46 protein-coding genes (2 of these 46 cut by a window edge) are annotated in these 57,671 nt (G+C 57.0%); 24 read left to right on the top strand and 22 right to left on the bottom strand.

The genetic code is table 11. From position 1 onward, the window contains the following. Positions 1-1,113: the 3' portion of a S9 family peptidase gene (locus tag AC6RUA_RS19110; RefSeq protein WP_499816100.1), read on the top strand. It extends 1,020 nt beyond the left edge of the window; the window shows 1,113 of its 2,133 coding nt (coding positions 1,021-2,133); its start codon lies beyond the left edge, outside the window; the stop codon is at positions 1,111-1,113. Between the two features lie 147 nt (positions 1,114-1,260). Here the strand turns inward: AC6RUA_RS19110 and AC6RUA_RS19105 are convergent, their stop codons facing one another. Further along, positions 1,261-2,046, bottom strand: coding sequence for an IclR family transcriptional regulator (locus AC6RUA_RS19105; RefSeq protein ID WP_499816099.1), 786 nt, complete (start codon positions 2,044-2,046; stop codon positions 1,261-1,263). 152 nt (positions 2,047-2,198) lie between these two features. Here AC6RUA_RS19105 and AC6RUA_RS19100 point away from each other — a divergent pair, with 152 nt between their 5' ends. Together AC6RUA_RS19100 and AC6RUA_RS19095 are read left to right on the top strand one after the other, a co-directional pair. After that, positions 2,199-3,353, top strand: coding sequence for an NAD(P)/FAD-dependent oxidoreductase (locus tag AC6RUA_RS19100; protein ID WP_499816098.1), 1,155 nt, complete (start codon positions 2,199-2,201; stop codon positions 3,351-3,353). Positions 3,354-4,016: 663 nt separating this feature from the next. Beyond that, complete coding sequence (locus tag AC6RUA_RS19095; RefSeq protein WP_499816097.1) at positions 4,017-5,204, top strand: M24 family metallopeptidase; 1,188 nt, start codon at positions 4,017-4,019, stop codon at positions 5,202-5,204. Positions 5,205-5,218: 14 nt separating this feature from the next. On the opposite strand, the gene AC6RUA_RS19090 is transcribed toward AC6RUA_RS19095, so the two are convergent. After that, positions 5,219-6,007, bottom strand: a complete 789-nt coding sequence (locus AC6RUA_RS19090) for a 2-amino-3,7-dideoxy-D-threo-hept-6-ulosonate synthase (RefSeq protein WP_499816096.1) — start codon at positions 6,005-6,007, stop codon at positions 5,219-5,221. 208 nt (positions 6,008-6,215) lie between these two features. Beyond that, complete coding sequence (locus AC6RUA_RS19085) at positions 6,216-6,380, bottom strand: hypothetical protein (protein WP_499816161.1); 165 nt, start codon at positions 6,378-6,380, stop codon at positions 6,216-6,218. A gap of 154 nt (positions 6,381-6,534) precedes the next feature. Between AC6RUA_RS19085 and AC6RUA_RS19080 the strand changes: the two genes are divergently transcribed. The 3 genes from AC6RUA_RS19080 to AC6RUA_RS19070 all read left to right on the top strand — a co-directional run bounded on the left by AC6RUA_RS19080 (position 6,535) and on the right by AC6RUA_RS19070 (position 9,373). Beyond that, positions 6,535-6,882: a cupin domain-containing protein gene (locus tag AC6RUA_RS19080; RefSeq protein WP_499816095.1), complete on the top strand. Its 348-nt coding sequence runs from the start codon at positions 6,535-6,537 to the stop codon at positions 6,880-6,882. 90 nt (positions 6,883-6,972) lie between these two features. Next, the gene (locus AC6RUA_RS19075; protein WP_499816094.1) at positions 6,973-8,196 is read left to right on the top strand and encodes a M24 family metallopeptidase; all 1,224 of its coding nucleotides are present in this window, start codon (positions 6,973-6,975) and stop codon (positions 8,194-8,196) included. Between the two features lie 763 nt (positions 8,197-8,959). Continuing rightward, the gene (locus tag AC6RUA_RS19070; RefSeq protein ID WP_499816093.1) at positions 8,960-9,373 is read left to right on the top strand and encodes a DUF6884 domain-containing protein; all 414 of its coding nucleotides are present in this window, start codon (positions 8,960-8,962) and stop codon (positions 9,371-9,373) included. Between the two features lie 122 nt (positions 9,374-9,495). Here the strand turns inward: AC6RUA_RS19070 and AC6RUA_RS19065 are convergent, their stop codons facing one another. Together AC6RUA_RS19065 and AC6RUA_RS19060 are read right to left on the bottom strand one after the other, a co-directional pair. Further along, positions 9,496-10,749, bottom strand: a complete 1,254-nt coding sequence (locus tag AC6RUA_RS19065) for a hypothetical protein (RefSeq protein ID WP_499816092.1) — start codon at positions 10,747-10,749, stop codon at positions 9,496-9,498. 284 nt (positions 10,750-11,033) lie between these two features. Then, positions 11,034-15,452 carry a S8 family serine peptidase gene (locus AC6RUA_RS19060; RefSeq protein WP_499816091.1) on the bottom strand — a complete coding sequence of 1,473 codons (4,419 nt, stop codon included), beginning with the start codon at positions 15,450-15,452 and terminating at the stop codon, positions 11,034-11,036. A gap of 787 nt (positions 15,453-16,239) precedes the next feature. On the opposite strand from AC6RUA_RS19060, the gene AC6RUA_RS19055 reads away from it, so the two are divergent. Then, a complete protein-coding gene (locus AC6RUA_RS19055) occupies positions 16,240-17,016 on the top strand; it encodes an aldo/keto reductase (protein ID WP_499816090.1) in 777 nt (258 codons plus the stop codon). A 241-nt stretch (positions 17,017-17,257) separates the two neighbouring features. On the opposite strand, the gene AC6RUA_RS19050 is transcribed toward AC6RUA_RS19055, so the two are convergent. Continuing rightward, entirely contained in the window at positions 17,258-17,974 is a 717-nt protein-coding gene (locus tag AC6RUA_RS19050; RefSeq protein WP_499816089.1) for a CAP domain-containing protein, read from the bottom strand. 403 nt (positions 17,975-18,377) lie between these two features. On the opposite strand from AC6RUA_RS19050, the gene AC6RUA_RS19045 reads away from it, so the two are divergent. Further along, positions 18,378-19,544 carry a hypothetical protein gene (locus AC6RUA_RS19045; RefSeq protein WP_499816088.1) on the top strand — a complete coding sequence of 389 codons (1,167 nt, stop codon included), beginning with the start codon at positions 18,378-18,380 and terminating at the stop codon, positions 19,542-19,544. Between the two features lie 356 nt (positions 19,545-19,900). Here the strand turns inward: AC6RUA_RS19045 and AC6RUA_RS19040 are convergent, their stop codons facing one another. Further along, a complete protein-coding gene (locus AC6RUA_RS19040) occupies positions 19,901-20,476 on the bottom strand; it encodes a DUF8170 family protein (protein WP_499816087.1) in 576 nt (191 codons plus the stop codon). Positions 20,477-20,608: 132 nt separating this feature from the next. On the opposite strand from AC6RUA_RS19040, the gene AC6RUA_RS19035 reads away from it, so the two are divergent. Beyond that, on the top strand, positions 20,609-21,034 hold the full coding sequence (locus tag AC6RUA_RS19035; protein ID WP_499816086.1) for an ArsR family transcriptional regulator: 426 nt from the start codon (positions 20,609-20,611) through the stop codon (positions 21,032-21,034). Positions 21,035-21,158: 124 nt separating this feature from the next. On the opposite strand, the gene prf1 is transcribed toward AC6RUA_RS19035, so the two are convergent. Then, positions 21,159-22,235 (bottom strand): peptide chain release factor aRF-1, encoded by a 1,077-nt coding sequence (gene prf1 / locus AC6RUA_RS19030; protein WP_499816085.1) that lies wholly within the window; start codon positions 22,233-22,235, stop codon positions 21,159-21,161. Positions 22,236-22,788: 553 nt separating this feature from the next. On the opposite strand from prf1, the gene AC6RUA_RS19025 reads away from it, so the two are divergent. Both AC6RUA_RS19025 and AC6RUA_RS19020 read left to right on the top strand, forming a co-directional pair. After that, entirely contained in the window at positions 22,789-23,199 is a 411-nt protein-coding gene (locus tag AC6RUA_RS19025) for a hypothetical protein (protein WP_499816084.1), read from the top strand. A 68-nt stretch (positions 23,200-23,267) separates the two neighbouring features. Further along, entirely contained in the window at positions 23,268-23,813 is a 546-nt protein-coding gene (locus AC6RUA_RS19020) for a hypothetical protein (RefSeq protein ID WP_499816083.1), read from the top strand. 56 nt (positions 23,814-23,869) lie between these two features. Here the strand turns inward: AC6RUA_RS19020 and AC6RUA_RS19015 are convergent, their stop codons facing one another. Next, on the bottom strand, positions 23,870-24,829 hold the full coding sequence (locus AC6RUA_RS19015) for a tyrosine-type recombinase/integrase (protein ID WP_499816082.1): 960 nt from the start codon (positions 24,827-24,829) through the stop codon (positions 23,870-23,872). 347 nt (positions 24,830-25,176) lie between these two features. On the opposite strand from AC6RUA_RS19015, the gene AC6RUA_RS19010 reads away from it, so the two are divergent. Further along, entirely contained in the window at positions 25,177-25,818 is a 642-nt protein-coding gene (locus tag AC6RUA_RS19010) for a transcription initiation factor IIB family protein (protein WP_499816081.1), read from the top strand. Here the strand turns inward: AC6RUA_RS19010 and AC6RUA_RS19005 are convergent. After that, the gene (locus AC6RUA_RS19005) at positions 25,769-27,913 is read right to left on the bottom strand and encodes an Aq_aa27 family P-loop NTPase (protein ID WP_499816080.1); all 2,145 of its coding nucleotides are present in this window, start codon (positions 27,911-27,913) and stop codon (positions 25,769-25,771) included. The genes AC6RUA_RS19010 and AC6RUA_RS19005 overlap by 50 nt on opposite strands. A gap of 287 nt (positions 27,914-28,200) precedes the next feature. Between AC6RUA_RS19005 and AC6RUA_RS19000 the strand changes: the two genes are divergently transcribed. Beyond that, positions 28,201-29,601, top strand: a complete 1,401-nt coding sequence (locus AC6RUA_RS19000) for a hypothetical protein (RefSeq protein ID WP_499816079.1) — start codon at positions 28,201-28,203, stop codon at positions 29,599-29,601. A gap of 471 nt (positions 29,602-30,072) precedes the next feature. On the opposite strand, the gene AC6RUA_RS18995 is transcribed toward AC6RUA_RS19000, so the two are convergent. Continuing rightward, on the bottom strand, positions 30,073-30,453 hold the full coding sequence (locus AC6RUA_RS18995) for a hypothetical protein (protein ID WP_499816078.1): 381 nt from the start codon (positions 30,451-30,453) through the stop codon (positions 30,073-30,075). A gap of 17 nt (positions 30,454-30,470) precedes the next feature. Further along, a complete protein-coding gene (locus tag AC6RUA_RS18990) occupies positions 30,471-31,433 on the bottom strand; it encodes a hypothetical protein (protein WP_499816077.1) in 963 nt (320 codons plus the stop codon). 546 nt (positions 31,434-31,979) lie between these two features. On the opposite strand from AC6RUA_RS18990, the gene AC6RUA_RS18985 reads away from it, so the two are divergent. Further along, positions 31,980-32,693, top strand: coding sequence for a hypothetical protein (locus tag AC6RUA_RS18985; RefSeq protein WP_499816076.1), 714 nt, complete (start codon positions 31,980-31,982; stop codon positions 32,691-32,693). 446 nt (positions 32,694-33,139) lie between these two features. On the opposite strand, the gene AC6RUA_RS18980 is transcribed toward AC6RUA_RS18985, so the two are convergent. Beyond that, positions 33,140-33,919, bottom strand: a complete 780-nt coding sequence (locus AC6RUA_RS18980) for a hypothetical protein (RefSeq protein ID WP_499816075.1) — start codon at positions 33,917-33,919, stop codon at positions 33,140-33,142. 113 nt (positions 33,920-34,032) lie between these two features. Continuing rightward, the gene (locus AC6RUA_RS18975) at positions 34,033-34,959 is read right to left on the bottom strand and encodes a hypothetical protein (RefSeq protein WP_499816074.1); all 927 of its coding nucleotides are present in this window, start codon (positions 34,957-34,959) and stop codon (positions 34,033-34,035) included. Between the two features lie 1,292 nt (positions 34,960-36,251). On the opposite strand from AC6RUA_RS18975, the gene AC6RUA_RS18970 reads away from it, so the two are divergent. Next, entirely contained in the window at positions 36,252-36,572 is a 321-nt protein-coding gene (locus AC6RUA_RS18970; protein ID WP_499816073.1) for a hypothetical protein, read from the top strand. Between the two features lie 1,559 nt (positions 36,573-38,131). On the opposite strand, the gene AC6RUA_RS18965 is transcribed toward AC6RUA_RS18970, so the two are convergent. Then, positions 38,132-39,907: a DEAD/DEAH box helicase gene (locus tag AC6RUA_RS18965; protein ID WP_499816072.1), complete on the bottom strand. Its 1,776-nt coding sequence runs from the start codon at positions 39,905-39,907 to the stop codon at positions 38,132-38,134. Between the two features lie 117 nt (positions 39,908-40,024). On the opposite strand from AC6RUA_RS18965, the gene AC6RUA_RS18960 reads away from it, so the two are divergent. Both AC6RUA_RS18960 and AC6RUA_RS18955 read left to right on the top strand, forming a co-directional pair. Continuing rightward, positions 40,025-40,873 carry a hypothetical protein gene (locus AC6RUA_RS18960; protein ID WP_499816071.1) on the top strand — a complete coding sequence of 283 codons (849 nt, stop codon included), beginning with the start codon at positions 40,025-40,027 and terminating at the stop codon, positions 40,871-40,873. A 6-nt stretch (positions 40,874-40,879) separates the two neighbouring features. After that, the gene (locus tag AC6RUA_RS18955; protein ID WP_499816070.1) at positions 40,880-43,822 is read left to right on the top strand and encodes a DEAD/DEAH box helicase; all 2,943 of its coding nucleotides are present in this window, start codon (positions 40,880-40,882) and stop codon (positions 43,820-43,822) included. Between the two features lie 203 nt (positions 43,823-44,025). Here the strand turns inward: AC6RUA_RS18955 and AC6RUA_RS18950 are convergent, their stop codons facing one another. Further along, the gene (locus tag AC6RUA_RS18950) at positions 44,026-45,399 is read right to left on the bottom strand and encodes a GIY-YIG nuclease family protein (protein WP_499816069.1); all 1,374 of its coding nucleotides are present in this window, start codon (positions 45,397-45,399) and stop codon (positions 44,026-44,028) included. A 209-nt stretch (positions 45,400-45,608) separates the two neighbouring features. Between AC6RUA_RS18950 and AC6RUA_RS18945 the strand changes: the two genes are divergently transcribed. Beyond that, entirely contained in the window at positions 45,609-46,034 is a 426-nt protein-coding gene (locus tag AC6RUA_RS18945; RefSeq protein WP_499816068.1) for a DUF6884 domain-containing protein, read from the top strand. A gap of 227 nt (positions 46,035-46,261) precedes the next feature. Here AC6RUA_RS18945 and AC6RUA_RS18940 read toward each other — a convergent pair whose 3' ends face one another. Continuing rightward, the gene (locus AC6RUA_RS18940; protein WP_499816067.1) at positions 46,262-46,672 is read right to left on the bottom strand and encodes a hypothetical protein; all 411 of its coding nucleotides are present in this window, start codon (positions 46,670-46,672) and stop codon (positions 46,262-46,264) included. A gap of 143 nt (positions 46,673-46,815) precedes the next feature. Between AC6RUA_RS18940 and uvsE the strand changes: the two genes are divergently transcribed. Further along, positions 46,816-47,739, top strand: a complete 924-nt coding sequence (uvsE, locus tag AC6RUA_RS18935; protein WP_499816066.1) for a UV DNA damage repair endonuclease UvsE — start codon at positions 46,816-46,818, stop codon at positions 47,737-47,739. 790 nt (positions 47,740-48,529) lie between these two features. After that, entirely contained in the window at positions 48,530-49,900 is a 1,371-nt protein-coding gene (locus tag AC6RUA_RS18930) for a Cdc6/Cdc18 family protein (RefSeq protein ID WP_499816065.1), read from the top strand. Positions 49,901-49,957: 57 nt separating this feature from the next. Here AC6RUA_RS18930 and AC6RUA_RS18925 read toward each other — a convergent pair whose 3' ends face one another. Then, positions 49,958-50,269, bottom strand: a complete 312-nt coding sequence (locus tag AC6RUA_RS18925) for a hypothetical protein (RefSeq protein WP_499816064.1) — start codon at positions 50,267-50,269, stop codon at positions 49,958-49,960. 285 nt (positions 50,270-50,554) lie between these two features. Here AC6RUA_RS18925 and AC6RUA_RS18920 point away from each other — a divergent pair, with 285 nt between their 5' ends. Further along, positions 50,555-51,223: a ribonuclease H-like domain-containing protein gene (locus AC6RUA_RS18920; RefSeq protein WP_499816158.1), complete on the top strand. Its 669-nt coding sequence runs from the start codon at positions 50,555-50,557 to the stop codon at positions 51,221-51,223. 160 nt (positions 51,224-51,383) lie between these two features. Here AC6RUA_RS18920 and AC6RUA_RS18915 read toward each other — a convergent pair whose 3' ends face one another. The 3 genes from AC6RUA_RS18915 to AC6RUA_RS18905 form a co-directional block, all read right to left on the bottom strand. After that, complete coding sequence (locus tag AC6RUA_RS18915; RefSeq protein ID WP_499816157.1) at positions 51,384-51,893, bottom strand: DUF8154 family protein; 510 nt, start codon at positions 51,891-51,893, stop codon at positions 51,384-51,386. Further along, positions 51,883-52,575, bottom strand: coding sequence for a nucleotidyltransferase domain-containing protein (locus AC6RUA_RS18910; protein ID WP_499816156.1), 693 nt, complete (start codon positions 52,573-52,575; stop codon positions 51,883-51,885). Before AC6RUA_RS18910 ends, AC6RUA_RS18915 begins: the two co-directional genes overlap by 11 nt. A gap of 336 nt (positions 52,576-52,911) precedes the next feature. Then, positions 52,912-53,073, bottom strand: a complete 162-nt coding sequence (locus AC6RUA_RS18905) for a hypothetical protein (RefSeq protein ID WP_499816162.1) — start codon at positions 53,071-53,073, stop codon at positions 52,912-52,914. 264 nt (positions 53,074-53,337) lie between these two features. On the opposite strand from AC6RUA_RS18905, the gene AC6RUA_RS18900 reads away from it, so the two are divergent. The 3 genes from AC6RUA_RS18900 to AC6RUA_RS18890 all read left to right on the top strand — a co-directional run bounded on the left by AC6RUA_RS18900 (position 53,338) and on the right by AC6RUA_RS18890 (position 55,358). Next, positions 53,338-54,003 carry a tyrosine-type recombinase/integrase gene (locus AC6RUA_RS18900; protein ID WP_499816160.1) on the top strand — a complete coding sequence of 222 codons (666 nt, stop codon included), beginning with the start codon at positions 53,338-53,340 and terminating at the stop codon, positions 54,001-54,003. 105 nt (positions 54,004-54,108) lie between these two features. Continuing rightward, positions 54,109-54,945, top strand: a complete 837-nt coding sequence (locus AC6RUA_RS18895) for a ParA family protein (RefSeq protein ID WP_499816155.1) — start codon at positions 54,109-54,111, stop codon at positions 54,943-54,945. Continuing rightward, complete coding sequence (locus tag AC6RUA_RS18890; protein ID WP_499816154.1) at positions 54,942-55,358, top strand: DUF8115 family protein; 417 nt, start codon at positions 54,942-54,944, stop codon at positions 55,356-55,358. Before AC6RUA_RS18895 ends, AC6RUA_RS18890 begins: the two co-directional genes overlap by 4 nt. 88 nt (positions 55,359-55,446) lie before the next feature. On the opposite strand, the gene AC6RUA_RS18885 is transcribed toward AC6RUA_RS18890, so the two are convergent. Then, positions 55,447-57,671: the 3' portion of a UvrD-helicase domain-containing protein gene (locus AC6RUA_RS18885; protein WP_499816153.1), read on the bottom strand. The gene runs 1,510 nt beyond the window's last position; only the last 2,225 of its 3,735 coding nucleotides appear in the window; its start codon lies off the right edge, out of view; it ends in the stop codon at positions 55,447-55,449.

Genomic DNA, 57,671 nt, shown 5'->3' with positions numbered 1-57,671 from the left:
TGGGTGGTCAGGGAGGTCGTTCGAATCGACGAGGACGACCGACAGATCCTCTTCACCGCGAGCGGCCGAGAACCAGATCGGGATCCGTACCTCCGGCACCTCTATCGGGTCGGGTTCGACGGCTCCGACCTCACGCTGCTTACACCCGAACCGCTCGACCACGCTGTCGACATCTCCCCGTCCGGGGAGTACTTCGTCGATACCCGTTCGTCCGTCGACACGCCGCCGACCACGGCTGTCCGGGAAACGACTAACGGGGGTGAACTGCATACCGTCGTCGACGCCGACACGGAACGGTTACGCGATACCGGCTGGGAATCTCCCACGGTCTTCGAGGCGATCGCGGCCGACGGAGAGACGCCGATTCACGGCGTCTTCTGGCGCCCGAGTGACTTCGACTCCTCGGAGGAGTATCCCGTGGTCGAACAGGTGTACACCGGTCCGCACGACTTTCACGTCCCGAAGACGTTCGACGCCTACCTCTCGCCTGCTCAGTCGATCGCCGAGCTCGGCTTCATCGTCGTGATGGTCGACGGTCGGGGAACCGGCAGGCGGTCGAAGTCGTTCCGGGACGCGTCGTACAAGAACCTCGGTCGGACCGGTGTCGAGGACCACAAGGCTGCGATTCAACAGCTGGATGACCGCTACTCATACGTGGACGCATCGACTGTCGGAATCTACGGTCACTCGGCCGGTGGATACGATGCAGCCCACGCTCTCCTCCGGCATCCCGATTTTTACGACGTCGCCGTCGCATCCGGTGGTAATCACGATCACAGGCTTGACAAGGCGTCATGGAACGAGCTCTGGATGGGGCACCGCATCGACAGTCATTACCTCGAACAATCGAACGTTGCGAACGCCGACAAGCTGGAGGGCGAGCTGTTGTTGATGCACGGTGAGTTAGATCAAAACGTCCCTCCGTCCGCTACGTTGCAGTTCGCGAACGCACTCATGAAAGACAACAAGGATTTCAATATGTACCTCATCCCGAACGCACACCACAACCTCAGTGAACGTCCCTTCTTTCACCGGGCTCGCTGGGACTACTTCGTGACGCACCTCCGCGACGTCTCACCACCGACAGAATACGATATCGGTTCGTATCGATAGCGTCCCACCCAACGCGAAACGCACCGGTGCCCGAACCGAGACGATGCTCCTCGCGACGATGCTACCGTATGCTGGCGTCGGTACCTCCCCGTCAACCTAGCTCGCCTGGGTGAGAGTAGCTCCCGTTCCACTGCTCGCTGGGTACCCCTACTGCGATTCAGACAGTTCCGCCGCTATCGTCTTGCGCCGCGATTCGATCGTTTCCTCAATCTCGTTGATCGTCCGGTGGAGATTATCGACGTGTTCGTTCTCTAGCGTCTCTTTTGACAACCGGTACGCTGGCCCCCCCACGGTCAACGCTCCCAGGATGTCGTCGTTAAGATCCCTGACCACCGCGCCGATTCCGTGGTATCCCTTAAAGCATTCCCCGTTGTTGTACGCGTACCCCTCCTCACGGATGTGTTTCAACTCCTCAAATAGTTCCTCCCGACTGGTGATCGTATTCTCCGTCTTCCGAGGGAGGCCCCATCGGTCAAGTATCTCCGTCACTCGCTGACGTGGGAGTTCAGCTAATATTGCCTTTCCGGCGGCGGTGTTGTGCAGATAGAGGTAGACGGGGCCATCGGTGAGGTGTTCTGAGTGGTGTACCAGGTTCGCTCGGCCGTTCTCTTCGACGAGGAATTCCACCTCCCTATCCGTCTCCTCCGCGAGCGCTCTAACGTGCTTCTCCACTATCTGGTAGCTCGGGTTCCGGGTTCTGGCACTCATGCTGTACTGTCGGAGGCGGAGGCCGATCCAGTATCTCCCCCCCTCTCGAACGACGAACCCCTGCCGACGGAGCGTATTGAGGTGGGTGTACACCGTACTCTTCGGCAGATCCAGGTGAGTTCGTATCTCTGAGAAGGTGATTCCGTTCGACTCCGTAATCAGATCGAGGATTCGTATCGCCATTTCGGTCGTCTTGTGAACTGAATTCTTGGCTTGCCCTGTCATGGGTCGAACTAACAAATACCACGGTATAAATGTTCGTGTTTTCTGAACTCCACAGATCATCCGCACCCCGTGAATCCGGGAATCACCGGAGTTAACGGCTGCTGAGGGAGATGAATCCCAACGTATATGCGTTTCAGAACTAACAGAATCGTATGCAGGCGATAGTGGTCGGTGGAGGAATCATTGGGCTCTCGAGCGCATATTATCTCCAACAACGGGGAGTCGACGTGACAGTACTCGAGAAATCCAGTATCGGGTCCGGGAGTACTGATCGAGCGAACGGTGGAATCAGGGCGCAGTTCTCCTCCCCTATCAGTGCGGCTCTCTCGCAAGAGAGCATCGCCGTCTGGAAGCGATTCCAGGACGAGTTCGGCACTGAAATCGACTATCGCCGTCCTGGGTACCTATTCCTCGCACGGAAAGAGATGACCGCCGAACAGTTCCGAGAGAATGTTCGGAAGCAGAACGAGGTAGGGGTCGACAGCGAGTTCCTGACCGCCGAGGAGGCCGAGAAGAAGTGCCCTGGGATACGGAGCGATGAGTTCGTCGGTGCGACGTACTGCTCGACCGACGGCTTCGCGGACCCTCATCTCGGCTTGCAAGGATTTTCCCAAGGTGCACACAAAGCCGGTGCAGTCATCCGAACGAACGTTGAGGTGACGGACCTACTACGGAATCAGCGGGGCCACGTACTGGGAGTCGAAACGTCCGACAGGACGCTTCGTGCGGACTTCGTCGTTAACACCGCTGGCCCATGGGCGGGCCAGATCGCGGAGATGGGAGGAATCAACCTCCCCATCACTCCGAAACGACGACAATTGATGATTGTCAAGCCGGAGTGCCCCGTCGATGGTTCAGTCCCGTTCACGATTGACACGGACCGGGGTGTCCACTTCCGACCGGAGCGCGATGGAAACGCGGTCGTCGGTGGTCATTTCGACCAGAACGACCCGCCTGTGGACCCCGACCGGGTCAAGGAAAAGATGGATCTCGATTGGGCTATGCGCACGCTCAACGAGGCATCGACCTCCGCCGACTACTTCGGGCCAGATTCGGAGATCGTACGGGGGTGGGCGGGACTGTACGCCGTCACTCCCGACCATCACCCCATTATCGAGGAATCGAAACCCGGGTTCATCAACGCCGTGGGATTCTCGGGTCACGGATTCATGCAAGCTCCGGCGACCGGACAGCTCGTCGCGGAACTCGTAACCGAGGGACAGGCATCCCTCGTCGACATCTCAAAACTCACCGCCGACCGATTCAATCGGGATGTTCAGCTAGAGGAAGGTACGGTAATCAACTAGTGATCCCTTGTTCCCGCCGATGCCTTCCTTCTCTGATCACGGCTGGCCGGAGAGTCGTTGAGCACATACCATCCCGACAGGAGTCGTCGTGACCCATCTCTCCACGTGTCCCGACTACGCCACTTCTCGACACTGCCGCGACCTCCCGCCTCCTCGCTCCGTCCAGGGGTAAGTAAGGTCTCCCCTCTTCCCGCTATTGTTCGCGAGGGTCTCTGCGCCTCATCGTCATCCCTTTTGAGACGACGGTTTTTATTCTCGATTCGCTCATAAACGTCCCGAATCGCCGAACGGTGTTGTATTCCCTGAGAGTTCCGTCCGCCGGTCGAGAAGCGCACCTGAATGAGCTGGGCGGCCAGGAGATGCGCCGAACGTGTGGGAATCAACCCTCTCAGCTCACATGGAGTCACTCGGCTGCTCACCCAGGCAGTTGGATTACGATGGTACCGATGTAATGAGTATACCCTGCTCACTTCTGAAGCATCTCGTCGGAACGCTACTACCGAGTGACGAGGATCGGGCCAGCCCGGAATGGTGTCCTCAGATCACCTGGTGGGACTTCAAGATCCATATATTAGAACCCCATCCTCGCGAGTGTTCGCTTGCAGGTGGCGGATGCCCGTCGATCACCTTGTACATTAAGTCACGGCCCCCCCACTACCATCCATGGAGTTGTACGACGCTCCCAATTCGAACTACGAGGCGCTAGCTGCCGCAGTAGACCTCGGTGAGGTCGACGCTTACGTCCACGTCGGGCAGGGGACAGACGATCTCCTCCGGTATCTTACCCGGGTAGACGGAGAGGACAAATCCTACGTCTTCGTTCAGACTGACGAGGAGACGGTTCTCGGTGTCTCTGCTCGGTACCTCCGCGAGGCGGAGAACCGGTTTCCGGGCGACCGAATCGTCGAGATACCGTCCGATAAGTCCGTCACCGACCTCGTAGCAACCGTTCTCGACGAATCGCCAGATATCATAATTCCGAACACAACCCCGGTCGGAACCGCATCCGATTTAGAGTCGTTCGCCTCGGTGAAGGTGGTGGCGGAACCCGATACAATCTGGTGCGAAAAGACGAGTGACGAGCAGCGTCTCTTAGTGTATCTCGCCGACGGTGTCCAGTTCGGGATGGCCCGCGCGGAGTGGGTTCTGTCCGAGGCGGTCGTTGAGGGTGACGAACTAGTTTGGGAGAGTGAACCCCTTACAACGGAACGGCTTCGCCGCGAAATCCAGAAAGCGTTGGCCACGTGTGGACTTTCCGACTACGGGAACATCGTCATCGGAGCGGGCCCCTCTTGTGCAGACCTGCACTTCACAGGCCAAGACACCATCCGCCCCCACGAGACGGTCCTCATTGACCTCGGACCGCGTGGTCCGTTCGGCTACTACGGTGACATCTCTAGGACGTTCGTCCCGGGTTCTCCTTCCAAGTGGGCGCGTGAAACTTACAGCATCGTCGAAGAGACAATCGGAACTGCGTTCGACACTATCTCTGAGGGGGCGGGAGTCACGACCGGCGAACTGTACGGAGCAATGGCGGACGTTATCGAGTCACACGGATACGCGGTCGGGATACCTGAGAGAGGTGACGACCGGATTGGGCTGACGCACGGAACCGGTCACGGACTTGGCGTTCGGATTCACGAGAAGCCGTTCCAGACTCGTGACGGGGAGACGAGACTCGCGGTAGGCAACGTAATCACTATTGAACCAGGGATATATGATGCTGACCGTGGCGGCGTCAGATTGGAGGACGTAGTCGTCATTGAGGAGGACGGCTTCCGGAACCTAATGGACTACCCGACGGATATCTCTCCGATCGCTCGGAAGCGAGAGCCACCGTCACTAGATTGAGTGCCCGCGCTCCGCTACTCGGCGAGTAGCGTCGTCTCTAGGGCTCGGTCGACAGATTGGTCGTCGTGAACCACAACCGAGACCGCCTCAGTCATCGCTCCTGGCTGGTCGTGCTGAAAGATTGAACGACCCATAGAAACACCGACTGCCCCGGCGTCCATTGCGTCACGGACCTGCTTTAGCATCTCTCGGTCTGTGCCCGGACTTCCACCCGCTACGACTACGGGACACTGCGTTGCAGTGACGACGCGTCTGAAGCTCTCGGCACTACCGGAGTACGCTGTTTTCACCACGTCTGCGTTCAGTTCCTCCCCAATACGCGCTGCGTGAGCGAGATTCTCGGCGTCGTGTTCGTCAGTATCTGGACCTCGAGCATACGTCATCGCAACTACCGGAATGCCGAATCGATGAGCCTCTTCGGTGATTCCGGCGAGGTCCTCGATCTGCTCCGGTTCGTGGGTACTCCCGACGTTCATGTGGAACGACACCGCATCGGCTCCCAGTCGAATCGCCTCTTCGACCGTCCCAGTTAGTCGCTTGTCGTTTGCGTCAGGCCCGAGCGTCGTAGACGCGTTCAGGTGCATTACGTATCCAGCTGTGTTCTTGTGCGGATGGACGCGGTCGGCCAGCCCTTTTTGCGTTAGAACCGAGTCAGCGCCGGCGCTCGTTACTGCTTCAACTGTCGCCTCGATGTCCTTGAGTCCGGCTGTGGCTCCAATCGTTATCCCATGATCCATCGGAACGTTGAGAATTTTCCCATCCGTTCCGATGTTGTTCAAACGTGCTCTGATTCCGGTTTGCACGGCCTCAGTTTCCCGTCACACTCCAATGAACATTGTGTTATGCGCAATCAGAATACTCATCGACCTCGTCGCTTTCCTCCGGGAATTTTGTCATCTTTCGAATCAGTGGTTCTCCAGTGGAACTAGTCGCTGACGTTGATGTCGGCCGACAGCCCCTGCTCCATCTCGATGTCGTAGCTGTTGTTGAGCGTCCACGCCGTCCGCTCGGTCACCGCCTCGATGACCTCCCGCGCGCTCGGGTAGCCGTTCCCCGACGGAACGTGCCGAGCGACTCGCCGGTGGCGGGGTTCTGGCTCTCGAAGGTGTCGTCGCTCTCGCCGTCGGTCCACTCGCCGCCGATGTAGTGTTGGTACGCGTCGGTGTCAGCAGTCACATTTCGTTCTTCTTGATTACGCATGACGTCATGCGATTTCTCGTGGCAAGTCTGAGAATCTTCGGAATACGATTTAGGCGTCGACGATTGAGTCATAACGAGGGGCGAGTTACCCGAAGAGATAAGTCCTTATGCTAATATACAAGAGCTAACTATGGAGCGTGTCTTGTTCAGCGAGGCTGAGCGATACGAGCCCGACCAAGGCTGGCAGCGAGTCTCGCTCGCTGGCAGCGACCGATTCACCTTCGAGTGGTTCGAGAAACCACCCGGTCACTCCTCACCGATGCACAGTCACGAAAATGAGCAGGTCTGTATCGCCCTGAAGGGAGAATTAACGGTGTACACACCTGACGACGAGGCAACAATTCAACGGTTCGACTCGGTCAAAATTGACACAAACGAGGAACATCGCGTCGAGAATACGGGCTCGGAGCGAGCCGTCGCAATCGATGTTTTCGCGCCGGGACGGGGATTCGACTTCTGGACGGACCGAGACGAGTGACCTCACCAAGAACGACCACCGACACAAAGAGAGCGCGTCGATTCGCTCGCTACCAAACACTTATTACGCTTCCGAGTCGCGGGTCGGTCTATGGGTCTTACTAGCGTGCCACAAGCAGAGTTCGAGAACCGAATCGGGACGGTACGTGACCGAATCGCAGAACGAGGCGTCGACGTGCTGTGTCTCTTTTCCCCGACGGACATTGAGTGGGTGAGCGGCTTTCACCACCTCCAGACCGAGCGACCAGTATGTCTAGCCGTAACCGATGATACGGTCGCTATCACCGTCCCCCGTCTCGAACTTGACCGGGCTACGACCGACGAATTCCCTGCGCTAGACTCCGTCTCCTATTACTACGACTACCCGGGTGGGACGCGCGAGGGGTCCACATACCACCAACACACGTCGGCAACGCCTGAAGAGACGATACGAGAGATGCTTGACGAGCTCGGGGTTGACGACGTGGCCGCCGACATGAACGGCGCGCCTGGCTACTGGGGGTACAGCGGTCCTGCACTCGACGAGTTCGCGGACGTGTCTGTTAGAGAAATAGTCGATTGGATTCCCGATCTCCGAAAGGAGAAGTCGAACGTCGAAATCGAACTAATGGAGGAATCGGCAAAGTGGGGCAACCTCGCACACCGGAACCTAGCGGAGTACGCCGAACCGGGGAAACATGAACTCTGGGTCGCAAAACGAGCGAGTCTTGACGCCTCAATGGCGATGCTCGACGCACTGGGCGACCGGTACGACTCGCACCTTCGGGGGGGATTTCCCGCTTCGTGTGGTTTCCTTTCCGGCCCGAACACGGCTCTTCCGCACGGTCTGACCGAGAATCGTCGACTCGAACAAGGGGACGTACTTATCACGGGAGCGTCCGCGAATGTCGGAGGATATCGCACCGAACTTGAGCGGACGATGTTTGTTGGGGAGGTCCCCGACCACCACCGCGAGTACTTCGACCACATGGTCGAACTGCAGCGATTGGCGATCGAGACGATGGAATCTGGTATCGAGGCGTCGACCGTAGACCAGCAGGTCCATGACTACTGCAAGGAACAGGGACTACTGGAGTATACGCAACACCACACCGGTCATAATATCGGACTGGGCGTTCACGAGCGCGAGTTTCTTGACCGGGGTAGCGACGAGATCCTACGACCGGGCCAGTTCTATACGGTCGAACCCGCGCTGTTCGTGCCGGGCGTCGCCGGGTATAGGCACTCGGATACCATCCTCGTAACCGAGAACGGAACGAGGTCGCTGACCTACTATCCAAAGGACATCGAGAGCAACACCATCCCGACAGACTGACCGACGGAGTAGCTCGTCCCGCGAACCACCTCCCTGCGGGGTCCCGGACGATCGATCTACCAAGTTTCTCCTTAGGCAGTCGAAGAGCACCTCAACGATGGGGGCGCACTTACTGATGAGATGGAACTGTGAGCATAGGTTACTTCAAGAACTGACTTCCGCTCGTCGAATAGAAAGCCGATACTATTCAGGTCTCGACAGCGGGGCTAGCTATCGATGGAACGTTTTTGCGGTACCACGTCCACCCAGGTCGGTCGTTGTAGATGGCGGTAGTAGGGGAAGGTATCGGGCCAAATTGAGTTATGAATATAGTATACGGATTCCAGATACAGACTCAGTATACAGAAACACCTCACGCTAAGAGTGCTAATCAGAACAGCGGATGGGTTCATCATTACTTATCCGCTCCACTCCAATCGTCTCAGCGATTCTCTCTGCTGAAGAAGCAGACTGGAATTGGACAGAACACCCTTTTAGAGGCCGATGATCTCCTTCGATCAGCGGCGGCGCTGTCGTGACGAGTGACGAGAAGCGAGTCTGAACCAGGAGGTCGGCATGATTGCCGTTCAAAGTTGAGATCGGATCCCAGTCTGATCTTCAATTCGGTCGAAATCACGCATCACGCCCGCTCTATACGGACCGTAGTCTCATCTTGCACGGCTGGAAATTCGGTATCGCCATATAGAGTTTATATTATCGGATTTAGGCGATACACGTCTCGAAATACCTGCTATCGGCGGTTTCGGCGTTTTTACTATCCACTGTGGATTATCGTTGTACAAATTCGAAGCGTGACGAGCCAGCGCTCCCTCGCGATCTCTACGAGCCATCAGCGCTCTTTCGGAAGGCGAGAGCGTACTGCAATCGGCACCACGACACCTGGTATATCCTCTCTGCGAAGCACGGTCTTTTAGAACCTGATGCCCACGAGATCGCCCCTTACGATGAAACACTTACTACCGCAACGGTCGATGAACGACGAACATGGGCCGCACAGGTCGAAGAACAACTTGACGAAGCCGATCTGCTCACTGACGAAGCGGAACTTGTGATTCACACCGGCAAGGCCTACTACGAGTATCTGCTCCCGCTCGTCGAATCGCAAGTCGACAACGTTCAGATTCCGACAGCTGGCTTGGCTATCGGTGAAACACTCGCATGGTACAACGAAAGATAGAGCGTGAGAGTGACGATGATCGCCGTCTCGAACGGACATCCGCGAGACCGGAGCATACGACGCAGATAGCCGAGTGGTTTGGACGATAGAAGTTCACATTAGACCCTTTCCAGGGTCTGGGTTCACCGAGTGGCGTCCAAGGGTTCGCGGAGTTTCCAAGTATCGCTCTCTGGATCAAGTCGGGTCGGCTCTGCGCCGCGTTCGGTGAGAACCCCGGCATGGAATAATATCGCCTTCAGTTGAAAGACCGTCGGCGAATGGAAGACGTTCCCGTCGCTCAGTTCCTCGGTTCGGAGCTCTCCGTCTTCATCAAGCACCCGTGACCGAGCGTCGTCAGTTCCTCGGATAAACAACTCGACGGTGAACGTAGAGTGGTGGACATGGAGCCACGTGACGAGATCGACCAGTGACGGTGCGGTGAATCCGTCGTCGTGCATCGTCTGCAGTTCCTCGACGAGCAACTGTGTCGCTGGGTACGCCCAGACGACGCGCCTTGTCATGAATCCCCATGCAGGTGCCACCTCGCAGAACCGTCTTTGTGAACCCTTCCAGTCGTCGAACGCCGCCAGTGCACTATCAACCGTCTCGTAGCGAGCGAGTGCGAATCGGACGACTTCCTCGCCGAGTGGGGTGAGTGTAGCCCCGGCCGGACCTTCGTCAATTAAGTCAAGGAAGGCGGCCCCTTGTCGGGCACCCTTCACGGCGCCGACGACGTTGTCGGCAAGTAGTTCGTCGGTATCGGCAGCATGATACAGTGCGAGCGGGACGCCGAGGTAGTTCTTCGGATGGTTGAGTCCAAACGACTTGTCGGCAACGCCTTGTGCTGTCGCCTGAAAGCGGATAGCGGTCGCATCGTCGGATGTCCGGTTCCCGACGACGCGGGGGACTTCAAGTGGTTCGACAGTTCCCTCCATGTCGACCCCAAGGACGCCAACATTGAGTTCACGTGCGAGTGTACGGTCTGATGCCGAGATCGACGTCATCGGTGCGGCGAGATAGGCGGCGTTGGCCTCACTGAGCCGGTCGTACGCTTGGACGACACCACGCTGGACATCGACCGCCCCAGTCTCGGTGTAGCCCTTTGCTTCTACAGCGATCAGCGGCGGCTGGTCACCAAATCGTTCGACCGCGAGTAGCTCTGGGTCGAGTAGTCGGACACCGACGAGGTCCGGATACCCAGATCCCAGTCGAACATGGTTGAAGGGGGCGAGTCGTTCGCGTACGTCGGTCGTGATAGACTGGCCGGGGAGCCACTCCTCCATTGCGAACTGAGTATCACAGACAGCGTAGGTGTTCTCCTCATTCGAGTTCGGAAAGAGCCGACGCTTGGTGTGTACGAGGACCTGCGGTTCCGAAAGCGATGCCGCGCTGGCCATGGCTCGTCATCTGGAGCGATGGATATCAACCTTCGCTGAGACATGCCCTGTATCGGTGTACCCGTCAGGTTCGACTACCATTCTTAGTTCCCTACCGAGAGGCTGAACGACCACGAGACGGTCGAGATGGTCGCCGAGGTAGTTGACTTCCTATTCGGCCCACAATGCACTATTCGGGCCCACAGCGCCTCCACGGCGATACTAACGAATCAGTATACTTCAGCGTGGAGCGATCTGGAGGAAATGAGAATCGGATATTGCAGTCGGGAAGGGTGCTGAGAAGTCTATTTGTGGCTCGTTCGGCGCCGAACAGCCAGCACAACGGCGAGGAAGGCGAGAATGGCACTAAGCTCACCGAATCCAGGGCCGGTAGTCGATGTCGTCGTCGATTCATCGACTTGAGGTGGTGAGGAGGTTGTATCTCTCGTCACTGTCGGCGTAGCTGTAACGCCGCCTGAGTCCGTCTCGTTCTGTTCATCAACACGCTGGGTGTCACTACCATCGGCCTCGTCACCGGCAGTAGCAAGTGAATCTTGCCCTGCGATAGCGAACGTCGAGAGACCAGGTGAAACGGCCTCGAATCGGGCCGTCGTGCTGCTGGTGACGACGAGCCGAGTTTCGAGCGCTGTCCACTCACCATCGTGGTAGCGGTAGAGGACAACATCGTCGAGCGCGATCTCCTGTTCACGCAGTCGGTCGGTGCTGACAGCGAACTCGAACCGGACTTCAGAGACGTCCGCCTCCTCGAAATCGTCGGCAGTATCGACGGTCAGATAACCGACTGCGTGGTCGACAGCGGGCGTCCCATCAGTCGGAGCAGTCGACGAACTCGACACATCCGCGCTGAATCCGGTATCGCGCGCGAACGTCGTCGACATCGATTCGAGGGAGACTCCGTCGGCCGCCAGACGTGCTGTGACGTCTTCGCTCGGGAGCGCAACTCGCACCCTGTCCATCGACGTCGCGTCAGTGATCTCGATGCTGACGCCCGTGTCGGTGCGTTCGACGGTCGCACCCGCGTTGCCAGACACAGTCACCTCGGGCTTCGGTTCGACTGGCTCTGGAGTGGGCTCGGGCGTCGACGGTGGTGAGGACACGGCACTACCGCCAGTACTCGCACCACCGCTTCCGCCACTGCTGCCGCCTCCACCCACTCCAGCGGCCGGCGAGGAAGCAGCGGCTTTGACGGTCACATTGAGCGAGTCAGTTGCGGTGTTCCCCGCTATGTCGGTCACGGTCACCGTTGCGGTGTAGTCACCAGCCTCAGAGTAGGTGTGGGCCGGGGCAGTGCCAGACCCGGACGAGGAATCACCGAAGGTCCACACATACTCGCCGATCCCGGTCGCGTCGTGTGACCCCGACCCATCGAACGAGATAGACTCGTCGGCGGTGGCTGTCAGATCCGCTCCGGCGTCGGCCGTCGGTGCGGTCGTATCGAGCGTCACCGCCTCAGTCGTGCTCGTGTTCGTGTTGCCAAGGACGTCGAGTGCGGTGACGGTCACTCCGTGATCGCCATCCGCGCCCACACGCACGCCGTCGACGGTGAAGGTACTGCTGTAGGTGCCGTCGCCGTCGGCGTCGGTGAGCCTCACCGTCCCGGCCCCGAAGGCACTTGCCTCAACCGTCACCGTGTCGAGGTCGTTATCGACCACGTCCGCGGTTACGGTGAGCGTGTCGCCATCAGCGACCACTCCGTTCCCGTCCGTCTCATCAACGAGAGACGCGTTCGAGAGGAGCGGCGGCGTGTCCGGGCTCCGACTGGACGTGTTGATGGTGAAATCCGTCGTCGTCGTGTTCTCATTGCGCGTCGCGTCCAACGCGGTGAATTCGATTGCGTGCGATCCGTTCGGTGCGAGCGTCCCCTCGCTGCCGACGATGAACGTTCCGTCGTAGACGTCATCCCCATTTTCGTCAGTAAGGGAAACTGTCCCACTACCGAACGCTGAGACGTTCGCTTCGACGGCACCGACGAGCATGTCGTCGGTCACCGTGACCGCGAGTCGGACCTGGTTGTTCTCGCCCACTTCGCCGTCACCGTCGGTCAAGTCCGTCGCTTCTGGACTCAGGAGCACTGGCGCGACCGTATCGTCGGCTGCTCCAACCAAGAGTTCACTCGATTGCTCGGGGGCCTCGTTACCTGCGGTGTCGACGGCCGTAACGTCGACCCGAGCGCTCCCATTGAACGACGTAATCGTCGACGTAGTTTCGTAGACACCGTTTCCATCTTCGTCCGAAAGCAAGACCGATGAATGGCCACCGAACTTCGAGAGGTCCACCTTCACTGCGTCAAGGTGAGTATCGGCGGCCGTCGCACGTACCTTGGCGTCGTCGCCCTCAGTAAGGAGTGCAGTCCCGTCGGTCGCGTTGACGAAAGCGACGTCCGAGATCGTCGGGTCGGTGTGATCGATCGTAATCTGACCCGTGGTCGCGCTGTTCTGGTTGCCGGCCGCGTCGGTGACGGTCACGGAGAACGACATCGTCCCTTCAATGGTCGAGTGGTCGATCACTCTCGTAGCCGTGAACTCCTCATTCCCATCAGTATCGACGAGGGATTCGTTCGGCTCATCGCCAAGCGGAGTGAGGTCGACAGTCCCGGAGATGGCAGTCACATCGCTCACATTCGCACTGACAATGAGTGTTCGGTCAGTACCGACGAACGCCGGATCGATCGGATTGTCGCTCACAGCAGTCACGTCGGTCAGTGTCGGAGCTACCGTATCAAGTGTCAGCGTCGTCGACACCGAATTAGTATTGCCGGCCACATCAGTAGCCGTGACACCGAACGCGTATGTGCCATCAGCGGCACCGGCGCCAGTCGCATCCACGGTGAACGTACCGGTGTAGACGTCGTCGGAATCCTGGTCGGTCAGCGAAAGCGAGGAAGGTCCACCAAGCGGAGATACGTCGGTGGTTACCACCATCGGACTCGTGTCCGTGACCGTCGCGCTGACCTGAACCGTATCGCCGTCGGTAACGACACTCTCGATATCGCCGATCTCGGCATCCGGAGTCGCATCAACCGCAACGGCATTCGTGATCGACGGGGGTGCCCCGTCGCTGGCTGTGGCCGCTTTGAGCGCCGCACTCGCGTTTACGAGCCCGTAGCCGGCCGTGTTGTCCGGCTCCGTGCCGGTGATCTCATCGGTCGTCGACGTGAGTACGCTCCGAAGTTCGGCAGGGGTAGCGTCACTATCGACCTGCGAAATCAATGCGGCGACGCCGGCCACGTGCGGCGTGGCGGCGGAAGTCCCAGGGAAGCCGCCGTTCGAAGCGGAGCCGTAGACGCTCGAGGAGACGCCATCCGGCCCCATGAGTTCCGGCTTGCGGTCACCGTCGATCGTCGGCCCGCGCGAGGAGTATGAGCGAACAGAGAGATCGGAGTACCGAACTGCCCCGACCGTCAGGACAGTCTCTTCGGTCGCTGGACGCGTCACACTCCGTGTGTTGGTCCAGTATTCGAGTGTCGAATAGTCACCGACGAAGATATCGAAGTCGGATGTTGCGCTGGCGTCGTAACGGTGGACGACGAGATACATATTCGACGTTGTCTGGCTGGCCGCGAGGGTGATACCCTCTTCAGATTGGGCCCCAGACGACCCCGTCTGTGGATTCGTGGAGACGGCCAACTGTTCGTTGGTCGTAGCATCGTAGAGGGCGATATCGTAGTCTTGGTCGCGGTTCTCATAATCGTCCCAGCTCACGGTGACGGTCAACGGACCGCTCGTACCGTGCGTGATACCGAGCGTCTCGTCGGAGCCGGAGAACTCCAGATATTCGTCCGCATCGGCATCCGTCCACTCGACGTTGTAGTGGTGTCCCCCGCCGGCGTTGCCGGCCGCAACGAACCACGTCGTACCGCCGGCAACCGAGTCGGCGATCGCGTTATCGAGCGTCGAGGTGCCGTCGAATGGTCCATTGTTCAATCCGAGCGACATCGACACGACGTCAACCGAACCGCGTTCGCTGATGTCTTCAATGGCGTTGAGCAGGTCGAGTTCGTACTTAACGCGGTAGAGGTGCAGCGAGACGTTCGGCGCGGTGTCGACGACGATCTCCGCCGTGGCAGTACCGTGCTGCCCGCTCTCGTTACTCCACGCCTCTCCGTCGCCGTCGAAGGCCTGATAGCTGACGACGTTGTCCTGTATCTCCGGGTTCGACGCGTCGAAGCCACTGTCGATGACGGCCACCTCGACCCCCTCACCAGTAACCCCGTAGGTGTGAGCTGCTGGCGCCGATACGCTTCCGGCCCCCTCACTCGTTACGCTCCCTGCCGTCGCAAGTTCGGTCGGCGTATCGACGAAAGAGATCGCCGGCGACTTCGCGAATCCGCGGAGCGCATTCGTTGGGATCTGTGCGATAAATCGGGTCTCGGCTCGCGTCCGAACGGTTCCTCCATGGCTCCCGACCCGACGTATCGCCTCCTCAACGTGGGCAGGCGACGCTGCAACGCGTACGGTTACGAACGGATCATCAGTGCTCTGTGTAACCAGCGACGTATCTGACTCGACGGGCGTATCATCCGCCTTGTCGAGGAGACGGGTAACAGACGACGACAGTTTCGAGTCGGACTTATTCGACGAAGTGTTCCACGTCGACTGCGATATGGACTCTAATCCGTTTGCTTGTGTGGTATATTCTCCGTTGGTCAATCGGATTTGGTTTTCCCCGGTCTCAGTCGGCACCGTGATTGCGGCAACAGACATGGAGGGAACGGTAGCGGTGAGAAGAAGCAATGCAAGTACGGTAGCGAGTATTCGGTGTGAAGACATGAATTATGAAACCTCTCTCGGAGGGCGGACGAGCGAAACGTTGCGGTGAGAAGCGACGGACTCGAGGTCGTCGTATCCGACGTATGCGAAGACGCCTTCGTCAGTTCGTGAGGTGACGACTAGATCCGCATCAGAAGGAACATCACGATCTGATCGAAGTTCGATAACGACAAGCACGCGCCCATCACACGTCTGCATTCCTCGCGCTTCCGCGGTTGCCTCAGGATCGGACGAGCGAGCAACCTCTTGGATTGGGGCGGCGAGCTTCGATGATTTCGACGCCGTGCTGGGTGCGGTCCGGTTAGTCGTATTTGCTTGTCGGCTCGCCGTACTAAGACACCCAGCCACGAATCCCATCGGGACGAGCGAGAGAATCGTTCGTCTGGCGACCGTAAGCGGCTGTTCAGCTTCCTGACTGCTACTATTATCTCGATTCATCCGAGCCCAACCCAGGTAGTAGATGAACCGCTGTTACCTGTCAACACTATCAAGTGATGGGAGAAGGATCATCGTGATAACTTCTTGTCTCAAAAATTCACGGCTGATATTCATTTTTAAGTATACGACTATAGATAGATCTTCAAACTCGCCCGCTCAGTTCTCCAACCGGCAGAGGCCGGAAAACGGATCACTGACAGTGGAATCCGGCGAGAAACACCCGGGCTCTTGCAAGTGGGGCCGATGGACTTACTGAGTCTTCCCCGGTCTTCTAAGATCGATTATGCAGTTTGTCACCACACAGGGCGTCGAGGTACCAGCACTCGGCATTGGAACGGCACGATTTGACGAGACCAATCGGTGTCAGCAGGCGGTTGAGACTGCCCTCGAGGTTGGGTATCGGCACATCGATACCGCACAGACGTACGGGACTGAAGGCGCCGTTGGTAGCGCAATTACGGCGTCTAACGTCGATCGTAAAGAAGTGTTCGTCACGACGAAACTCGACGACGGCAACCGCGATCACGAGAGTGTCATTGACTCAACCCACGAGAGTCTCGATGCACTCCAAGTCGACACCATCGACCTGTTGTTAATCCACTCGCCGAACGATACTGTCCCACTTGGGGAGACGATCAGCGCGATGAACGAGCTGCAAGACGACGACGCCGTCGCTCATATTGGTGTGAGTAACTTCTCGATCGAACAGCTCCACGATGCGATGGATTACTCTGAGACTCCGATCATCACCAATCAGGTCGAGTATCATCCGCACAAAGACCAGTCGGAGTTGCTCGAGGTCTGTGTCGACGAGAATGTGATGTTGACAGCGTACAGCCCGTTCGACGTCGGGGAGGTTCTCGATGAGCCAGTGCTTGCCGAGATTGGGGAGAAGTACGACAAGACAGCCGCCCAAGTAACGCTTCGCTGGTTGCTTCAACAGGAGATGGTGTCGGCGATCCCGAAAGCTGCCGGCTCTGACCACATTCGGGCCAACTTCGACATCTTCGACTTCGAGTTGACTAATGAAGAGATGGACCGGGTTTTCGGGCTGCACTGATCAGACCGGGCTAATTGTAACTTTGGAGTCTGGCGTGTCGTAACCATGGGATGCGATTCCAATTGTTGGTCTTAACCAACGCGATCTACCGTATCCCCGCGGGGAACGTTGGTTAAGAGACTTTGTTGGGTAGTATTCAGAGCGAAGTTGACTGCAGTCCACTCTCTGTAGGATCAACCGACTGGAGAGAATAGCCTGAAACACTCACGCGTCTACGACCGACGCCAGTTTGGGGGGACAGTTAGCAGAAATTCTGCGTCGCGTATACTGCAGTCTGCCCATTGACTTCGGTCACAGCAACACCGATCGCTTCGGTTTGCCAGAACTCCTGGAGGATGTTTTCGCGGTGGCCGGGCGATTGCATCCACTGGTGGACGATCCCCTCGGCTAGTTCGTCGACATTGTCGTAGTAAACCGTTCCATTATCAGTGCGAACCGACTCCTCATACCACGTTTGAACGATATTCTCACCACCGGTCGCATATCTATTCCCATCCATCGAGACGCGACACTCGTAATTGAATCGCTCATAGCGGTCCTGTACCGTCTCGCCGGTGGGTGATTCGTGAGCGAAGTAGTCGTTCGTCGCCATGTCCTGTGAGTGGTATCGGGCAGGCGCACGGAGCTCCGAATCGAACCGAAGCCGCGTGAATCCGTGCCTCTCGCGTACGTCGTTGATCTGCTCGTGGATAGCATACTCGAGCCGGGATCGATTCAGCCCGCTCTGATTGTTGGGGTGAGTGTTGGGTGGCTCACTTACTGCCGGCTGTGGGGGGTTTGACGACGTGGGATTGGTCAGGTCTGCGAGCAGCCCTCCTACCGCGTCCTCTACCTCCGCTTGAGTCGGAGCCTCTGTGGGGTCAAGAATGCCTGTCGAGACGCCAGCGGCGACTACTCCACCGACCAGTACAAACCAGATAAGAAGTGTGAGTACTCCATGCGAGCGGCTAGATCCCATCTTATCGAGGTCACTCCCCGTACGTGAACTGTGTTTCGTCGGACGGCTCCTCTGCTGCTGATTCGACGGTCAAGATGATCGTCCGTGCCGGTGATTCTGCCCGAAGCGATTTCGGTATAGTCTCGTCTGCACACAAACACTCCGTCTGTATTATATACATGTGTGAAAACTAAGGTCTATGTCTCGGTCGACACTCGGTCAATCGCTTACCCCGGCTCTCAGGACATGGGGGGAGCTCGTTGCTGCTGGCCCAACAGGGCCTGGTATCGATTTCTCCGATACGAATCGGACACGTCGCTGTCAAGCTCGTGTCGATGCCTTTCTTGCTGATCCGTCGGATGAAACGTTTCGCCGCCTGTGGAGTCCCGAGACACTGGGTGGGTACTGGACGCCCAACGCAGCAATGCTGCTGCGCGCAGATGGTGCTCTCGAGTCGCTTCACACGCTTATCACCGAGATGGATTCAGCTGAGCAATTCAATTCGCAGTGGACAGAGCAGCTTGATGGGGCCGCCGACGGCTGGGGATTTTACGAACTGTTCGGTCGGCTGCAGGGCGGCCACGAGCCGATCCCATCGATTGAGGCGAAGCAGACTCTCGACACGCTTGGCTACAACGTCGGCACCGACCGACACTCGCTTGTTGAGGCGATTGAGACGTTCCGCGACGAGTACGACTCCATCGTCGGGCACACAACCGCCGGGACGTCGTATGCAATCCCCATCTACGCGGAGATCGACGAGTTCTTCCGTCTCATTGAGACGACGGACCGGGAGACGATCAGATCGCAGCTCACGGGGCCCTATGCACCACTGTTTCGCCCGCTTATCGGACACCGCGTTCATACTGACGGTGCCGACCCAATCGAGTGGACCGGTGTCAACGAGCTCATTCGAGAACATATCGATGCCCGCGAGGGCGGTGCGTACGACGACTTCGAGACCGAACACTGGGGTGGCACACACATCGAAGTCTGGAAGTGGCAGTTTGCGGCGTACTTCGAGGATGTCGTCCGCTCGGAGTTCGATCTGACTGCGCTTACTGCAGCAGAGATCCCCCGATTTTTCGACCGGATCGAAGAGCCGACTGACGAGTTCGATGCGGTCTCAAACGTCCCCGCGAAGATGATGGGTGGTCGATTCCACCGGCTCGCGTGGGCTGATATCGTCACTCACTGTCGTGAGAACCCGGCGGAGGCGGCGGTCGTCCTCTCGGATCTCTTCGACGAGGAGATCGACATCGTCGACCGGCTCAACGAGTTCTACGAATTCTGTTCGCATCTTACCACACGTGAGGAGAACGACCGCTCACCGGGATCGCTGTTACGTGCAGCGACGGCACTACTGATGTATGCTTATCCGGATCGGCACATCACCTTCCAGTATCAGCGGCTGAATAACTTCTTCGCGGCGTATTCGACCGCCGATGGTGTTGAGATGGGCTTTAACGCCCGGCAGTATCGGGAGGTAGTAATGGCCTGTCGAGCGCTGCTTGAGAAAATCGAGGCGCATGCGGGGGATGCATCGATGATCGATGTCCAGACGCTGATTTACATCCACGACGATGCCTGAAGTGGATACGGCCGACCGGTAATTTGGCGTGGAGGTGAGGAGGGGGTACTAGAGTTCACGAGTGGTGAAGTACTGCAAGCTAACCCGTTACTGGAGAATACTGTCAATCTACAGCTTGTTAGAGCGACGGCGGGTCAGGATAGCGGCACCGCTCACAGCGGCGGTACGGTGACTGCGGGATCTCTGAGTCGGAGATCGTCTCAATGTCGGGTTCGTCGATGGTGTCGAGCGCTGTACAGCCACGTAGGCATGATCGCTTGCCCTGATTCGAATCTACTGACACAGGCTCTCGGAGCAGGGGACTCGGTATTGCGATACAGAAGAGTGGGAGGGGAATACGCCTTTGACGGGAGATGTTAGTCGTCGGCGTATACGGCTATCACAGCGTCAGTTAGTTCGTCAGTCGTCTCCCACTGGTGGGCTCGGTCCTCCCGATTGAGTGACTGAATGTAGTGGGCGAACATGGCGTCGTAGGCTTCGCGCTGTTCGTCATCGCTCTCATATACGCGGTAGAATGATTGCGTATGCTCTCTGTATGCAGGCTGGTCGATGTATCCGGCTTCCCATGCATGACCACCCTTCGAGTGTTCGTAGACACCAACGATGTGATCGGCGTAGCTCACGAGCATCTTGAACTTCGATGTGAAGAACTCGGTGATATCGTGGATCTCGTCCATCAGAAACGCGTTGACGTCGGTATCGCTCCGCGCCACAGCCGCCTCGGCTGTGAGTTGGTCGCGCACGGTCTCTAGCTGGGGCCGTTCTTCGTCACCGTACGAGCCGAGGACAAAGTACGAGGTTGTATCGATGAATCGTCCGAGATCCTCGTGCATCGCCGTTTGAATCTCTTCGAGACGTTCCGGCGTGAGCTGCTCTCCCGGTTGCTCGCCTAACCGGTCGATCATCCCCTGCATCTCGGCGTCGTCAGTCATATTCCAGCCGAGACACGGTCAGCACCTAAGCGTGCGGAAAGAGCAGTGGAAGTGAACGAAACGAGTACTGATGATACCACTTCGATATTCGCCGAAATGGTTATCTAGTGTTCTCCCATTAGTACAGGTACAATGGCACAGCCCGATCCCTCGGCACTCGCTCCAAGCGGCGAGACGAGTGGCCTCGACCCGATCGTCGCGTTTAGCGCGCTCGACGATACGACCCGAGCGAACATCGTTGGGACGATCGTTGGCCATCCGAACGGTGCGCCCTCGAAGAAGGAACTCGAATACTATAATCCGAGCGTCGCCGCCTCGACGCTCACCGACCACCTGAATCGACTCCAAGAAGTCGGTCTCGTCGAAGTGATCGAGCGTGACCGAGCAGGACTGAGCCGAGGCCAACCGTATCGGTTCTTTCGGCTGACCGACGCAGCGCGGGAGCTATTCGACCGAAACAACCTCTTCGAGCCCGATACCTATCAGGCACTGTTCGCGGAAGTCGAAACACCCGACGAGATCGAGGCTGCGAAAGCTGTCGAGCGACCACACGAATAGACTGGGATCCGGTGATCGCCCGACGAGGCATGGGATACTAGGAGGGACAGGAGATAGACGGGGTCTGGAGGCGTGCCTGTGGATCAACGCTCACACTCAGCCTGTTCGCGTCATCGGTAGTTGCTTAGTTGATCGGGAAGCGGAGGAGCGCTCCGATCCCACCGAAGCCAGCGTCGAACTGCGCTCCGCGGTCAGTCTCGGTTGGCACGACGATGCACTCCCCTCCCTGCTCGGTGGTCGCTGTCTCTAATTCCCGAACCTCGTCCGCTGACAGCGCCTCGGAGACGAGCAGCACGTCAACTGCACCGTACTCAAGCGCCGTCTGTGTCTCTTCTGAGCCGTAGGCAACATCGTCACCCTGCCCGAGCGCAGTGAAGAAGCGCTCAAGCGTCTCTCGGGTCCGCTGTTGCTCGGCACTATCGAGTACCGAATCCGCTTGCTCGACCAGCTGGGAGAGTCCCTGTTCAGTCGCGTACTCGACGGGGTAGACGCCGAGGATGCGATTGTGGAGTTCGTGATGGAGGAACTCACCCGCTTGGAACTCGTCGACGGTGATCGTCGTCCCGCCAACGAGTAGCCCCTCCACAGGGGAGTCGGAGAGGAACGCACTCTCGGCAGCGTCGGCGACCTGGCCGAAGAACTCCCGCTTCTGCCGGTCGCGCTCGCGAGCGAACCGCTGGGCGCTCTGACCGCCGGCCCTCGTCTTGCCCATCACCTGACTCTCGAACGACTGGAGCGGGACGACACGCTCTCCAGCGAGTCGGCCGAGAGTCGCACGCCCGCGTTCGAGCACGAGCAGACCGTATGTTTCCGAGGGTGTGAGTACCCGCTCGACGGGGTCCAGCTCGAACTCGGCGGCACACCGATACAGCGAGATATCTATGGGCACGTCAAGATCGTCGAAGACGGAGTCGCGGAGTTCGCCGTCGACGACCCCGGCGTAGATGACGAGTCCGTTCGGTGGCATCTCCTCGTACACACGGAGGAGGCGACGGATACGTCCGAGTGCGTCTCTGACGCGGCTGCGTGTTCGGTCGGATTTGATGTTCTCTGCTTGCGCGTGTTCTTGCTTGATTCGCTGACGAACCGTCTGAAGCGATTTGTCTGGTGGAACGGCGAGGCTGATCAGTTCGGTGCCGTCGCCGCGGTAGTCGGCGAGGCGGTCGATTCGGTCGCGGAGTTCGTAGTCGTCGATCTGCATTGATGTCGGTCGAAACGGCACAGCTGCTCGGTGAGAAGGCGATCCACCCGCCGGCGCCGCGACCGACTATGAGAGAACGAAGCGAGCGCTCGTGGTCCGCGTGTTCCGCAGGTGCACCGGCGGTGTGAGGTGCATATCTACTAGTTCGTGGAATAGTCGGATAACGCTTCCGCCGAGCGTACTCACAAATGGGATTGCTTACGAGAGTCGGCGAATGCCACCACGGCCGTTCGCATAGAATGCTCCGCCAGTAACGTGCCGGTAGCGTGTAAGCTACCCTGGGAGCCACACCGGTAGGCGGCCAATTTAACCAACAAATACCGGGGCATCCTCTCGAGACCGTTGGTTAAATATATCCACCTATACCTGCGTAAACGAGGCGAAGAAGGTGTGTTCGAGTACTCGCTGGTACAGCCCGTTTCCCTTCTAGAGAGGATCGAGTCTTCAGAGTATCCGTCTAGTTTAGTCTCGAAGGATCAGCTAGATGCAGATCTCTGCCTAGTGTTATGTTCGCTAAGGTATACTTATTATCTTCCACTCGTCTGTCTCTCCTATGGGACTGGACGCTATGTTCCCGCTCAATACCTGTGAGAACCCTTATGAACAGATCGAGAAGCAAATTCGGACTGTGACTAATGGCAAGGTCGCTCTACAGTCATCGGGCGGTGGATACACCTACTATGTCGGTGATACTGTTCAGGGACGCGCATTCGTAACCGTACAACCGAACATCTGGCTCTATCTCAATCCTTCGGTTAGGACGGGTATCACTGCTTCTGAGCCGCCGAAGGCGATTGACCAAGACGCTACTTTCGAACGTGTGCCTGAGAATGAGAAATGGGGTGGTTCGTTTGGGCACCGTATCAAGATCGAGCGTCATGAAGCCTGTGAGCTACTACAGAGGATTCTACAAGCAGTAGCTCAATCATATGAGCAAGTTCGCCAGTCTATTCTCCTGGAGTGATCTAACCTTGTCTTCCTACCTCAGAGACAGCTCAGCTACGCAGAATTACACGGAGTACATTTCCACCTGTGACTAGTCTCTACTTCGCACCAGCGTCTAAACGGGATGGAGAGGGATATGCGTATCAGCATCTCAAGTCAACCGTTCTCTCCCCTGTGAAACTCACAGAGGTGATGGGACTCCCGTTTCAGTATGACGAAGAGGTACCCATATGGGGAATAACAACTGGAACAAGCAAGCGACATAAGCCCGAACCGGGTGACTACCTGCTTTTCTATACAGGCAGTAATCAGTTTCCCTACGCAGCACGAGTCGATCAGCTTGGCAATAGCGTCTCTCTTGCAACCGAGCTGTGGCCTGACTTTCAAGAAGCAGGAGACCAGGATACTGATACCCCCGGTACTCCATGGAGCGTAATCCTCTATCTCGACACGGTCTGGGAGGTGAACGTCCCTGGGAGAGCCGTGAGAAACTGGCGGAATGCAAGTGATATTCCGATTCGAAATTTCCAGCACTATCCAGAGTACCGAAGCCGAAGAATGAAGAAGCACTTCGGCTCTATTCCTGACTTCCTGTTTAACTGGGAGAAGAAGGTAGTTTCATCTGCACGGTAACGTGAACATCTCTTTACTCTGTTGTATCGGTGATATTCAATCTTTCTGGGAAGTCTCTACGAGATCCGTTCGTATCCTGCCGCGCTTAGTAGTGATACATATGACCGATCAATATCCCGCCCTGAGAGATGGACATACCGGCCCGGAACATTTGACCCGGGTGACCACCCAAACCACTCGCACATCTGTGCCTCCGTGAGATAGTTCGCCAGATGCGTCGCCCGACTATGCCTGAAGTGATGCGGGTTCACAGGCTTCTGGATCCCAGCCTCATCACGCGCTCGTTCAAGGATTCCCAAGCGGATATACTGATAGCTGATCTGGTCCTCGGGAGAGCCTTGGTCCAAATCGATCTTGCACCAAAGCGGCGCATCTGGCCGTGGGTTTGGATGCACAGCGTGCCAGGCGTCGATGAAGGGTCCAGACTCAAGCAGTAGGAGACGTCGTGCTCCCGTCTTACCAGAGACGACAGCGTGTTTTCCGAGTGGAGAGTCCTCAATATCTCCCAGACGGAGGTCAATGAGTTCCCCGATTCGGGCGCCGGTCTCCCAGAGGACAGCGATAAGAGCCCGATCGCGATCGTTCTTGCATACGGCGATCATCGCTCGAACGTCCTGCGGGGTCAAGAGGCTCTGCGGTAGAATCCGACGGTGTTGAGAGGGACCACGATGAATCCACTTCGTCTCGAGTGGCTCCTCACCGTCGTTCATCCACTTCCACAGTTGCTTGATCGCCTGTTTGTAGTCAGCGACGGTCGAGTTCGTCGTTCCGCGTGTATAGAGCCAAGAGACGAGTTCCTCTACATCCTCTTTGTCGAAATCCGCGAACGGAACACCGCCAACACGTTCAGCGAGTATCTTGTAGTGGGACATCAGATTCTGCTGTTGCGCGCCACTAATGTCCGAGACGACCATCTGCCGGTGATAGTCTTGAATTAGCTTCTTGTTCGCCGGATGGATCGTCTCTGACGCTTCGATATGCGCGAGCGACTGTGCGGCCTTCTTCTCGTAGTCCATTGTTGGTATGTCTCTTCTCTATACGCCCGCTGAGCAGATAACTAGGCTAGTAGCCTCTCTGAAATACAAGCACGGCACGCCCCGCTCGCCTCTCGCGGCCGGGTCCACGGCGCTCCTGCGTCGCGCCGTGCTCGCTCGTGCCTCCCCGGCACGCCAGCGGGCTGTGGCTCCCGATTCCTGTGCGCGCTGCGCGTGCTCGGAATACGGCACCCACGCTCCGCTGGCCGCTCGCCCCGACCGCTTCGGCGCGCGTGGCTGGTTGCCTGTCTGCCATCGGCGCGCTCTCGCTCGCGCCCAAGGGCGCTCGCGAAGGCGCGAACGAGAGCGCGCGAAGAGGTAGTCGGTGTGTGAGAACAGCCACGGCTGGAGAGTCGTGGTGTCGGAAGAAGACGCCGAGTGAGCGCCTTCAGGTTCTGGAAAACCCAATGTCTAGTAGCAACTTCATCACGTATGAAGGTTCGGTCGAACAGGTAGCAGAACACTCGGAAGCGGCGGCTGAGGCGCGTGGAGAGGCAGCAGTTGAGCGTGAGCGGACGGCGCGGTCGGTGTGCCCCGAATGTGAGGGACGGATCGTCGCGGCTCGGTACGACTCGTACTGTGAGACGTGTGGATTGGTCGTCTCGGAGTCACACATCGAACACGGACCGACGCTGGCCGATGTAGGGAAGGGGCGGAATCAGGATGGCGCACCGCGCGTGGAGACGGCGTCACCCTACCACGTGGATCCAGTGGGATCGACGTTCTCGTTCTCGTACTTCGACGGGAACGGAAACCCGCTGTCGTCGTCGCAAGTGAGGCGTGTGCGTCGGATGGAGAAGCGGCTGAGGTGGGAGAGCGATTCGGCGGACCAGTTGCGGACGGATGCGCTCCAAGACATCAAGTCGATGGGACGGAGTGCGAGTCTACCCCGGTTCGTTCGCGAGCGGGCGACTGATCTGTTCAGGGACGCGCTCGAGAGAGGAATCCCTCACGCGGATCTGTATCTGTAGTCTCCCCAAGCCAGTCGAAGAACTCATTCGGCGTCTTGATCACGAGATCTAAGCCCCGCTTTTCGACGCGGACTGTCATCGGCGGATCACGCTTGTACTCATGCAGCTCGAAGTTCATCGCCTCGGGGAACGTCACCTGGAGCGTGTCGCCGTCGTCGGTGATCTCGACGTCCTCGCGATCGACAAGATTCCGCCAGCGTTCGCGACCCGTGTCGTATACCTCCTCGGCTGGCTCGTTGGGAAAGTAGTCAGGGAGCGGCCGTCCAGCGAACTCGTAGAGGTCTCGCATCGCCCCTCGAACTTCACGGAGCGCGTCCGAGTCTTCGCCCAGCTCCAGATCACGATTCAGGTACTCGTGACCGAACCACTGGAAGACCGCGTTGTCGGTATCGATTAGTCGGTTGACCTCCGCTTCGCCTTGGTGTGAAGTCATGAAGTTGACGTCGAAGCGGAGGATCTTTGCCCGATTCCGGAACCACTCCCCAGGCCGCTTATCGTTCGAGACGAACGCAAACATCGGGTACGGAGTGTTACCCGTCCATCCGCTCCAGTAGTTCCGGAGTGTGTCCAACGAGTTCACCTTCTGTTTCGTAATGTCGTCGACGACAACAGGGAACGAGGTGTGAGCCGAGCGTAGGTTTCGAACCTTCCGCTTCCCGATCTCGTCCGCATCAACTGGGGCCTCAACTCGGTTCCCGCTGATCAACGAGAGGACGAACCGCGAGAACGTCCCTTTGCCGCCGTTCGACTCACCGAAGATGTAGAGATATGGAAGCGCCTTGTCGAGATTGATTCCGTGGCGTCGGTAAAAAGCCGCCTGTCGATTGGCAAACGGCGCCCAGAAGAACCAGAGGAGCGCCTCGTACATGTGCGCCTTGACGGCCGTCGGGTTGTTCGAATTCCCGTAGTCGTCGACGGTCGCGAAATACGCCTCTATCTCCGCGAGCGCTGCATCAACGGCATTCGGATCTGTCGGTGGCTGTGTAACCCGATAGACAGCGCCGTCGTAGTGAAACTTGAGTCGATCCTGTTCGTCGTCTAGGTGCATCGTCGGAACGTCGAACACCTGTTGTGCGTATCGCTGGAAGGCATCGGGCGTCGTGGTCAGTGTGTCGTTCGAGACGGTTGCATCGTAGTCCGTCATTTGTGAGACCGTGCTCACCGTTGACTCGTCGTATCCACGGAGCGAGAGGGTAATGCGGTCCTCCGGGGCGTCTCCTAATCCTGGCCCATCTGTATCATCTTCTGCGGTCACCTCTTCTGTCAATCCCTCGCCTGACGTGTCGACAGTAGTAGTGTCGTCTTCGACCGGCTCAGGATCGAACGCGAGATCGACGGCTTCGACTTCGGCATCGATATGATCCGCGAGTCGACCGTGAATTTCACCCAATTCGTCCTGCGTGCCGACCCGTCCCTCGGTGTAGAGTTTGATGACTTCCGCTCGCTCGTCGGTCGAGTGCTCGATCTGCTCGGTGAGATCCTCGAGGAATGGCCCGCCGTTATTGTAGGAGTCACGATGGTCCTGGTAGAGCGCTTCGAACTGCGCATACAGTTCGCTATCGGTGGTGGTTTCATAGACGATGCCTGCGTTCGTCTGGTTCGACCAAGCATTCCGTGAGAGGTTCGGCGAGCCGATGATTACCTTTGTCGGCGTAATCGGCTCATCGGGCCTTGGAGCTGCCTGTGCTGACGCCGTTCCGCCGAGGGTCATCTGATCGTCTCCCTCATCATCACTATCGGCAGGGTCAGTCTCGGGATACTCGATCAGATAGAGCTTCGAGTGGACTTCCTTGTTCTCACAGAGATAGATGATCAGCTTCTCTTCACGACGGAGCCGTTCAAGCTGGTCGGCGAGGTCCGGCTTATCGATTAGACGCTCTCGGTAGTCGTCAACGTCCCCGACAACGACTTCCAGCCGCTCTAGGTTCTCGAGATCCTCGAAGAGATGCAGAATAAACTTCGGCGAGTCACAGTACGTAACAACGCGCATCCGAACAGCCTCGGTGAACAGATCGGCAAATGAGCCCCAGCTCTTGAAGATCTCCGCATAGCTGTTATCCGCTGTCGCCGTCTGCAGTGGAATATCGAACCTCATCAGACTGTGTATTTGTCTGGTCAGACTAGCCACCCAAAATATGTTACTCGCCTGCTATCATTGCTGAGACGGGCCCCGACAGGGCGATAGCGTTCTGGATTTTATCCACTCGACTACGCGCCGAGCCCATGGTACAACCGCTCTCAACCAGGGTTACAGACTATTGGCGTCGCACACCAGCTCCTCAGTGTGGTGGTCGACGAATTCAATGGGAGTGAGTCCCTTGGCGATTGCTAATCCACTTTGCTGGACGTTTATCATACTGCCTGAGTGAGCATAAGCCAAGAATGCTATACATCGAATCCCCAGATGATCTACAGTGGTATCGAGACAACCTTGGCGACGTTTGGCAATCGGCCATACTCACATTCTCCAGTATCGAGGTTGACGGGGTTCAAATTCCGAATGGAGAGCTCTCCTTTTCTCGAGAACCTGGCGACGAGGCTGCTGAACTCCTGTATCAAGAGGGCTCCCTCTCTGTATATGAGGTTGTCTCGAACTCGCCGATAGACCTGCTGGAGCAGATACTCAACGGGAAGGTTCCTACAAACAACGGATCGGTTGAGATCGACAGCGAACTCGGTCGACGCACTACAGGTAACTACTTTCAAGCCGGCGGTCGAGAAAGCCGTGTCCGAGAAACCCGTCCTCAAATGGAGGTCAACGCCGCTGTCCACATCGGTATTCCAGAAATGGTTGAGGACAGGTACTCTGAAATCACCACCAAGTTGGATGACGAGCTGATGCGAGCGGAGGAACCGTACTACGATCTTGGACGTTGCGAGGGCTACTACTTCGATTATATTTCCAGCTCTTATCGAGGGAGTCCGGCGATTCTGTTGTTTGCTGAGTTGGGGATGGAGTTCAGCATTAACGCGTCTGATACGCTTAAGATAATCTCTCCTACGAGCCTGTTTGAGAACATGTTCGTTAGTGTCCTCCCCCAGAGGCCGTACGACGAGCACAAAGGGTGGCGAGTCGAGTTCGATAAAGGACAGCTAGAGTCCCTCAATGACGGTCGGACACGGTATACTGAAAATCTAGAACTGGACGGTATCGACGAGTTATACGCAGCCCTGTATCTCGAGGACCGGTCGGTCAAACTGATCGAACACAACAGGGCCGATATCATCCCGGAGAACCCCCGCTATGAAATCATGCAGGCGTTCGATCAAGCTGACCACTTAGAGGGGTACCTAGAGGGCCACAACGCGGATTGCTTCGAGGTAGCTGTAGTGAATGCCTTGAGTACGGCAGGTTGGCTCGTCCAGTGGTACGGGGACGATTCGTTCGTGATCCCCAGTTTCTCGGAGGACGTCCCTGGTGCTCAGTACCAGGAAATTGATATCATCGCCTATCACCCTGAGAATACGGTAGTACTCTTCATCGAGTGTACCAATCAAGACATCTCTGAAAAAGAGCAGATATTAGACCGAACAGGGGCAATCAGCTCTGTGCTCAGCGAATCCATCATACCCACAGCGACCGGCTTCTTCGACTCTCTTCAGCCAGTCCCATGTGTGGCTACACCACAGAATCCGGAGAATTTGAATGACGAGGTCGTTAGTGAGTTTGAGGAGAAGGGGATCAAGGTCCTCCATAGCGAACGGCTGGAAGCGATCTACGCTGTGAGCCAAGGGACGACGGGCACCGTGGATACCGACACTCCACTCATAGACGTGATGTAGAAGCTCTCAGAGTGCTATCCTCTGATAGAACTCAGTTCAATCACGACGACAACTAATTTATAATAGGGGATAGATACATCTTGAAAGACACGAGTGCGCAGTTCATTCATACTGGAGACCTCCACTTGGGAAGTCCGCTTCGAGCAATCTCCGGCGCATCCGATGATATGCGGGAACGGCTCACCCGGGCGACTCAAGAACCTCAAACCGATCGACTGTTCATCGATTAAACACTGAGAAAAATCAATTCGGGAACGCTAGCTACACGCCAAGTCTACTAGCCTCTATAGCGGGTGAGGACCGGGAGACAGCGCCTTCTTTGTGATCCTAATGAACCCGATGCCGACAGCAGAGAGAGACATCTGACAATTGTTGACGAGGACGTATAGTCAGCGATAACTAGGTCCGAATGACAGTCAGGTCAATGGCTGGCATTCCTCAACCAGTCGCTTTCTGAGCGATTTGAGAACATTACTGCATGTCGATCCCCTCTTCGATCACACAGTGGGGACACCAGTGTTCATCTTCCCTCGAAACCTTTGACCTGACGTAATAGCAATCCAGCTGATGGAATGACCCCCCACAGTTCTCGCAAGCCGATTGCTGCTTGCGCTGTTTGCGGTCCGCGAGAGATTCTCCTATCCACCCCCCGACGACGAGGGCGACGGACACCCAAAAAATCAGGATAGGTAGAGTAGGATTGAAGATGAATGCCTCAGCCAATAAATCGATCGTGGCGGCTAATTCATCGGGATCTCTCCGACGGAATGCTCTCGCTGCCCTGTTAAGAAACACGACAAGCAAAGCGATCAGAATGACGGCCTGTTCCCAGGCGGGTTTGTTGTCTGCCATAGCCAGTCGTATCTAATTTAGACTTGGTAGACGTGGGCCGTATCGTATTCGTCGGGGACGTCACCGATCGCCCAGCCCACACCGGTCGTCTCGATATAGTAGTATTTCCGTCCATCCAACTCCCAGTAGTACCCAGGTAGATTGTCACCACCGTATATTCCAGCGGCCATATGGCCGGGCGGCTGGATCAACACCATATCGTACTCGAAAGGCTCCGACTGGAGGACACCACAGAGCATAATCGATGAATCCTCACAGTCTCCGCCGAGCTCGACCAGTGTCTCGAGACTAAACTTCGTGTAGTCGTCGTATCCCTTCGAGACGTCATCCGGAACGTATGGAAGGTGCTGAACGAAGTCGATAACGAACTCGATCTGCTCCCGCTTTTCGGTGAAGCCATTCTCTGTGGCGCTTTTCTCGAGCAGTACGGCGAGTTCACCTGCGAATCCACTGGCCGATTCGTAGGCGACGAACTCCGATCGACTACGGGAGTGGCTTCGTCTAAGTGCCTCTAAGTAGCCAGATTTGAAGATACTGAAGTCGACCGTCCAGTCGTTCCCGTTCGTTTCCCCCCTGAATGTCAGCGCGAACGCACCGTCAACAATCGTTCGAGAATAATGGTCGCCCTCAGTTGACTCGATGTTCGAAAACTCATCCGGTTCAACACGTTCAGCTGTCTGTTTATTCCGGAGTTGAAACGGGTCTGTCTCCGAAACATACTCTACCGCCTCTGTCGCAGCCGAATCAAATGTCTCCCCGTCTGGAACGAGAAATGCCATCGCGTACAGCGATGTCTCATAAGCCGGCTCGTACTCCCACTCGAGATCGACAGTCGGCGTCGAGACGTTACCCTCATCCATCGTATCGGAGGACCCCTCTGCGTAGATGGATCCAGACGGAAACTCCGTCACGAAAACCTCGAGATGTTTAGAGCCGAGATCAGATAGATCCGGGTCCTCCGGGTCGACCTTAACCGTCACACTGCTCGGTCCATACGACTGAATATAGGACCAGGCCCGATCTTCGAGGCCGTACGCAGTCAGGTGGTTGCTAGGCCGTTCACCGATCTCGGGTTCTGGCGTCGGGGTCGGCGTCGGAGTGGGAGTAGGGGTTGGCGTAGCGGTGGGCGTCGGCGATGGAGTCGGTGTTGGCGTCGATGTGTCCTGAGTCGGCTTTGGGGTCGTGGTTCGTGTTTTCGCTGCGGATGCCTTCCCCTCGATATCGGATTTCTGTTGTACATCCGGGTCCTGGGGAGCGTAGTCTTTCGAGTCCACCATTCCATCTCCATCAGAATCCGATAGCTCTGCCCCACCAGAGCTGGTACAACCAGTGAGTGCGGCCAAGCCACTTCCTCCGATCGCGGCTATGAGCCGCCTACGGCTTTGCATTGTAGCCTGCTCGACACTACCTGGTAATAACTATTCAGTCCTCGATCTCAACCACGATATTTGATGTGCGACGGACAACATATCTATACAGATAATTTGGAGGCCAGATACATATGCTCGAATGGGGAGATTCGCTCGATGGGTTCCACACGACGGAGTCTCTTGGCGGCAGTAGGAATCGTTGGGACGACGGGCTGTACGAAACTCGCAGCGAAGGCTGCAAAGAAAGGGGCCGACGACGCTGCTGCGAAAGGAGCTGATGATGCCATTGCGAAAGGAGCTGACGACGCCGAAGGAATGGAAGGAGTGGACTTCGAAGATATAGAGCCGGTAGATTTCGGAGAGATGGACGAGGCGGACTCTAAACCAGTCAATTTTCCATCCAACGTCGGCGCTGTCGACGATCTGGGAAATGAACTCGCTCAACTGGCTGCCGCAGATGGATCATCGGTGTCAATGGGTGACACTCTACAACCCGAACTAATCTCGACGAAGCAGTACGATGACGAGTACCAGCTTGCTGCTGGTGAGTACACACGGCTTGGGATCACCTATACGTGGGTCGCAGAGTCAAACCACGAAGTTATTCAGCTTGAATACGAGATCACTTCGCAGACCGACACACCCGTCGATATCATCCTCTTCTCTCGTGAATCGTTTTCCAACTTCGAACGTGGAGATACAGCCGAGTACTACGTGAATGGCTCGCATCTCGGAAGTACGCAAGTGGCTGGAGTAGTCTTGCTGCCGCTTCGCAACTACGTACTCGTCGTCGATAACACACGTCGCGGACCGACGACCCCAGTCGGTACCGTTGACGTGAGTGTCTCCGTGAGTGGGGAGCTCTACTAATGCGGTCTAACTGGTGGCACCTCGTCGCTGCACTTCCGGTGTACTTCATCCTCGTAATTCCGTTTATCCTGTTGACGGGAGTGAATCCAACTATCGTTCAGATCGCTCTCCTGCTCGCATATCCCATCGGGTTGCTTCTGGATGCAAGGTATGTACGGACACACAGTGAGACCTGGCAGCCACGGAGTTCCGTATACGGAGGACTGAGTTTGTTAGTTGTCCTGTCGGTCGGTGTTCTATCGATCGTGGTCTCGCCGTACTATCTCTACAAGCGATCCAAGCACGTCGCGTAAACCCGCTCGCAGTAAGCTCGACGAATACGACGATCACTCGGCCGTCCCGGCCGACATTCACGATTGACTCCAGTTGTCGAGTGAGATTTCGCTGATGAGGCGACTGCCGAATATTTCTGTGAGTTCCGCTGGAAGAGCCTCGATGATCGAATGTTACTCCCAGACCGTTTCGTACTCCCCCACCTCGAGATAATACGCCTCATCGTCTACCACAGGACGAGGTAAGATTCCGCCGTCGAAATCATGCGCATGACCGAGGTGAATCGGGAGATAGCCATCGGCCGGATCGTCAGTCTGGCTTGTAGCAACCAATCGTCTATTGACTAGTCGGAGAGTCGTCGCATCGCCACGCTCTTCGGCGGCCTGCTTCCAGTCAGCGATTGCGGCTTTGACTTCAGCTCGCTTGTCCGCTAGTACATCGTCATGGGGGACATTCCCCCAAACATGGCCGTGCTCGGTCACGTAGAGGCGCCCCGGATTCGGTCGATATTCACTATACTTCGCGATCAACTCCGGATGGTCAAAGGCAGACTCGAATCGATAGTCTCGCCACTGCCAGACCAGCGTTCCCTTGTGGCTTACTGCCCATCGCTCGCCGTGGTTGAACGGGAGGCCAGTCCAGATTCTGACAGCCTGTCCAGGAGGCTCAGGATTGACGTCAACGGCGTCGAATCCAATTTTACCCGAAAGCGTTCCCACATATACCGGGATCCATCCATCCGAAGTTGGCGCCGCCTCGAGGTTCGAATAGTCATCAGCGTGGACCTTTGTGAGCACCTCGCCTCGGGCTGTAACACGGAAGCTCCCACGAGCACCGGACTTTCCGGCGAGGACCATGGCTCGTTGGAGTCCCTGGGGTGGGGTTGCGAAGATCGTGAGATCGCGCTGTTTCCATTTGAGGACGAGCCCCTCGGGGTAGTCTTCGTCGCTCACGAGGCTGTAGCGCGAGCCTCGATATGCCGACGGCCATGGCTGTCGTGGCTCAACCCTCACGGAGCGGCCACCGCTGATCGGAACATCCGTTGCTTCTTCGTCGAAAGTACATGTCATTCGTCGTCTCCAAATTCGGTTAACAGTCGGTCAAACGCACCGTAGTCACCGTCCTCAGCGGGATCAGCGTATAGCACGCCTGTTTCACCGGCGCTGGGTCGGCGTTCGGCAACAGGAATTGGTCGCGTAGCATTCGTCTCGACGTGTCGCCCATCGTCCGTCCCTGACCAGATCTCATCGGGATGATCAGCAAGTGGGTCTCGCTCGCTCACGGGTGCTGGAAGCGGTGGAAGCGTCTCGATGAGGGTCGTATGCTCATCTGGATCGAGATCGTCTCCATCGACGACCGCCCCCAAGATGGAAGGCGTGAGTTGCGTCTCAGTAAGCCACGTTGTGAGGGAGGCTGCATCGAAGATTCGGATCTCGTGGTCGGCAGCGTACTCCCGTGCGGCATCGGTAATGCCAGTGTTCGATACGAGACCGAGGGTCGATGGCGAACGGCCAATCGACGGTGTGGTATTCCCATTAACGATGGTCGCGATGTCATCTCTCTCGATCGGGACTGTGGCCGGACGCGGAACCGTCTTGAGACCGACAGTAGTGTGCTGACGGTTCCAGAGGAGATCGATCCCAATATCGTCGATGTCGGCAACGGTCCGGAACGTCCCGTCGTAGCGCGTGAGGACGAGCCCGAGGGTGGTCGCGAAGTCACGACACCGGAGGTACTCGATATCACCGATATCGATGAATCGCGACTCGAGAGGACGAGGGTCGTCGAATGCCTGCATCGAGACTGCATCGTCGGTAGTGACCCGGTTGCGAGCTGATTCGACCATCGCATAGATACGATCCCGTGATATCTCGAGCTCCAGTCTCCCGAGTACGTCCGCGATTTCTCGCGTTGAGATACCTGCTTGCTCTGCGTCACGAACTGTCGCGACGATATCACCGGGATGATACCAGTTCGGGTGCGTAGCTGCCATTATCGACTCGCCCCCCGGAACCGATAGCGACCACCCAGCGCATGGCGGGCGAGTTCCACCTTGCTCATCCGATCAAGGACGATTAGGTGGTCAGCTCGTAACCATCCCCGGTGTCCGTGGATGATTAGATATGCGGCGTTTGTGGCGGTTTCGAGGGTCTGATACTGCTCACCGATATCCGAGGGGACAGTACTCGTGAGTTCTCCAAGGGACCGGCACGTCTCACACACCTGATTCTCGAGCGCGTCCGGATGGTACTCCTGCCGGCATGACGCACATGAGTGAGTGTGATCCGAGCAGATGGGATCGCCTGTAATCGGATCGTCGGGGGCGTGGTCGGAACAGAATGAGTTCTCACCGACGGTACAGATGACTCGATGGCTCTCACAGAGTCCATCAGACGCCGATTCTGTGTCACATCCAGCGCACGGCTCGAGATGAGTGGCACAGTGCGGTTCACCGTCTTTGGCACAGCGGTGGACATGGGTATCACAGAGGGTCTCCCCGCAGTGAGCACAGGTTTCTCGATGCGTTTCACACAGCGTCGCTCCGCAGTCAGTGCACGGTGCTATATGGGAGGAACCGAACGAACGATCGCATTCGTCACATGCAACCACGTCGTCAGCGCAGATGGCCTCCGAACAGCCCGCACAGTCGATCGCGTGCTCTGTACAGAGGCGATCATCACACTCATGACACGTGGTCGTATGAGTCGGACAGGCAGTCTCGGCACAGGTGGCACAAGAGACCGTATCATCGGGGCACGTGATCGCTCCACAGCTGTGGCAATTAGTTGCGTGCGTCGAGCACGTGACCCCACCACAAGCCGTACATTCGTGAGCGTGGGTGCTGCAAAGACGGTCGTCACAGTGCTCACAGACAACGGTATGCTCGGAGCAGAGCGTCGTCTCGCAGGTCGAACACGTGACGGCATCCGTCAAGCAAAGGCGGGTGCCACACGCCGTACATGTGTCACTGTGAGTGGTGCAGACTACGTCCCCACAGTCATCACAGGTGATGGAGTGACCTTCACAGTAAGCGGTCTCACATTGGGAACACGTGACTGCATGAGCGGTGCAAAGTGGGTCACCACAGTCCGAGCATGCAGTGCCGTGTGACTCACAGACCCCTTCCCCGCACACGTGGCACTCGATGAGATCATCATCGCAGGTCCAGGTGTGGCAGGTAGCACAGTTCGTAACGTGGTCGTAGCAGAACCGCTCACCACAGTCGGTACATCGGGTCGTGTGTTTCGTACAGAAGCACTCCTCGCACCCAGCACATGAGACGTGATGAGCAGGGCAAAGTGCGTCATCACATCGACCACAGTGAGAGATATGATCGACGCCGACAGCGTCACCGCACACGGCACAGGAGGTCGTATCATCTTCACAGTGGACCCCCTCACAGTAGTCACACTCGGATGCGTGCTCAGTACAAACTGCATCGCCACAGGTGACGCACGTGTCGATATGGGTTTCACAGGCATGTACTCCGTCGACCGAACAAACCGCCGAGTGGTCGGTACAGACATCCGCGTCGCAGACGAGGCAGGTGACGAGACTCTCATCGGTATGATATTCACCACAGACCGGGCAGTACCCAGCGTGTGACGAGCAAAGAGTACCTTGCGCCGTCTCGACGGAGTCGTCAACACAGAACCCCCCGTCGCAGACGATACACGTATTCAGGTGATCAGAACAGACAGCCTCATCACAGTGGTCACATTCGCTGGTGTGGTCAAGGCAGTGATGGCGATCATCACTCGCACAGGTCACAAGATGATCGTCGCAATGGAACTCATCACAGGTTGCGCAGCTCGTACCACAGAGCGTGCAGGTAGTCACACCGTCATGCTCACACGTATGTCGGTGGGCATCACAGACGACACGCTCACAGCCGCTACACGTCTCCTGACACGCCGCACACTCGACTGTTCCACAGTACGTACACGTGACTGAGCCATCGGTTTCGACGCTACAGACAAGCCGCTCACAGGTCTCACACTCGTGTCGACACGCCTCACAGATAACATGACCATCATCACAGACGACCGGTGCCTGGTCAGGGGCAAATGCAGCCCCACAGTCGGCGCATTCGAATTCGTCAACTGTGTCTGTCGCCGGCGTGTACGAGACTTGAAGCTCGCCAGTTCGTCCATCATCGTCGAACTCAAGCGCTAGATTGCCGGTGTCGTAGGTAACAACGGTTGTCCCCACAGCTGCGACATCGATATCGATCGCATAGCGAGCGTTCGTTTCAGCGACGAGACTCGCTTCCTCTTCGACGAGATCATCTTGTTTGGCCTCAAGTTGACGACGTGACTGGCGGCTTTGCGGTTGAGCGATCTCTTCGGCTAGTTCTGCTCGTCGCTGTGCGTACAGCTCGCGGATTTCCTCTTCGCGGTCGGCTGCGGCAGACGCTGCTTCCGTCCGTAGCTCCTCAACGTCAGGCTGGAGACGTTCACAGAGACCGTCGACGGCGGATTCATAGAGTCGGTCGACAGTCCCATCCTCGAGTGCCACTGGGTCAGCAGGCCGAATCTCACGGGTGAGTGTGTCGAGGTGAGAGCTCAGTCGTGCCGTAAGTGTTGGAAGACGAGTTCCAGTCTCGACGGCGAGCGTCACTGTCTCAAACCGTTCACGGTCGTACGAGCGCATGCTCTCCATCCGAACGTAGAAATGAAATGATAACGCGACGTCGGCACCTGTCGGCTCGAACCCCGTCGGGCGGGCATTGGTATCGATTACTTCAAGTAATGGTGGCGCATGTATCTGCAGCTCATTAGCGCCTAATCGGATGTGCGCGACAGTGTCTCCGTCACGAGCAAGACGGAGCACCGAATTGAAAAACGGCGTTCCTGGTCGGACAACAATATCGCTCGCGTTCGGATCCTCGTCACGGGTGTCGAACACAAGTGTCGTCTGGTGGTCAGTCGACTCCTGAGATTGGGTGTCACTCAGACTCCCAGCAATAGCGTCGAGTGAATCGTTTCCCGTTCCCTGAGTTCCTGACCGAGGGCCGTCAACGGCTCGGGACTCGAGCTCACTCGGCAGTGTAACCTGCCATCGATCGGGCGAACGACGGTCGACCCTCCCTCCATTTGTCTCGATTACGGCCTCAGTGAGGCGCTTGATGCTTACTTGATTCAAAACACCCTGATCAATCGAACTCATCGTCCCTCAGCCCGGAACTCCATCCTGTCGAAAACACCCTTGTTGAAGGCGTTCATCTTCTTGGCGGCCTCCTGATTTCGCTCTAGATCGACCGCCATCTCTTCGAAGTTGTTCTCAAGTTCAACGCGGTTATCTGCTGTCCGAAGCCGGTCGAACACTTCCTGTTCGAAACCCGATCCGGACTGCTCGTCTTTTGAGAGAATCTCTTGTAGTTCCCCGATGGATTGTTTGAAGAGGTTGATCTTCGCATAGAGTTTCTCAAGAACATATTCTTCGATCGTGTCAGAAAGAGCGAGGTTAAACACGTGGACATCGCGTTCTTGCCCAATACGGTCAACACGGCCAATTCGCTGTTCAACCTTCATCGGGTTCCACGGTAGATCGTAATTTATGAGGACGTTGGAAAACTGCATATTCCGCCCCTCACTGATCGAATCAGTTGCGACTAGAAGTCCGCCCTCCGCTTCAAAATCCCGGACGATGGCGTCTTTCTCCTTACTGGAATTATCGCCATTAACCGGATGAACGGGAACGTTGAGTTCTTTGACACTCTCAACGATCTCTGACTGGGTAGGCCGGAACTGTGTGAAGACGACAGCACGGGTTGACTCAAGGTCATCCCGGATTGTTCGGATGATATCGTGAAGTCGTCGCTGCTTTGTCGTCGTTCCAATCTCGTTAGCGATAGCTTTGATGTCTTGTAGCTGCTGTCGTTCAGCAGGACTGAAGCTCGCTGCCCCTTCTCCGAGAATCCATTTATCGATCGTTCCCATTACTGCACTCGGACTGCTTACGACCTCCTTTTGAAGAAGTAGCATTACCAAGTGACGAGCATCCTCCTTCGCGTAGCTGGATCGGACAAACTCGGTGACAGTATTGTAGAGATGTCGTTCGGTTGGCCTTGGATCAAAGCTGTTCGTTCGCACCTCACGGTTCGTGAAGTCGATATCAGTGTCTTCACGGCGCGTTCGGAACATCACCTTCCTCAACTTCTTCTGAAACATATCCGCATTTTTGATATTAGTTGGATCGGTGTCGTCAACGTATCGAGCCTTGAATTCACGCTGCCCTCCGAACAGTCCCGGTCGGATCAGATGGACGAGATTATACAAATCCCAGATATCGTTTTGAATCGGCGTCGCCGTCGCAAAGAACGCCTCTGCATATTCGATTTTCGAGAGCAGATCGTATCGCTTCGTCCCCCGGTTGCGGGCGTAATGCGCTTCGTCAAGCACTAGCACATCCCACGTCCGACTCAGCACATCGGGCGCGAATCGATCGCTTTTCGCTGTGTCGATACTTGCGACGATTCTGTCGTGAGCGTCGAACCCGTCGAACTCATCATCGTAGTTACAGACAAACTCAAGATCGAATTTCTCCGCTAATTCGTGCTGCCACTGGGGAGCAAGCTGTGCCGGTGTGAGTATGAGAAAGGACTCGCGCGTATCTCGAAGGTCCATCTCCTTGAGAACCATACCGATCTCGATGGTTTTCCCAAGGCCGACCTCATCAGCAAAGAGTAGCCCATCACCCATCTTGTCGATTGCCTCATGGGCAGCCGACAGCTGATGATCGAGGAGCTTGACCTTGTCTTTGATCTCCTCAATCGCGAGGAGATCTTGACGACTCTGTTCGGCTCCGAAGCGATACGCCTGTACTGCTTGGAGGTGAGTTTCTGCGACCTTTTCCCCTGTTCGTCCAGTCTCAAGAGTCGATGGAGGATCGGCGATCGACCAGTTCACCCCCCGCCCTCCATCGGAGTCTGATGACATATCGATAAGAGACAATACGACAACCCACTAATGAATGTTTCCCCTAATATTGATTACCGACTACTATACTTATGTAGGGGGAGTCCTTGGATTCGGTAACAACTTCGAGGCGACTGAATGAGCAAGACTATCGAGTCGGGAGAAGAATGGCCCGACTACTATCGCGGGTACCGGTTACAAACGAATCCCGACGGCGATGTGTGGTGGCAAGTCTATCAAGGAACGGACCGCCTGTTTCTCGATCCGACTCCTGATGACCTGGTTGAGGATTTACTTTCGCTCAAACGACTCGGCGGGCGGGTACGAGTTACGGAGGATGGGGACGTTGTCACCCGAGTCGAAGCCGATGAGGGATACGATGCACTCTACGTTGGGGAGCTTACGCTTGAGGGGCAGTTCGTCCCGACGGAGGCACCAGAGCACAGTATCGATGTCCGCCCCACGGACCTTTCAACAGGAGATCTCTGGCCGAGCATCTACGATGGCGCAAAGTTCTCGTTTGGTGGAGACCGGGTCTGGTGGCAACATCCACAGACGCACAAACGCCATCCTGTTGAAACCGAACTCTCGAAAGATGTACTTGGAACTCTTCAGCAACTCAAGCCACGTGGCGGCTCGTTTCGCGTGACTCCCTGGAACGATGTCATCACTCTTGTAGAGGACCCTCCCAACCCCAACCAAGCCCGAACGCAACTTCAGGCTCTCCCACGCGTTATCAAGAATATCATCATCATGCGACGCGAACGCGGTGTCGAGATGCTGCCCGTCTACGTTGGGACCCTCGATACCACGCCGATCGCAGTGAGCGAGCCCCGGTCGCTTACGGATCGACTCTCCCCGGAGGAGCAGGCCCAACTCGACTCATGGGCCGGGTCACTCGGTCCAACCACGACGACAGACCCTGAACAACACCGGGCACGCGAGGCCGAATCAGATATTCCGACTGACGACCCGACAGACTGGTAAGCGATTGTGAGTCGACGGTTTCCAACACCGCTGTTCGGAATTGACGATGTAGAACAGCGGAGCGAGGTGTTCGTCGATCTCGCAGTCACGACTGACGGCCAGCTCGATAAGTCGGCGTTCGTAACTCAAGCGCGAGACCGGCTTCGGAAGCCGGAGGAGAACGACCGATACAGCGAGACGTACACCCGACGAATCGTCACGACATATATTCAGCTCGGCATATTACGCCAGCAATCAGACGGGACGATTACCGTCTGGCAGTTTGGACACGACTGGTACGGAGCGAAGATCGATTTCGAGACGTTCTGCTGGTACGGACTCAAGCGATCATGGGTACTCGACGGACGATTTCCGGAGGGAATCGATGGACTTCGTTCGCTTCATCGGCTCCTCGCCAATGCCGACGATCCGCTCAAGCGCGGACAGCTCAAGACAGAGCTGGAGACGGCTTATGACTACGAATTTAACGAAGAAGGAGTTCGTGGTTATCCGTCACTGCTTGTGTGTCTCGGTGCAGCCAAACGAACTGAGGAGGGGTACATCGCAGGCCCTAATGTAGACCGGTGGCGGGATCGGTTTCGGAACGTCGATCTCCTCTCGGCATTCGACCGCTGGCTCAAGCAGGAGGGTCCGTCAGTCGATCCCCCCTCGGATCAAGTAAAGCGAGATCTCTCGAAGTACTATGTCTATCGAGAATCGGGCGGGCTTGGAAAACACCGACACCTCTTCGACACATTTCGGCGAGACTACCTGAAGTCAGCCGCTTACGAACAGGACGTCTCGAAGCCGACAATCCGCCGTGCGGATGCATACATCGACGCGGAGAACCGCCGTCGCGAGCTTCGACTTCGAATCCGTAAGCGCTTTTCATCGATCGAACATGCCAACCTCAACGGACTGTCAACTGAAACACTCGATCGAATCGCCGAAGCAGCGACCGAATCCGAGGCGTCCCGTATCATTGCTGCCGCCGGGACGGGCCTCTCACGCACGGACATCGAACGCTGGGCTAGTCCAGATCACCCAGCATACGAATTTCCAGACGAGTTCGAACTGTATCAGTGGCAACAAAACGCAGTAACTGAGTGGTTCAGCGCCGGGGAGGGCATCCTCACAGCAAACGATCGGGCCCCCGAAACCGGCATTGCCCGGGTTGTTACTGGTGCTGGAAAGACGGTCATGGCGCTCGCCATCATTCAGCGATGGCTCCAGGCTCACCCGGAGGGGTGTATAACGATACTCGTCCCGACGAAGGTTCTCATGCGGCAGTGGCTCGAGGAACTCACCACGACACTTCGCGTCCCACCGGACGATATCGGGTGGGCCGGTGGCGGTCACAAGGATCGCTTCGAAGACGGCTGTCGGGTCCTCGTTAGTATCGTGAACACGGCGGTCAAAGATGACTATCTCGCAGAAACGTTGCAGACAGCCAGTGTCGAAGACCACCTCCTCATCGCTGACGAATGTCACCGATACACCGGCGACGCGTTTTCGACCGTCTTCGATTATCCTAGGACGGCGTCGCTTGGACTGTCGGCTACACCGCTTTCCGACCCGGGAAGTGACGAACGGGCTGCGAGTGATGACCTCCTCCTTCAGGAACTGGGGGACATCTACTACGATCTCACCTACGATGAGGCGATCGATCAGAATCTCATTCCGGAGTTCCGTGTCACGTACGTCGGCTTCGATCTAACCGACTCGGAGCGTCGGGCATACACCAAGATGACAGATGAAATTGTTGACGCAGTCTCTGATATCGAGACTCGATATGGGAATCGTCTCTATGAGCTTGAAGGGCATTTCGCTCATAAACTTCAGGTCATCGCCGAGGCAACCGATGGCCCAACGCCGTCGATTTCCGATTTCTTCCGATATACACAGCAGCGTCGTGAACTCATTGCTGATGCGATCGGCCGGCAGGCAATCACCCTCTCTCTCCTCAAGCAGTCGATCGACGCTGAACTGAAGAGCATCGTCTTCCAAGAGCGGATCGAGCAACTCGAGCAGATGGTCGCTCCGGCCGAGACCCGCGGTCGGAACTACCGAACAGGTGGTCTCGTCGACGGGGGTGAGAGCCGACAGGCACTATATGAACAGTATCCAGGCCTCGAGCAAGTGGATCAAGCCCTTGAGGAGCTCTTTTTCGACGCCGACTATCGACCCGTGATGTATCACTCAGGCCATCGGCACGCAAACTGGAACGACTTCGCGATCGAGTGGTTCGACGACGGGGGGTTCGCGAACGTTATGTTGAGCGTCAAGGCCCTCATCGAGGGTGTCGATGTTCCGAGCGCCGATGTCGGAATCGTCCGTGTCTCTTCCGGCAGCGTGAGACAACGTATCCAAACGCTTGGCCGTGTCCTCCGGACTGGAGAGGACCCGACCGCTACCTCCGAACTCTATGTGCTCTATGCCCGCGAGACGGTTGATGAGAACATCTTCCGCGATTATGATTGGGACGGACAGCTATCAATGGCGGACGTCACCCATCTCACGTGGGACCCCGATGGCGAGTGGACGAGTGGCGATTGGGATCCCGAAGCACCCTTCGACGAATGCGTTCGTGAGGCAACTATCGAGGAACGACCAACACCGAGATCTGAGCGGCCTATTCCGAACATTGAAGACCTCAATGTAGGCGATAGGTACGTCGGCCCACGAGAAGGCTATCGATTCAGTGTCGACTCAGATGGACGGCCGTTTGAGGGAGGCCCCGAGAGCCGTCGATATATTCGCAGTAAGGATGCAGCTGTTGTCGCCGAGTACGTTCATCGCCGGAACGGCGGGGGGACCGTTATCGTCAACGAGGCGAATCATGCGCTGATGATTGATCAAGGTGATGCACTGTTCCTCGGCGAGGTTACACCGGGCGAGTTCGAATACACCGACGAAACTACCTCGGTAGTCGACGACGTGGATAGCGACACACTGGACGACCTGATCTGACTGTATGTTTGTAGCCGTACCTAGTATCATCACCTCCATCAGGTACTCATCCGTTCGACATTCACTTGAGGAGGTTGCAGAACGCCACCGAAGTTGCCAAATCGTATCTGTTTCGTCCTGCTAACGAGGTTTTCGGTTTGAAGAACAGTCGACAGGTTTTCTCAAGGATGACTCGAAAGTCCCGCTTGTAGTGAGGGTCACCATCAGCGAGACGCTTTCTCGAAGCTGATCTCAGCCGACCGGATCGGTGCATCGTCAGGAACGTCACTCTTGTTCAACAACTGATTCGGGAACGCAGCTTGAGCCACACCAATCAGCTGTGGCTCTACTTCGGCGAGATACGAAGCGTGCCCGTACGGGCCCATGTGGCGCTCCTGATTCCACGCTCGAGTCCAGAGATACACCGGCTCCTTGAGTTGGTGGCTCCCCTGCTCGAATAACTCACTCGCCCAAGCGAGCTTCCGTGTGTCCGCCTCAAACAGTGCCTGAGATAACTCACCGACGTGCCAGTAGTCACCGTCGCCCCAGCGAGCGAAACTTCTCGTCGCAGAACTCTCGATCGCGATCTCCTTGAAATTGGCACTCAGCTCGTTCTTCTTCCCGTATGACTCTGCTTTCCCGATGTACCGAGGGACGATAGTCTGTGACTCCTCTTCGTCCGACTCGACGAGTTGATACATGAGATAGAGCAGTCCCTCGTAGCCGTCGCTCTTGACGCCAGTCGAGTGGACGCACTTCTTGCCCTCAGTCCGAATCCTCTCGTCGACAGTAGCCGTCCGCTTGAGTCGCCCGGAGTCGGTCAGCTCAACTTGGAGTTGATCATCGGTAGCAAAGAGGGGGATCGGATCGGCTGTCGATGGATCCGTGATGTCTGAATGAACGTGCGACTCGGCCCAGCGGTCCCATAAGTCCACTTTCGAGTACTCCGCTGTGTCTATTGGGTTTCTTGGAGTCAGATCTGCTGTACCGGGCGTCGAAAAGTCGGTCGTGAGCCAATCACTCCCCGCTTTCCCAATCTCATGGAGGACGCGATTGGGGACGAATTCCCGATTCGTCATCGTCGATCGATACTGGGGGTGAGCGTAGATGAGGCCGATCAGCTTCGCTTCGAGTTCCTGTCGGTAGGTCTCGACGCCGTACGGACAGCTGTCGAGTGTGTCGACGTCGAGAATCCAGATATACAGCCGTGAATCGGCAGCTTCACGGACGGCTGCGATGTGATCGTATTTCGAGAAACTACCCCACGAGCCGTCGTCCTCCCACTCATTGATCGGGAGTGCGTCGTCGATTTTCTTGTAGTGTTGGTAGATACGAGAGCCGATATTCCGAGACTCACCGACATAGACAGGTGTGATATCCGAGACATCATCGACAGGGGTGTTCACGAAGTAGATGAGATAGAGATAATCACCGTCGTTCTTTCCGTACCGGTATCGGTCGAGTTCGTCGGTAGTCGTGAGGTCCCCCTCAGTCGTCGTCAAAAACGGAACCGGATCGGGCCGATCGGAGTTGTGGATGTCGTCTAGGAGCGTCCTTTCTACCCACGTAGTCCATAGATCGGACTTCGATGCAGCCATCTATCTCATACTGGTTCCCTCGTTGATTTATCCATTTCGTTACCGGGGAGTCATCAGAGTGTTCTTTCAACTTGTGGGCAGCGTGTTTGGCGACTATATCTTAACCAACAACACGACAGGGAGAGTCCGGCAGTTGTTGGTTAAAATCGCTCGAATACGAAATCGGAGAGCGTTTGCCTCGGATCCCCCCAGTTCAGTACGAGTAGTCTATGAAGCAGATCGGCTTGGTGAGCTGTACGAAGTCGAAGCGGGACAAACCAGCACTTCCTCGTGATCTCTACGACCCGTCAGCACTCTTCCGGAAGGCGAGGTCGTACTGCGAGCAGCATCACGACACGTGGTATATTCTCTCAGCGAAGCACGGCCTTCTGGAACCCGAGACTAGCGAGATCGCTCCCTACGATAAGACACTTACCGACGCGACAGTCGACGAGCGTCGAACGTGGGCTGCGCAGGTCGAAGAACAACTCAGCGAGGCAGGCGTACTTAGCGATGAGACCGAGTTCGTCATTCACGCGGGCAAAGCCTACTACGAGTACCTCCTCCCGCTCGTCAAACCGAAAGTCCAGGCCATTCAGATCCCGACACAAGGCCTGGCTATCGGTGAGACGCTAGCGTGGTACAACGACCAGTAAAGACTGTCAAAGTTAGCTCCCTCGTGACTACCCTCTGGTAGAGTTCTGTCTGGTGATCCGTGGCGACGTACTCATCCTGAGGTAGGCGGCCATCGAAACCAGATCTCGAGCCAGTATACAGATACTGAATACAGATATAGTATATAGGTTCCAATTGATACTGTCGGTCGGAACAGGGATTCGAGAGAAGATTCGGGCGTGGAGAAGCCAACGTAACCAGCGGTTCGTTATTCCTCGCCAGTGCCGTCCTCGGTAGCTTCGTCGGCGGCGGAACCGTACGTCCCCGCCTCGGCGGTAAGATCGGCAACGAGCATATCCTCGTCATCGTCCCAGTCGACCTCGTACCGAGTCGTGACGTCCGGAACGAGATCGTATCGCTTCATGAAGGAACTCGGCGTGATCCCGGCGCTCGACTCGGTCAGATTCACCTTGTACGTGTTTTCGTCCTGTTCGTCAACCGGCTTGATACCGATCTTGCTGTCTTCTTCGTCGTAATAGATGTGAACGAACTCGACATCGGGGAGATACTCTTCTGTGGCTGCAGAGTTGATTCCGATCCCACCACTCTTTCGGAGGCTGATGAGTGGCTCGCTCGTGCTACCTCCTTGACCAGTCCTCTGAACTTTTTCGAATGGCATGTTTCAGATACAGACTCCCGTTGGTTTCGACTTGAACCTATTCATAGTTGATTCTACAGAATAGCGTTATAGGAGAATCAGAGACGTTATCTTAGTCCTCTGGAACCGTGCCGGCTAACAGGCATCGAGGCGTACGGTAGGTAATGGCGATCGGCTATGTCTGTATGAATCGTACTCTCCGTGAGCGCGATCCACCACTTCGGTGTAATCGAGGGATGCAACAGCAGACCTGGGAAGAGCGTGGTCTTCCCTACGCTTCTGAATTAACGCTGCAGAACTTTCGCGACCTTCGAGAGATCCTCGAGTGGAATCACGACCACGATATTCACTTCTACCGGTGTACCTCGGACCTCGTGCCGTGGCACTCTCAGTACGATTTGACGGACCTCCCCGACTACGATGCGGTTCGCAGCATCGCCGAGGAGTGCGGAAAGTACATCGAGGACCACGAGATGCGGCTGACGTTTCATCCGAGCCACTGGTGCAAACTCGCTAGCGAATCTGCCGAGACAGTCGAGAATTCTCTGCGCGATCTGGAGAATCACGGCGCGTGGCTCGACTTGATGGGACTTGACCGATCACCCTACTACAGCATCAACATCCACATCGGCGCCCACTACGGCGATAAGGAGGCGACAGCCAAGCGGTTTCAGACCGCTGTCGAGCGGTTGTCATCGGCCGTCCGAAATCGGCTCACTGTCGAGAACGACGACAAGGAGAGTCTGTGGTCCATCCCCGAACTCGTCGACGCCGTCCACGACCCGCTGAACGTTCCGGTCACCTTCGACTATCATCACCACAAATTCGCGAGTCGCGGACTGAGCTACCGCGAGGCGTTCGAGATAGCCGCCGAGACATGGCCCGTTCGGCCTGTCACGCACTACTCGGAGCCCCAGTGCCTCCACGGGGATGCGGACGCGAGACCACAGACGCACGCGGAGTACGCCGCCGTGATCCCGGAGTGGTTACTCGAGGGGTCCGACGTGATGCTCGAGGCGGGTGCGAAGGAGCAGGCTCTTCTCGAAATCCGAGCTAAAATGGACGGATCAAGAGCAACGGAAAGTTGAATCTGACAGCGGTAGTCCCAACGGGGCAGCCAGTTCGGACTGGTGTATATCGATCGATAGATCGGTTCCCGTACTCCCACCCCCGGGTGTGTCCGCAATCCCACCCAACGACTATCCAGTGGTTTTCACCCTTCTTGTCGGAATTGGGTCATCAGACTATTCTCGGGTACGCCAGTTCAAACTGATTGGTAGAAACGTCTCCTCCTCCCAACCCCCGCCCCCGGGTGTGTCCGCAATTCCACGAGTTGTTGGTAGGGAGGATCAAATCGGGACAGAGAGTAGAATCCACCAGAGGTACCGAATCATGGACTCAGAGCGGATGGAGAGCCGGATTTCGCCCTGGTCAGGAACGGAACCCCTCCCTGAGCGGTTTACCATCCTCACGCGCCTCGTGAGGTCAGGAGCAAGTGGGAGGAGCGAGTGTCCTCGCTCTGGAATATAAATGGTGAACAGCACGGATAAAACACTCTGGATATCGTCTTCTAAGTCGATCTACTGCTTCCCTTACTACTACTAGTAGAAACAGTTTTGTTAGTAGTTAGTACGGTGTCCACAATTCCTGGAACGGAAGCAAATTCAAGGGTTGACGGTAGACAGGGGCCGTCTCATCCCATCTCTCGTGAGGAGAATAATTGCGGACGACCCCGGGCCCCCGGGCGAACCCTACCAACTCAAGTTATGACTGACCAACGCGAATTGCGGACATCCCCGGGGGTGGAGCGGACGTACCGGACGCGTCGGACATTCCGGACACGGGGGTTTATGGGAGTGGGACTCGGGAGCATACCCAATGAGCTCGTCACCATATTCGACCACTTCCGAGGTCTTCGCTCCTGGGGGTGAGGGATACCTGAAAGAAGACCACACTCCGACGACCCTCCCGGAGCGACGTGAAGAAATCCTCAAACTCCGACGCTCACTCAAGCCGGCGGCACGTGGCGTCGGCGCGGAGAACGCCTTTCTCTCGGGGAAAGCTGGCCAGGGGAAGACCGCTGCGGCCAAAGCGGAACTCGGGGAATTGGAATCATTCGCGACTGCCGAAGACTTGGAACTCACGACAGTTCACTTCTCGTGTGAGGGGATCTCTTCGAGTTACACGCTAGCCTGTGGGCTGTGTGAGCGGCTGGGAGGGACTAATCCGAACGGCCACTCGATGCAGAAGGTACTCGACCACCTGTGGAGAGCGATGAACGAGGTTGGGGGGACGATCATCATCGTCCTCGACGAGATCGACAACCTCGGGACTGACGACAGGATTCTCTACTCCCTCCCACGGGCGCGTGACAAGAACTACGTCAACGAGGATGTCTACCCGTCTATCATCGGGATCAGTAACGACCTCCAGTGGCGGGACAATCTCGACCCGGCAGCCAAGGACAGCCTCTACGACGACTCGATCTTTTTCGCTCCATACGACGCCAACGATCTCCGAGATATTCTCTCGCGCCGTGCGAGCAAGGCGTTCCGCGATACGAATCTCGTATACGAAGACGCAGAGGGGGAAGAGTTCACGATCGAAGTCGATCTCGACGGCGACGAGGACGACTCACTCGACGCTGCGTTCGAAGCTCGCTCTGTCGACCGAACCACCTGCTCACTCGTCGGAATCGACTCCGCGGCTATCTCCGGTGACGTGATTCCGATGTGCGCCGCGTACGCAGCCCAGGACAAGGGAAGTGCGCGGCAGGCGATCAAGTACCTCCGGAAAGCCGCCGCGATCGCAGAGTCCGAGGACAGCTCTACCGTCGAAGGGGCACACGTCCGGCAGGCCAAAGACGAGTCCGAACGGGAGCTCATCATCGAAGGGATGGAACAGCTGACTACACAGGGGCATCTTGCGTTGGCCGCCGTCACGATTCTCGAGATGGCGAACGAGTCCGATCTGCGAACGCGGAAGGTCTACAACGTGTACAAGTCGCTCACGAACGATATCGACGCCGATCAACTCGCTCAGCGCCGGATGCGAGACCATCTCGTCGAACTAGACATGCTGAGCATCATTCGGGCACGCAAGTCCGCCTCTGGATCCGTCGGCGGAGAGGCGTACACGTTCGAACTCCGTGTCGAACCATCGATGGCCCTCGATGTCTTGGAGGCCGTCTCTCGGTTCGATAGCGTCGATTTCAATACGATGACGAAGAATTGGCTGCAAGAACAGTAGCCGCTCTCGGGTTGAGTGGAAATCCATTCCTTACGTCGAGTCGTGAGTTACTGAAGCTCAGCTCTGATTGACGGGACACTTGTACTTCGAGGTGACTTTGCCGTCGTCCGCACGCCACTGCCAGTACCAGTACTCGTTCTCGTTGATCGTCTTCTTCGTCAGCGTCGCTTTCGCGGGAACACCGTCAGGGAGAGGATCGCCGTGAACGTCCAGAGATTGCTGCTGAGTTTCCTCGGTTTCTTCGCTAAATTCCTTCTCCTTCCGGCGTTGCTCATCGGCTCGACGTTCTATGATCCGAGCTACATCGTCGAGTTGGGTGGCAGTCAACTCGTCTAACCATGCTTCAATCTCTCCGGGTATCGTCGCCATCGTTGGTTAATAGTTCGACTCGCTGTTGGTTAATAGTACTGACCGTCTGGCGACTCAACTGAATTCGATCGCGGAACAGAGTTCGAACCCACCCCCGGGTGCGTCCGCAATTTCTCTAGTTGGATGCTCCCATGATGTACTGTTGATTGAATGATTCTGGAAGGACCAATCACCGCTCTGCGCTGCCTACCAACACAACTTTGTCGACTAACAAGTTCGACCCCCTTACCACAATTAGTAGCTTGACCGAGAGGTTGATATGCACCGTAAGCAAGTGGTCGGCCGATGCGTATTGACAGGACAGACCCTGAACATCAACGGGTGGCGACGATCGATATCGAGACGACTCACTACGACCCGTCGAAGGGCGAGACAGTTTCTGTGGGAGTTGGCGTACACGACCGAGGTACTCCGGGTAGTGCAGTCACATACCAGCATTTCCATCGGAGGTCGGTAGACGACGAGGCTGAAATCATCCGCCGTAGTCTGCAGCATCTCGACGAGTGCGGTGCCGACGTCCTCGTTTCGTACAACGGCATCGGCTTTGACGTTGACTTTCTCTCCAAGCGACTCGACAGCCTCGGCGCCGACGTCGTATCGCCTGCGCTCCACCAATCGGGAGACCACATTGACCTATTCGCTGACCGAAAGGAGATGGCGAGTTCGCGAGGGGAATCGTGGCCGAATCTAGAGGCGTGTCTCGAATCGTACGGTCACACGCCTGCAACGACGATTTGGGACGGTCAGGCAGTAGAGAACTCCCGATTCGGTGAAGAGCTCGGACCGGCGTATCTAGAGGCGGTCAGAAACGGTAATAGCGACAACGCCGAGAAGCTGACAGAGGTTATCGATCACTATCTCGTGACCGACCTCGAGGCGAATCTCGCACTGTTCTACGCTGATCTGGGTGAGGAGTTCCAGACACACTACTTGGGGAGTCGACGCGAATTCTAACGGCTGGTTGCACGAGTCACGACTACCCTCTGGCGCTCACCTGATTGTGTGAATTCGACGTCTTCGCGAGTACAGTCTTCTGAGATCACAAATACCACCAATCTGGACTCGCCTCTGAATAGCCAATAACGATCGGCCACATCAAGCATAGTTAGTGCTGTCAATCACAGAGATAGACGCCTCCTTCCCGGATTTGACTCACAACAAATTCGTGGACAGCCACGGCAAGGTCGGTCATCGCGGCCGCTTGTTCCTCTGTGGGCCGTCCCCCCCCGTAGTAACTCTCGGTCCGGTTCTCGCGGTAGAGCGCCTGCATCTCTGTTGCAGTCTCTGTCTCGAATAGGCCGTGATACGCCGCCCGGTCGTAGGCGTACTCGTGATCCTGGAAGTCCCGTAAGTCATCACCACCCATCACGAGTGCGTAGGCCTCGATCGAGCGCTCGATTGTCCCGAAGCAGACCTCGATTACAGCCGTATAGTACCCATCCGACGACTGGAGTGTCTGGGCGACTTCGATGAGCCGACAAGCCTTGGTGAGTTGGGTTTTCCAGTCTGCTTCGGCGGAGATTCCTTCCTCGAAGGTCACCTGTCCGCGTCCGGCCATCTCGAAGGCGTCCCCTGCACGGTCGAGGGCATCCAAGATCGGTGCTGGGTCCGAACTACTGGGCATGAGCCTCTTGAAGGAGTAACCGTTCGATGGTCTCGAAGTCCTCCGTCGTGTAGACGGGGATCCCCGAGACGACGATCTCTCGAATGTCCTCTGTGTACGTTGGGATCGCCTGAACAGCCTCAACGTCGATGTCGTAGCTGTAGCGATCTCCATCGAAAGGTTTCTCCTCTAAGGTACGCGCGATAGCGTTCGCTTCGCGCTGGTTTGCCGCTCGGTCCTCCCGGACGAGTACCCAGAGGTCGATATCGCTTCGCCGGTCGGTCTCTCCCCGGGCGACACTGCCGTACAGGACGATCCCGACTACGTCCTCCAAACGGTTTTCGAGTTCCTCGACGGCGGTCTCGACGGGTTCGTGGAACGTGACCTGAGGAATCCGAAGGATCGGGTCTTCGGGTATCGTCAGCCGGGTTCGGTCGATCTGGACGAGTCGTTTGTTGCCCTCCGGCGATTCAACAACTAGTCCGTTCGCGATGAGGACGTTCAGTGCCCGCCGTACGGTCTGTTGGGAACCACCCACCTGCCCGGCGACTTCTCGGAGCGAGAATTGACTGTACGGGTGATTTACTAAGAAGAGCAGTATGTCGTTCGTAGCCTTGTGCTTGAACAGGTCTGGGTCGCCGACCGGAATCGAGAGGGAAATCGAAGCACCATGATCTTCCTCTAATTCCGTCTGCTGGCTCATGTGCCATCATACGGCTCAAAGATTAAATACTTTATAACTTATCGGCTCTCCACTCAAACTGCCACCACGGGGTGATTACATATCACCTCGTTCCAAGGGCCGGCGACGGTCAGATTTATCATATAGCGTTATAGAGTACATGAGCTCGTCTAGGAGGCACATCTCTCGATATCGTGGCTTACACGGGGTCTACTGTACGGTGAGGAATTTGACCATCCCACTTTTGCTTAAGCTCCTAAGCACACGTGGCTATTTGGGGATCGACGCCGTCAGGTAAGTTCGATGGCTACGCCAGCCGACGAACAGGGGTTCACGGGCCGCGTCCGCTCTTCCACCTCACTCGAAGACGCTCTCGCCGCATTCGTCGACCACGTCGCCAAGGGGGAGTCCGGCCGCCACCGTGGTGAGGTCGCTCGAGTCGTTGGTACCTTCGTCGAACGAGCCGGCGATCGGGGGGTCGAGGCTGTCGATGATCTCGACGACCGACGACTCGAACAATACGCAGACTATCTCTCGCAGCGCGCGTGGGCCCGTGAGAGCGACCCGGGTTCGGGCATCACCGGTCGAACTGCACACCAATACTACGCACTCGTTCGGTCATTCTGTTCGTATCTCGTCGACAGAGATGCTCTCGAGGACAATCCTGCGAAGAGTCCCGTCGCGACCGACGCCCTTCCTGACCAGAGCGTCGGTGTTCGTGACGCCGCTTCTGGTCGTCAGCAGTTCTGGAGCCGAGAGACACGAGAAGGAATCATTCGGTGGATGGACTGGCGTGCCGAAGATGCTGCAGACGCTGAGTGGATGGACCCGACACGAGCGATGCGTGATCGAGCACTCGTTGCTGTCCTCGCTTACTCTGGCGCCCGTGGTGCCGAACTGTTCCGCGATCCACAGAACGAACGCCGACACGGCCTCCGATGGCGGGATGTCGATCTCGAGGAGGGTACACTCCGTGTATTCGGGAAAAATCAAGAGTGGCAGGAGACGCCACTTCTCCAGCCTGGTGTCGATCGCCTGCGAGCGCACCATCGACGGCAGGATCCACCCACCAACAACTGGCCGGTCTTTCCGACGAGCCACCTACCGAGCTTGTACGGTGCGCTCACGGAGACAGTGGCCGATGCCGACCCGACGAAGGACACCATTCACGAATTGCTTCGTGAACACGAGGTCACCCCACCAGCGCTCACGACTGCCGGTGCTCGTCGATTACTACAAGCTGTTTCTGCCGAGAGTGGGATTACCGAGGGGGGAGAGGCGCTGAAACCTCATGGCGCCCGCCGCGGTCTCGGCGACGAACTATATGATACTTCGGCCGAACTCGCCCAAGAGATTCTTCGACACGAGTCGGTCGAGACGACGCACAAGAGCTATCGTGATGAAGACATTGAGCGGCTACGGGATGCTGCTGAAGACGCACTATTGTAACGTAGACAGCTCAGCAGCGCGGTCACGTCGGCTCCTTCCGTAGTCATTTCGGCTAACTCGATACCTTAGTTATTTGTATCTTGTATCTGTATACAGGATTCGAATATGGGATCTGGAAGTGTAATCGCCGCAGCAACCTACGTCCAGAAGGGCGGCGTAGGGAAGACGACCTCAGCGGCGCATATCGCCGTCGCTGCCTCCCGAGAACACGAGCTGGATGTCCTCCTCGTGGATCTCGCGGGCACACAGAACGACCTCGCGACGCATTTCGGTATCGCTGACGAGGTCACCGATCTTGACGCACCAATCAGCGCGGTCTTCGGTGATCAGTGGGACTTCATCCGCGAGAATATCCCTGACGTCGTTGATCGGATGGTCTTCGAGACTGGAGAAGGGCCGGACTTGATTCCAGCCGATCAGGGGCTGTCGGGGGCCGACAACAACCTCGCGAACGTCGCAAAAGAGGAGCGATACAATATCTTCGAAGCGTTCCTCCAAGACGAACTGGCCGATCGATACGACTTCGTACTGTTGGACCTCCCCGGTAAGGAGGACAATATCGCGATCAACGGACTGTACGCCGTTGAGAACGTGATTACACCGCTCCGGCCTGGTGCGTTCGAGCGGACGCAGCTCGACAATCTCGACGAGGACCTCGATGCACTCGCGGAGGCGTATCCGATCCACCCACGACTAGCGCTTGTCTTGCCGACGATGGTCGACAGGCGGACGAAGCTCGCTGAAGAGTTCATCGAAGAGATCAGCGACTCGTACCCGGACGTAATCGGGCCATCGATTCCCTCAACCGCCAACATTAGCGCGCTCCAAGACGCGGGGAAAACGCTGTTCGGTGTCGACGACGACGAACTGTACACAAGTGGGCGTGAAGCACGCGAGGCGTACCGTGAGGCGGCGACCCAGTTCATCTCTCGCATCCAATGAGCAACGAAGACGACCAACAGAAAGCCGAAGAGCTTCTCCAGCAGTCCGGACAGCAGCGTCGTCACGAAACGGAGCCATCAGCGTCAGAGCGTGAGGGTGATCTCAAGGCGGCCATCAAGGATGCCCTCGAGGACATCGAAAACGGCGACCGCCACTCGAACGTAACCTTCCGTGACGATAGATACGCTGCACTGTTCGCAGCACTCAGCGAGACGGGCCATCTTGCTGGCCTTTCCGAACAGGCGCTTGATCGTCTGGATCAGGACGATGTCGACGGCGATCTCAATGCACGAGCTACAGCGATCAAACTCTTGGTCAAAATCGGACTTGAGGAGGTTGACGCTGGACTCATCAAGACGTTCGAGCAGGCCGCTCGCGAGCACGTTCAGGAATCGAGCGACTTTAGTCTCTGAATTCTGCAGTCAGATATTGTATTCAGAATCTGTATACAGATACAATATACGAGCCTTCTTCGCTGAACGGCTATTCGCTGAGCTGAGCCTAAATCTCCTCGAATACAGCGTTGTATTTCCGCTGGTAGTCCTCAATCTCCGATGGAGAGAGACGCTGTACGCGAGTATCGTCTACGTCGGTAAAGACGATCTGGAGGACGACCCGTTCTTTCGGCTCTGCCTGCTGGAGTGCGCAGGCATAGACGTGTAACTGCGGCCAGTAGTGGTCAGCCTTCTCATCGATATCACCACGGCTGAGCGAGTCCGTCTTGTAGTCGGTTACATAGTAACAGTCCTCCGTGACCGTTAGGTGGTCAATGTCGCCGACGATCTGGCCAGCATCCAACTCAAGCGTTACCTGCAGCTCGTCGACCGTTCGATGCACACCGAGGTCTCGTTCGAGTGTTTCGACGTGGCGTAGACCTGCCTGAACGTGAGTGCGGGCACGGTCGATATCGTCCGCACTCAACCGCGATGGATTATCGACGAGCTGTGGGGGATGGGTCTCCCAGTCGATCTCGACACCGGCGAGCCCGAGTTCACAGAGCCGATGGACGAGTGTCCCGAATTCCGGTGCAGTGAGGCCAGCTGTCGTCTCTGATCTGCTGACGAAGGGGGCTACATCTTCGGACGTGTGCGTACTTCGTTCAGAGTTCGTCTCTTCTCGTGATCGCCTCTCGGCAGCAACTTGTTCTCTGAATTCGGTGGCCGACATCCTCGGGTTCGGTCGTGCAGACGCGGGAGCTGGCACTTCGATCGAACAGTCCAAGCTCCCCTCAGTTGGATTCGACGGGCCAGGAACGTGCTCTGGCGGGCGACTGACGGTGAACGTACTCGTTGGGAGGTTACAGTGCACCGAGCCGTGGGTCTGAAGCGATTGGAGGAGATCACGGTTATCAAGCAGTACAGGCTGGACCCAGTCGCGCCACCGGTCAGCGTCCGGCCCATCCTGTGTAGGGCCAAACGATGACTCCGAATCCGCCGTGAGATCGTGGGTACTCGATAAGAGAAGGTGATCGCGAACTCGCGTGGCTGCAACATAGAGGAGGCGTTTCGCTTCCGCCCGCTCCTCTTGTGCTTGGACGGCTTCTGCCATGGACCAGTCAGGTGTCTTCGCCGTCTCTAACGGATCACTCGGATCGGGGCCTTTGATTCCGAGAATCGGGTCGTCGTCGACTGTCTCGAGATACGCTAAGTCGATCGGATACTGCCCGTCGTGTGTAACGGTGGCAAAACCGCCGGCAGTTCTGCCGAGTTCCGGCACGACGACGATCGGGAACTCGAGCCCCTTCGCGGAGTGAACCGTGCGAAGTTGAACGCCGTCGACGCCAGTCGGGATCTCTGCTTCGCGAGCGTCGGATCCGACCGACCACTCCCGTTCGATCCGGGCTCGGACTGCCGCGAGCGGAAGTGCACCGCCTTCCTCCCAGCTCCGGAGCGTCTCGCGGAACTGATTGACGTTCGCGACGGCCTGTTGGGTCCGTTCATCGGCGCCGATCCCGACGAGGTAGCCGGTTTCGTCGACGATCCGAGAGAGTAGTTCACCCCACTTCGAAGTTCGATTGCTGCCGTCCGCACCGCATGCTGCCCGCCACGCTTCGATTCGGGTTGCTGCCTGAGCGAGCGGTCCATCGACGATCTGAAGGCCTTCCCAGAGCGTCCCGTCAGGTTGGTAGAGCGCGGCGAGTTCGTCGTCGGTGAACCCGAAGAGGCCGGAGCGGAGGACACCGTATAGAGGGAGGTCCCGCTCGGGCGACTGGAGGACCGAAAGAAGATTCACGAGTGGTTTGATCTCCGGAGTATCGTAGAGTGATTGCCCGCCAACGCTCGTGTACGGAATATCGTGATCCTCGAGCGCACGCTCGAACAGACGGAGTCGGGTTGTCGTCCGGAAGAGAAGCGCGACGTCGCGAGGCTCCGCCGGGCGGTACTCCTCGGTATCCTCATCGTATATGGTCGGGGGGTCGTCGAACAGCCGTGTGAGCCGCGCGGCGACCGTTGCGGCCTCCCGTTCGGCGGTCGACTCGAACGTCTCTTCCGCGTACCATGAGTCCGTCAACCCGAGTGTTGCCACCCCTGCATCATTCTCGGGAGTGGCGAGATACTCGACTGTGCCTTCGATGTCGGTGCCAGTAGAGCGTTCGGCGGTGAGCGGCTGCGGGTGCGCCTCATACGGCTGGTAGCCAGCCTCTTCGTCCTCCGGTTCGAAAACGCGGTCGAACAGGTCGTTGATGAACGAAAGAGTCTCCGAGAGAGTTCGGAAGTTACCACTCA

The sequence above is a fragment of the Halorarum sp. SLYT50 genome (assembly GCF_059821265.1).
The sequence above is the reverse complement of the archived record's forward strand: the minus strand, read 5'-3'. Positions and strand labels throughout refer to the sequence as shown.

Bases quoted from the DNA above. Each gene is read 5' to 3' on its own strand.
- AC6RUA_RS19105 (WP_499816099.1), bottom strand. From the start codon at position 2,046: ATGACAGGGCAAGCCAAGAATTCAGTTCACAAGACGACCGAAATGGCG.
- AC6RUA_RS19100 (WP_499816098.1), top strand. From the start codon at position 2,199: ATGCAGGCGATAGTGGTCGGTGGAGGAATCATTGGGCTCTCGAGCGCA.
- AC6RUA_RS19095 (WP_499816097.1), top strand. From the start codon at position 4,017: ATGGAGTTGTACGACGCTCCCAATTCGAACTACGAGGCGCTAGCTGCC.
- AC6RUA_RS19080 (WP_499816095.1), top strand. From the start codon at position 6,535: ATGGAGCGTGTCTTGTTCAGCGAGGCTGAGCGATACGAGCCCGACCAA.
- AC6RUA_RS19075 (WP_499816094.1), top strand. From the start codon at position 6,973: ATGGGTCTTACTAGCGTGCCACAAGCAGAGTTCGAGAACCGAATCGGG.
- AC6RUA_RS19065 (WP_499816092.1), bottom strand. From the start codon at position 10,749: ATGGCCAGCGCGGCATCGCTTTCGGAACCGCAGGTCCTCGTACACACC.
- AC6RUA_RS19060 (WP_499816091.1), bottom strand. From the start codon at position 15,452: ATGTCTGTTGCCGCAATCACGGTGCCGACTGAGACCGGGGAAAACCAA.
- AC6RUA_RS19055 (WP_499816090.1), top strand. From the start codon at position 16,240: ATGCAGTTTGTCACCACACAGGGCGTCGAGGTACCAGCACTCGGCATT.
- AC6RUA_RS19050 (WP_499816089.1), bottom strand. From the start codon at position 17,974: ATGGGATCTAGCCGCTCGCATGGAGTACTCACACTTCTTATCTGGTTT.
- AC6RUA_RS19045 (WP_499816088.1), top strand. From the start codon at position 18,378: ATGCTGCTGCGCGCAGATGGTGCTCTCGAGTCGCTTCACACGCTTATC.
- AC6RUA_RS19040 (WP_499816087.1), bottom strand. From the start codon at position 20,476: ATGACTGACGACGCCGAGATGCAGGGGATGATCGACCGGTTAGGCGAG.
- AC6RUA_RS19035 (WP_499816086.1), top strand. From the start codon at position 20,609: ATGGCACAGCCCGATCCCTCGGCACTCGCTCCAAGCGGCGAGACGAGT.
- prf1 (WP_499816085.1), bottom strand. From the start codon at position 22,235: ATGCAGATCGACGACTACGAACTCCGCGACCGAATCGACCGCCTCGCC.
- AC6RUA_RS19025 (WP_499816084.1), top strand. From the start codon at position 22,789: ATGGGACTGGACGCTATGTTCCCGCTCAATACCTGTGAGAACCCTTAT.
- AC6RUA_RS19015 (WP_499816082.1), bottom strand. From the start codon at position 24,829: ATGGACTACGAGAAGAAGGCCGCACAGTCGCTCGCGCATATCGAAGCG.
- AC6RUA_RS19005 (WP_499816080.1), bottom strand. From the start codon at position 27,913: ATGAGGTTCGATATTCCACTGCAGACGGCGACAGCGGATAACAGCTAT.
- AC6RUA_RS19000 (WP_499816079.1), top strand. From the start codon at position 28,201: ATGCTATACATCGAATCCCCAGATGATCTACAGTGGTATCGAGACAAC.
- AC6RUA_RS18995 (WP_499816078.1), bottom strand. From the start codon at position 30,453: ATGGCAGACAACAAACCCGCCTGGGAACAGGCCGTCATTCTGATCGCT.
- AC6RUA_RS18985 (WP_499816076.1), top strand. From the start codon at position 31,980: ATGGGTTCCACACGACGGAGTCTCTTGGCGGCAGTAGGAATCGTTGGG.
- AC6RUA_RS18975 (WP_499816074.1), bottom strand. From the start codon at position 34,959: ATGGCAGCTACGCACCCGAACTGGTATCATCCCGGTGATATCGTCGCG.
- AC6RUA_RS18970 (WP_499816073.1), top strand. From the start codon at position 36,252: ATGAGCAGGGCAAAGTGCGTCATCACATCGACCACAGTGAGAGATATG.
- AC6RUA_RS18965 (WP_499816072.1), bottom strand. From the start codon at position 39,907: ATGTCATCAGACTCCGATGGAGGGCGGGGGGTGAACTGGTCGATCGCC.
- AC6RUA_RS18960 (WP_499816071.1), top strand. From the start codon at position 40,025: ATGAGCAAGACTATCGAGTCGGGAGAAGAATGGCCCGACTACTATCGC.
- AC6RUA_RS18950 (WP_499816069.1), bottom strand. From the start codon at position 45,399: ATGGCTGCATCGAAGTCCGATCTATGGACTACGTGGGTAGAAAGGACG.
- AC6RUA_RS18945 (WP_499816068.1), top strand. From the start codon at position 45,609: ATGAAGCAGATCGGCTTGGTGAGCTGTACGAAGTCGAAGCGGGACAAA.
- AC6RUA_RS18940 (WP_499816067.1), bottom strand. From the start codon at position 46,672: ATGCCATTCGAAAAAGTTCAGAGGACTGGTCAAGGAGGTAGCACGAGC.
- uvsE (WP_499816066.1), top strand. From the start codon at position 46,816: ATGGCGATCGGCTATGTCTGTATGAATCGTACTCTCCGTGAGCGCGAT.
- AC6RUA_RS18930 (WP_499816065.1), top strand. From the start codon at position 48,530: ATGAGCTCGTCACCATATTCGACCACTTCCGAGGTCTTCGCTCCTGGG.
- AC6RUA_RS18925 (WP_499816064.1), bottom strand. From the start codon at position 50,269: ATGGCGACGATACCCGGAGAGATTGAAGCATGGTTAGACGAGTTGACT.
- AC6RUA_RS18920 (WP_499816158.1), top strand. From the start codon at position 50,555: ATGCGTATTGACAGGACAGACCCTGAACATCAACGGGTGGCGACGATC.
- AC6RUA_RS18915 (WP_499816157.1), bottom strand. From the start codon at position 51,893: ATGCCCAGTAGTTCGGACCCAGCACCGATCTTGGATGCCCTCGACCGT.
- AC6RUA_RS18910 (WP_499816156.1), bottom strand. From the start codon at position 52,575: ATGAGCCAGCAGACGGAATTAGAGGAAGATCATGGTGCTTCGATTTCC.
- AC6RUA_RS18900 (WP_499816160.1), top strand. From the start codon at position 53,338: ATGGACTGGCGTGCCGAAGATGCTGCAGACGCTGAGTGGATGGACCCG.
- AC6RUA_RS18895 (WP_499816155.1), top strand. From the start codon at position 54,109: ATGGGATCTGGAAGTGTAATCGCCGCAGCAACCTACGTCCAGAAGGGC.
- AC6RUA_RS18890 (WP_499816154.1), top strand. From the start codon at position 54,942: ATGAGCAACGAAGACGACCAACAGAAAGCCGAAGAGCTTCTCCAGCAG.